The sequence below is a fragment of the Desulfogranum japonicum DSM 18378 genome (genome assembly GCF_000429945.1).
GTDB lineage: Bacteria > Desulfobacterota > Desulfobulbia > Desulfobulbales > Desulfobulbaceae > Desulfogranum > Desulfogranum japonicum.
The window spans coordinates 57,672-104,146 of sequence record NZ_AUCV01000022.1; the positions used below are offsets into that span (position 1 = coordinate 57,672).

Sequence of the window (46,475 nt, forward strand, 5' to 3'; positions counted from 1 at the left end):
AGCCTCACCACCAAACTCGCACAAGCAGGTCTCTCCCTCCCATCTTCTGAATATTTCACCAATCCACGCCCTTCATCACCACTGCCTTCAGCGCAAACGCCTGCTGTTGTTAACAATTCCAACTCACTGATCCAGGAAGAAAATTTATTAATTCTAGATATTATTTCTCCGGCTCTTAGGATAAACGAAACCCTTTTTAGCTATGGAGACGGCCAGACTAACCAATTGCCGTTGCAGTCAATTTCTGATCTTTTTGATTTCAGCATTCAGGTCGACCCTGAGAATGGCAAGGCTACAGGTTGGTTTGTCAACGAAAACAGAACATTACGTATTGACGCAACCAGTCAGACCATTGAAGCAGACGGTACTGTGTTCCCCTGGAATGCTAAGCTTATTTCAGTGGGTGAGGATGATATTTATATCGACTCGTCGCTGATGAGTAAAATTTTTCCCATCGATTTTGAAGTGTCAACTAATGAAATGACAATTCAGATAGAGCCAAGGGAAAAGTTACCCATTGAATTGCTTCTTGAAAGAGAAGAAAGGCGATTAAAGCTGCTAAACAAGACCGATAATTCACTTAAATACGAAGCACAAGACATTCCCTATACAGCCTACTCATTCCCTGTGCTTGATGTTTCTCTTGGCAGTAAGATCGGAAATCCAGCAGGTGAAACAGATCTTCTCGGGAATTATTCCATACTGGCGGAAGGTGACCTTGCATACATGGGCGCAGAGTTGTTCCTTTCAGGCTCAGATAATGATCCATTAAATACTGCCCGATTTGCCCTGAATCGAAAAGATCTGGATAAAGAACTGCTAGGACCAATGAAAGCAAGTGAAATATACATTGGTGATATTTCACCTGTAAATTTTTCTGTTCTAGACCGCCCAGCCAATGAAAGGGGCGTGGCAATATCCAACTCAGATCTTCTGCACAGTTATGATTTCGACACAACCCATTTTCAGGGGAATGTTCAGCCTGGGTGGGACGTTGAGCTTCATAGAAACGGCAGATTGATCAACTCAATGCGGATATTGGCTGACGGAGAATACCGGTTTGAAAATGTGGATGTTTTCTTTGGCAAAAATGATTTTAAAATAATTGCCTTTGGCCCGCAGGGGCAGGAAAAAATTGTTGACCAAGAAGTAATTACAGTCGGCGGAGGGATGCAGTCACAAGGAGAATTAAACTATAAACTGTCAACAACCCAGAGAAAAAAAACCTTAACAGGAATAAATGAAAAAAGTCGTGAAGATACAAGCGATGGCACAGGCCGTTTTAATACAAATATAACCTATGGCCTGACCGACTCGATTTCCCTTGCCGGCGGAGTCTCCAGTGTAGAGTTTGATAGCACCCGCCACAACTACCTGATGACCGGGCTACGAGGTTCTTTTTCCGGATTTTACGGTGAGGCTGATTATATCTTTGATACCGAAAGTGGCAGCGGGCTTGCCCTGCAGGGGCAGACGGGTCTGGGTCCGCTTAATATCAAAGCCAAGTACGAAAAATATGATAACTTTATAGAAGAAAAAACACCCGACAGGGCCTTGGAATCGAAGGCATACCTGGGCATAAACGGCAGCACCCCTGCATTTAAATATTTCCCCTCATTTTCCTATCTCCTGTCCACGGAAAACACTTTTTATAATAAGTATGACACAGGCCTGGCTAAATGGAATTTGTCTACAAACATTAATCGACTCAACCTGGCCAATGACCTGACATGGAGCTATCTAGAATCTTCCGGAGATTCTGCAAAGAATATTATTGGTAATTTCAGGGCATCAGGTCCCATTGGCGGCACCAGGTTAATGGGTGAGTTGAATTATTCGGCAGGTGATGAAAATTCTGTAAACAGGTACATCCTTTCCGCAAGCAGAAACTTAGGAGATAAATTATTCGGCAGCACAGCCTTAACTTACATACCGGGCGACAATGAACAGTTTTCTGCAAATGTCGGTTTAAGCTGGGATGCAGGTAACTTTTACCTTTCTCCCACTGCATCGATTGACAGTGATGGCACGTATAGTGCGTTTCTGCGATTGAGCTTTTCATTGGGCCAGGATCCTGTCACAAAGGATATCAAGATGGAATCCAAGCCAAGGTCAAACAGTGGATCAGTCACAGCTTTCGTTTACCATGATGCCAACAATAATCAGGTTTTTGATGAAGATGATACACCTCTACCGGATGTCATGGTAAAGGCGCATCAGGTTACGGTATCGGGTGATACTAATGAAAAAGGAGTTGCAGGCCTCAACCGCATGCAGGCTTTTAAATCAACAGATGTGGAGATAGATGTTGACACCCTGGAAGATCCCTTCTGGCAACCTTCCACACCTGGTACGGCAGTAACACCTCGGTCTGGTGTTGTCGGCAGGCTGAATTTTCCAGTTGTTACCACCGGTGAGATTGATGGCACCATTTACGCTTTGAAGCCTGACGGCAGTCAGGAGGGTCTTCAGGGTGTAACCATAGAAATGATAAATGAAGACGAAGAGGTTGTTCAATCTGTTACCTCTGAATATGATGGCTTCTACCTGTTTGAAAAGGTCTTCCCCGGAACCTATACGTTGAGATTGAAACCTGTCGACGATTTTAATACTGAAAATCCGGCAGGTCTGTTACAGAAAATTGTCATTGGCAATGACGGTACCGTTGACAGCGGTAATGATGTTATTTTAAAAATGGATGCGCCACCGCAGCAAAGAAGTATGCAGCAACCCGCTCCCACACTTTTGAAAGAGGATACTGAAGTAGTCAGGCAGGTTGGAGAAGCAGAAGAAAAGGTGCAGGCTACTGCCATAGAATCCGTTACAGACTCGGAACAAAATGAGAGTACACATCGTATGATGGTGAACGGTGACAACACAACATTTGTTGCGGACTCTGAAGAATTCCATTCATCCATTCGTATTGCGCCTCTGAATATTCAACCAGGTATACAGCAAGTTTCTCAACCATCTGTACCTGTATCTCCCAAGGCTCAGCAGATTGTAACCGCAGTCAAAGACCCGGCAGCACCAGTGGCAAGCTCCTCGCCTGCACAGAAAAATGTGCCTGAAACAATAATAACAACCCAACCAATGAGGCTTGCCGACCAATCATTCAGCAGCTTTACAGGAAAGCATGCGCCTGTTGTCAGTAATCCAATCGAACGTTCAGAACCGAAAACGATAGATAGCCAGCAGACCAACAGTCCTGTACATGGTGGACACTGGGTTTTTGAGCCAATTGGCCGAATCATTCACTCAAGCCCACAACAGGCCGTTGCTTCAAACCAGACAAGGCTCCGCCCAACCGCACAACAGCCTGCCGTTGAAACCGCTCCTGTTGTACTTGAAAGACATAATGGTGTAGACTCAATATCTCCAGCGGGTAATACAGGCAATAATTTATCGCAAAACCAGGACAATGTTGAACAGGTCTATGGCGTACATCTTGCTTCATACAAATCAGTTAAAGATGCCCAGCGTGGCATACAGGTTTTGAAAAAGCAGTTGAATGGAGCAGCAGAAGAAGGGAATTTACGCATTGTTGAAGTGGATCTCGGGCCTGAAAAAGGAATATGGTTCCGGGTTGTGTACGGGGAATTTGCAGATCAGCATGATACTGACCGCATTGCTGAGAGTTTTCTGGAAAAAATTGAGTATGCCAAAAGCATAGCTGTTAACAGGGAACCGGCCAGGGAAAACAGCAGAGAAGTGGTAAAACCGAAAACGGAAAATAGCTTACAGACCAGCAATCCTGTAAATGATGGACACTGGTTATTCGATCCAATTGGCCGAATCATTCACTCTAGCCCACAGGCGGTTGCTTCAAACCAGGCAAGGCTCCGTCAAGCCACACAGCAGCCTGCTGTTGAAACTTCTCCTGTTGCACACAGAACGAATAGTGGCATAGACTCAATATCTTCAGCGAGTAACACAAGCGACAATTCATTGCAAAACCAGGACAGTGTTGAGCAGGCCTATGGCGTACATCTTGCTTCATACAAATCAGTTGAAGATGCCCAGCGCGGGATACAGGTTCTAAAAAAACAGTTGAATGGAGCAGCTGCAGAAGGGATTTTACGTATTGTTGAAGTGGATCTCGGGCCTGAAAAAGGAATATGGTTTCGGGTTGTGTATGGGGAATTTGCAGATAAGCATGATACTGACCGCATTGCTGAAAGTTTTCTGAAAAAAACTAAATTTGCCAAAAGCGTAACTGTTAACAGAGAACAGATCAGAGGGCAGAGCAGAGAACCTGTGGAGCAGATTGCCGACAACTTGAACATACAGAAACGGTCAATCCCCCAGCAGCAATATCATTTTATAGCTGCCACATATGCCGCCATACAACAAATGGACAACCGCAAGAGGTAGTCTCATTCCATTTTACGAATCATTTAGCGGTCTCCAGTAGCCCGTCTCTAGCTTTATCCCATGCAACGTCTATTGAAGGCCGTCCTCTTCGATACCTTTATCTCAACTGTTGGAAGACTTCAGGTAACTGATCATAGATACTCCATCTATGCACAACCTCGCTTTCTCGTATAGATAGCCTACCGAAGTCTTCGCTTACCTGCGAAAAACCGTGCTTACACAAATCTGAAGCACCTGCGACCATTTACGCACCAACTCTTTTCGAGAAGTTACAAAAAAGAGCTAACCCTTTTACTTTATATAATATTTTCTTCAACCTTTAAAAGGTGCCTTATCGGATGATTAAAATTTACATGAATGAATGGAAACACATATATCCATATTTATAAAAAAATGAGGAATCTGGTAAATCTCCGTGTTACAAGTGAAATATAGTTTCCCCCTGATTACAAAAGCGTTCTGACACGGATTATAATTCGAGTTAACCGAATTTGAGTCTAGATGTTTACCATATATTTACCTGCACTTTTTTATTTCTTTGCTTAAGATACTACATGACGAAATGATGTTAAGCTAATCGCTACATCTGTCTATTTTTGTATTTTGGTCTTTGTCATAGTTGCGGAACGGTGCGTCTTCCCTAGCCCTAGTGAAAGACTGATTTCATTTCGCCCATTGGAAAGAATACAAAAACGATATTTGGTCATTCATTTGCCAAAATATTTTGAAAATTTGTATTTCCCCTCCATAATGATACTAGCCGTTCTATCAACGAATCTGTGTTCGGCATGTGGCTGTCCACCCAGTCAGCACATAGAATCGGTATGAATAAAATGTTTTTTCTGCCGTAATTATCAAAGGACGGTCATACGATGGGAGGATAAATTATAGCTCGGTTGCAAGCAAGAGCATCAGAAAAATGCAGGAACTGAAAAATAAAGCAATTGATGGCTTTTCCCTGGAGAAAATCCGAAAAGATCATATAACTATTTGGAGTGATAGCAAAAAAAACAAAAATTATGACAATTTAACTTTTCTCTTAATTTTTTTTTCCAATCAACCGAATAATACCATAAGGAAAAAATTCCTTGTTAATTTTCAGGCTCTTCAAGGAAGAAGAGCAAACAACTAGTTTATGGAGGTCAAGATGACAATGAAAGGTATGAAGAAGAAGATTGTTGCCGGAGCAGCGTTCCTTGGAGTGTTATCCTTGTCAGGTGCAACAGTTTATGCTGTTGATGTTTCAATGGACGCAAGCGTTACTCTCCAGTCCGCAGGAGATGCAGTGAAAACGAATGACGTGGAATTCGGCACAGTTACCCTTGATCCGACGGCCGCCACGTTGGAGATTGATGCCTCTGCGCAGGATACTTTTTCATCAGTCCGAGCAACTCCTACAGATACTGCAGGATCCTCGACTTTTTCAGGAACAGCCGGGAGTGGATTAATCACTATCACTTCTCCAATCGAGGTTCTGGTAACTGTTGATGCTGATGACACTGCAACTTTAGGGGGTGCTTCGGGAGCAACTCTAACCTTGAGTGGTATAAAAGCTAACTCTACCACTACATATACCCACCCAGCAGGAGGATTTGCCAATACCCCCTCCTATGTTCATATAGGTGGAGTAATTACTATTGCCGACTCTACTGCAATACCGATGGAAGCGTACAGCACCAGTACTGGAACTGGCGCACCTTTTAATGTCACCATTGATTTTCAATAATTTGACTTCCAATAATTTACAACACATTTTATTTGCACTTTTCTGTTGCATCATCAGCCTTATTTCTTCTTCAGCATATGCTGTAGAAGAGATAAGGCTGAACAGGTCAATAGAGTTTGGTGACATCATCTTCCAGCCGGGCGGTGACACAGTTACCATTGATGCCAGCGACGGAGGAACAGTCAGCCCTCACGTTGAAAAAGGGCTGCTCCGTTCAGGGGGGCACAGTGGCTTATTAATCATTAGGCTCGAACAGGAAGCTGAGGTGCAAATAAACTATCCGGACTCCATCATCCTTAAAAATAAAAATAATGGGGCTGAGCTTACTGTTCAGGATATCAGACAACTCTCCGAATATAGCAGTTCCATACTTGAGCACCCTGGCTATAACCAGGAAATAGAGGCTAGTATTGGCGGTCGACTCTCCATCAGCAGCGGGTCAGCAGAGGGAAGCTATCAGGGTGAGGGCATTATCTATATTCAAATAACTTATTTGTAACCTGCTATTATGCAACGATTAACTACTTTTCTCGTTTTTCTGGTAACTGCATGTATCACAACGGTTTCTGCCTACGCAGGCTCTCAATACATGTTGATGGCGAGTCCGCTCAGGGTTATTTTTGATGATCGTCACAGGGCTGAACAGATGACAATTGTCAATATTTCTGAAGAAGAGGTGCACTATGCGATATCCATTGTGAACCTGCATGACAAGGAAGGAAAACGTGTTGTAGCCACAGATGAGACTGAACAAGAACAAATAGTCAGAAAAATGATCCGGTTCTCTCCTCGAAGGGCGACCATCGGCCCTAAGGAGCACCAGGTTGTCAAGCTTATGGTGCGAAAACCAAAGGATCTTCCGCCAGGAGAATACATTACCCACCTCCAGATCACTCCTGTTCCAAAAGATAAAAAAGATAAAAAAGAAGCTAGTGGTGAAGCATTAAAAATTGATTTGGACGTTATTGTCAGCACCAGATTTCCGATAATTATCCAGCATGAGCTTCCACCTGCAGAGGTTACTCCCACAGCATTTACAGTACAAAAAACTGAAGAATACGGAAACGTGGCGCTTGTCACGCTTTCCAGAGAAGGCCAGCTCTCTTCATTTGGCAATGTGTATCTGTTTTATGTGCCGAAAAACAGTAATCAGCAAACCAAAAGAGTTGGCTTAGCTCAGGGGATTGCTATCTATCAGCCGAAAAAACAGCAACAGTCTATCATTAGTCTGAAAGATATCACAGAACAGGAGCTCCAGAGCGGCTCCATCCGAGTGCAGTATACCCCCAGCAGAGGGGTAGCAGAAAAGAGGCCTGGTAAAAAACAGACAACCACCAGGGATTTTCCGCTGGGTAGTTGATGTTGTTGTGTCTGTATAAATCCAACCAGGAAAATGCACAGCACTATCTTTTCAGCAGGGTTATTGCAGTTTGGTTCCTCCCCTTGAGAGGCTCAGAGAACGATAAACAATACCCTATTTCTATTCTATTATGAAACGCCCATTGATGCTCTGGTCGCTGGCAACAGCAACTGTCATATGTTGTGCCATCCTGCTGGTCTACTCAAACACCTTGCACTCACCATGGATATTTGACGATGAGCCCAATATCCTGGACAACTCAACCCTGCACATAGAGAACCTGCAACCAACCACCCTGTGGAGTACTTTTTTTGCAGAACCAAAAGTACCTGGGAAGATGTATCGCCCCATCCCTTGTTTCACTTTTGCCCTGAACTGGTATTTCTCGCAAACAGATACGACCAGCTATCATGTGGTAAACATTCTTATTCATTCTCTGTGTGCTCTCGTTTTATACGGGACCGTCACCCTGTTGCTATCCATCCCTCTTTTTTCAGGCCGTTTCACCACCCGGCAAAAACAATTGATTGCGCTGACAGCTACTCTTTTATGGGCTTTGCATCCCATCCAGATACAGGCGGTAACCTATATTGTTCAGCGTATGTCCTTAATGGCAGCCCTGTTTTTTCTTTGTGCTTTTTATTTTTATCTGCGCTTTCGCCTGCGTCACGGATTCAATATTTTTTTATTGGCACTCTCGCTGCTTTTTTACCTGCTGGCAGCACTTTCCAAGGAAAATACCATTATCTTTCCGCTCAGTGTGCTTTTGGCTGAGTTTTGTTTGTTCCGGGACGCAGAAGACAAAACATCAAAAGTTATACGCTGCTCAATCAGTGTTTGTGTAGTACTGATTGCCGGTTATGCACTCTACTATTTTAACGCTACATATTCGTTTAAAACTATTTTCTCACCTTTAAGCCACTCACCCTACTCCATATACCAGCGGCTTATCTCCCAGCCTGCAGTTCTCCTTTTGTACATCAGCCTTCTCGTATTTCCCCATCACGGAAGATTTTCCTTCTCCCATGATATGGTTATCCATGGTTCCTTTTTTGAACCGAGTGTTCTCCTTAGCACAGCTGCAATTGCTATTCTGGTGGCTGGTTCTCTGATTCTTATCCGAAAAGCGCCTTTACTCAGCTTTGGTATTCTATTTTACTTTGTAAACCACCTGGTGGAGTCAACCGTTATTCCGCTGGAACCGGTCTTTGAACACCGTAACTATCTGCCCTCCTTTTTTTTCTTTCTTCCCTTTGCTGCTTTTGTGGTGGAAACCGCATGCAAATACAAGGAAACAAAACCTGCCATCAGCACGATTGCTGCAACAGTCGTGGTGGTGTGCATTGTAACACTCGGATGGAACACCTACCAGCGCAACAACGTGTGGAAAACAAAACTCTCCCTCTGGGAGGATGCACGGAAAAAGGCGCCCGATAATGCCCGACCATGGGAACAAATAGGACTGATCAAGGGGTTTGATCCGAATCAATCACAGGAAAAATTTACTGACGCCATCACCTGTTTTTCCACAGCTCTGACAAAGAAAGTGCAGCGCAATTCATTTTACGAACTGATTCTTGGTAGTATGGGCGAAGTCTCATACCGGTACGGCAGATATGATATGGCAATCCCTTATTTTCAAAAATCACTTGCATATAATCCAAAGTTAGCCACCTCGCATTATGGTCTGGCAAAATCCCTGGTAGCCTCCGGTCAATTTGAAAAGGCTGTGCAGGCAACCCGGAAAGGAACAGATATCCTGCCTGACCTGACACCTTTGTATACAGTGCAGGGGAGTGCTTACCTATGGCTGAACCAGCCGGAAAATGCGGTCGCCAGTTTTTCAAAGGTATTGGAGGCGCCCCATGCAGAAAAAATAGATATCATGCACTTGGGCATTGCACTCTCAAAAAACGGACAATATCAAGAGGCTGAAAAAACACTTCTTAAAAGCCAGGGAATTGACGACTTTTTACTGCTCATGGCCCTGATTGAAAATAGCCTGTCTGCTGGTGCTGAAAAGAGACTGCAGCACTGGGTCGGGGTACTGGTAAAATATTTCCCGGAAAAATTTATTAAAGCGAGACTGAAGTTTTACACCAATGAGTATCGCAGCCTTCCCTTTGCCACCCAGAAAATTGAAGAAGCAGTTTTTTCGACCGATAGGTGAAGCAGCACGGAGCAAGTCTGGAAAATGTGCGACAGGGACAAAAGGCACAAAGGGACTGAGTACAAAAAATCTTGGACCCAAAGATGCATTTTCCATCGTGACCTTACCCTTTAATATATAGATGTTAGGGTCACGAGAAAAATAAATTATCCAATCTTGCTTGTCTCTCAACTCGGTAACGTCGTCGCTTCACGGGCTCAATACGACCAATATGGAACCATTGACGCGACGACGTTACTAAACCGATATTCTATGCATTTTTTGGATATATAGTATTTCCCGCATCCCTTAATTCGATAGTAATTTACATAAAAAAGGAAGTAATCTGTGCAAGAGAACCAAAATTCGATATCAGTTACAGTTTTGTTGCCAGCTTTCAATGAAGAATTGTCCATTGGCAATACAATCAGAAAAATTAAAGAACTTTATCCTGATTTCGAAGTATTAGTCATTGATGACGGGTCTACAGATCAAACCATGAATGTGGCTATGGAAGCAGGAGCTGATGTTTGCCCGCATCCATATAACATTGGCAATGGCGCAGCCATTAAAACAGGCATCCGCTGTGCAAATGGAGAATGGATAATTATGATGGATGCTGATGGACAGCATGATCCTGATGATATTGCCCGGTTGTTAGAGTATAAAGACACCCATGACATGATCGTCGGCGCAAGAAATAGTGAAGGCCAGGCTTCCATGCTCCGCAATTTTGCCAATAAGATATATAATAACCTGGCATCTTATGTGACAAAGTTTAAGGTAGAAGACCTTACTTCTGGGTTTCGTCTTGTAAAAACAGAGACAGCCAGAGATTTTGTTTATTTGCTTCCAAACACCTTCTCCTACCCGTCAACACTGACCATAGCATATTTGCGTAGCGGAAGAAGTATTAAATATCTTCCTATTAAGATAAGCAAACGACAAGGCAAGAGTAAGATAAAACTTTTTCAGGATGGAATGCGCTTCTTTCTTATCATAACAAAGATTGCCACGCTTTTTTCACCATTACGGATTTTCCTTCCTGTGAGTTTATTCTTTTTTATCATGGGTATGGGTCATTATGTGTATACTTTTTTCACATTGCACAGATTCACCAATATGTCCGCTCTACTACTATCAACCTCTGCGATAGTGTTCATGATGGGATTAGTGTCTGAGCAGGTAACCCAGATTCGTTATGAACGGACAACGTAACTGATGGCATGAAAGTTCTTATCGATATCGGTCATCCAGCTCACGTCCATTTCTTTTCACATCCTATAAAAAAATGGCAACAAGCAGGGCATAAAGTTATTGTTTCATCCCGTTATAAAGAAATTGCCACTGATCTCCTCGATGCTTTAAAAGTAGAACACCATGTTTTATCTGCCATGAATAAAGGCAGCGTTGGTGGCATGGCTTTGGAATTACTGGTAAGAGATCTTGCCTTGTTTAAACTTGTCAGAAGTGAAAAGCCTGATATCCTGACAGGAATAGGCGGAATATTTGTTGCCCATGTAGGTTTTGTTTCCCGAACGCCATCAATTGTATTTTACGACACTGAAAACGCCACGTTATCAAACCTTATTACTTACCCCTTCTGCTCCATGGTAGTTGTCCCTTCATGTTATCAGAAATGGCTGCCTCCCTGGCACTTACGCTATCCTGGTTATCATGAACTGAGTTACCTTCACCCAAATCGTTTTACTCCTGACAAAAAAAAAGCTATTTCCTGCGGACTGCACCCTGAAAAGCTGAATTTTCTGATTCGGGTAGTTTCCTGGCAGGCCAGCCATGATGTAACTGAAAAAGGCTGGAATATTGACCTGTTAAGGCAAGTTACCAATTACCTTGCTGCCAGAGGGAATGTTCTGATTTCCTCAGAAGGGGAATTGCCAAAGGATCTTTTAGCGTTTCGGTATACCGGGCCTCCTGAGGATATCCACCACCTGATGGCCTATCTGAATCTCTTTATCGGTGAAAGTGCCACAATGGCCTCTGAATGTGTTGCCTTAGGTATTCCAGCAATTTATGCAGCTCATTCTAGTCGCGGTTATATGGATGAACAGGAGAGGCGATATGGCATGGCCGTTCATTTAAAAAATTTGCACTGGCCTGTGATAGAAAAGACTATAGCTGGAATTCTGGAGATTGCCCCCTCGGTCTGGCAAGATAAACAGGCACAACTTTTAGCAGAAAAAATTGATGTGGCCGAGTTTGTTTGTCAATTTGTCGAAAAATATCCTCAATCAATAAATACATACAAGGCGCAGTTTGCCAATATAGGGTAAGTTAATGTGCGGAATTGCAGGATTTTTTGAAAATAAAGATGAGCAACTTCATGCTGGCTGCATTTCCAGAATGTTAGACGCCCTGCAACACCGAGGTCCTGACGGCAGAGGCCAGACGTTATTTCAACAGGCTGCATTGGGGCATGTACGGTTGGCAATTATTGACCTCAAAGGCGGCTTGCAGCCCATGTCAGAAAAGGGAAAACGTTTTCATATTTCATATAATGGTGAGCTGTACAATTATAGAGAAATAAGGAAAGAATTGCAGCACGAGGGTTGTTTATTTCAGACTGATTCTGATACAGAAGTCATTCTACAGGCCTATATTGCCAGAGGAACAAGAGCATTTCAAGATTTCAGAGGGATGTTCGCTTTTGCACTGTGGGATGATAAAGAAAAAAGAGGCTGCCTGGTCCGCGACCGCTTCGGAATCAAGCCACTTTTTTATACCGAATATCAGGGTATTCTCTATTTTGCCTCTGAAATAAAGGCTATCCTGAAAGTGCTACCAGTTTTCCCAGGGATGAACCTCAACGGGCTTCATCTGCTGATGAATTATCGATATATCCCCGGACAGGAAACATTATTTAATAATATCTGCCACTTGCCACCTGGACATTACCTTGTTTGGCAGAATAATCGGTTCGCTGTCAAAAAATGGACGCAGCATATTCCTGTCGAGGATAACAGCAGTCTGGAGGAAATTCGTAGTTGTCTAACAACGGCCATCCGCAGGCAATTGGTAAGCGATGTGCCGCTAGGGGCATACCTCTCAGGAGGAATTGATTCGGCAACCATTTGTTCCATTGCTTCACGATCGCTATTGCCAGAGAGAAAGCTGCCAACGTTTACAATTCAGACAGGGGATTCTCCACTTGAAGCTGAGCAGGCTGCGGAGACCGCCCGTTATCTTCAGGTAGATAATTTTCAGAAGCCTGTGACAGCACAATTTGAAAATTATTTTTCTCGGATAGTCTATCATCTTGAGGTGCCTAAGGTCAACGCCTGGCAGTCTGCATTAGCAGCTGAGCTTGCCTCCAATCATGTTAAAGTAGCTCTTTCAGGACTCGGTGGTGATGAGATTTTTCTCGGTTACAATATCCATAAGTTAATGGCAAAGCTTAGCAGCTTATCAGGTAAAGGGCTGGAGGGCCTTCTTCGTTTGCTCGGGCTGACAACTGGTTCATTTTTCAAATTACTGCCTCCCCGTTTTGAGGAGTTTGGCAGGGCTGCCAAATTGCTGAACCACTTCCCTGATGTTGTAATGATGTATGGTATTCTTCGTAATGTCTGGGATACTCCTGAGAACCGGAAACGGCTGTATGGCACTAGACTCCTGAGGGCGGGTTGCGATGACAGTTTTGCTTTTCTCCGCACTGCCTGGCACCATAATGAAGAAGTCATCAGGGCAACAGCCAGGTATGAGATGGAAAACAAGATGGTGAATGATTTCTTGCTTCAGGAAGACCGATTAAGTATGGCCTTTGGCCTTGAAGTGAGAGTCCCGTTTCTTGACGAAGATCTCGTAACTCTCGTTTCCGCTATTGATCCGGCAAAAAGAATGCCCCAAGGGCAGCTTAAATATCTCATGCGACAGGCGGTCTCTGCCTGGCTGCCTGAAGAAATTCTAAATCGACCCAAAAGCGGCTTCCAGGTGCCGATTGAACAGTTTTTTAACAGTCATTTACGAGGTCTCTGTCTAAAATATCTCAGCAGAAAACGATTACTCGAGGACGGCCTGTTTAATCCTCAGTTCGTAGAAACAGTTCTTGACGCAAGACCACACTTTCGCCTGCGATGGCACTATTTTTTACTCTATCTGATGCTCGGCGTTACTGTCTGGCTGAATCTTTTTGAAAGAGGAGAGGAAATACCTACATGGCACTAAAGGAAGAAATACCACCGATCCTGGACAAAGTGTATGCCTGGAGCAAAGACCAGGAGTTTCGGGGATATAACAAACATGATGGACTTAACAGTCCTTTGTTACAGCTCTTTCTTGGTTGGGCAAAATGGCCACGCCTTATTGCTATTCAGTCTGTAATGCGTGCACCTTGTAATATTAGGCCTCTTCTTGGAGTACCTCGAACACTTAATCCAAAGGGATTGGGACTTTTTGCATCTGCTCTGCTTGATATGCACATAGCGACAGGAGATAAAGTCTTTCTTGTGGAGGCAGAGCAAATTTTACAGAAATTGCTCGATATTCGTTCCCAGGGTAGCTGGTCAGGGAATTGCTGGGGATATCCCTATCCTTGGCAGGATCTCGGCTTTTTTGCTCAAGCACATACCCCGAATGCTGTGGTCAGCTGTTTTGTCTGCGAAGCATTTCTTAAAGCTTTCAGGGTTACCGGTAAAAGCATATATCTTGAAGTTGTAGGCGGGGCTATACATTTTTTCATGAAGGACCTGACTGTTCTCAAAGATACACCAGATTCACTTTGTCTGGGGTATATGCCAATGCCTATGAAAATGAGAGTGATAGACGTAAGCATTTTAATTGGCGCGGTCATAGCTCAATATTGTCAACTCTCAGAAGATACAGCCCATTTTGAAAACGCTAAGCGATTAGTCGGCTATGTTGTCAGTCAGCAAACAGACTATGGCGCCTGGTTCTATACTGATCCTCCCGGAGATTCTTTTATCAGGCATGACAACTACCACACCGGCTTTATTCTCGATGCACTCTGGCGCTATATGGAGGCGGCTTCTGACTGGTCATGGCGCAGCAATTATGAACAAGGTCTCGCTTTTTATGCAGAACACCTTTTCAATGAAGATGGTTCTCCTCGGTGGATGAGTGATAAAGATTTTCCTCACGATGTCCATGGCTCTGCGCAGGGACTTATTACTTTTTCTCTCGCCGTAGCCAATGGATATAATTACAGAAAATTACTTGACCAAATAGCGGACTGGGCAATAAGAAACCTCTATCATCCATCTGGCCGATTTTATTATCAAAAAGGACGGTATTATACAAAAAAATTTACCTTGCTGCGCTGGTGTAATGCCTGGATGTTTCGAGGACTTTCAGCATGGAGAGTGAGTTTGGATAGGTGATGAACTTGCATTGAATCCAAAAAGTATCCAGACTGATTTTCTTGAGGTGGTAGGATAAAAATGACATTTTTTTAAGAGCGGGTATTATTTCCGCACAAGGAGGTGCCATATGAAGCAAAAAAGCGAAGTTATACGCAAGAATTTAAAGATCCGGCAGTCAATCTGTTAACTGAGCAAGAATCACAGGAAGACGAAGATCTCCGTAAAGAGATAGTCCGCCTCAAGAAGGAAAATCGTCGCTTACAAATGGAGCGTGAAATATTAAAAAAAGCGGCAGCCTTCTTTGCGAAAGAGTCAGGGAACGGTATCAAGATACAGAAAAACTGATTGTTTCGGATTTAGGGGTGGTGAACAAAATAACAAAAAACAGTTTGTTAAAGTGTCAAAAAAATCCCTTTCCAACGTCAAAGAAGTCAGTAGCTGAATATACATTCCCTGTAACTTCTTGATGTTGTGTAGGCGGAAATCTTCTCCCGACTCCCCTCTAGGGCATAGCCGTCAGGCTAAGCCCCTTTATCCGGCCATCTGTATCACCTCGCCATCATAGCTCAGGCTGAATGTGCCAAATAGTATATCCGGGAAGTGATTGTTACTTCGGTTTTTCTTTTCTAAAAGGTGCCTTCTACGACTCAGATCAAAAAATCCAACCAGAAATTTCACCGTTGTCAATGTCCCGCCGAGAAGCGCCTGCTTAAAGTTATCCAGAGAGTGAATAATGGTTTTAGATGCTTTATAAAAACTGAGACTCTGATCATCAAGCTTTCGTAGCAGAGCGTTGGTGACCCACAGAACTTGCCAGCTGAGCACTATGATGAACAATTTTGACCAGATGTAACACTCCAGCCGCTCTTTCTTTACTTTTTTTACATTGTCAATCTTCCACAACGATTTCCAAACCTTAAACCCGAGTTCGATCTGCCATCTCAATGTATATGCCTTCCATGCAGTCTCCAGAGAAATCATCTTTTCCTCTGCAGAAGTTATAAAAAGATTGAGCTTGCATCGTGCCTTAAACTTTTTGGTTAACTGCCGCCCTTTCTTTTTAGCATTTTTCTTCGCCTTGCGTATCCTTTCCTGATATATCTCCTCGGGCAACAGATAAATCAAGAGCCTCACATCAAATTCTTGCTCCTTGTCAAGGAATACTCTTTCTTCGATCTTTTCTACCCCATACTTCTTCATGGTTTTCACGATCTGGCCAAAGTTACATTTCATCACCTCGCCATCCCGAATTTGGTACACATCCTGTTGACTTTGCAGACGGCAAAGAAAGTAACCAAGATTTTTAACAATGCCTTTTAGTGCATTAAGATGCATATAAGCCAGATCCCGTATAACCAGATCGCCTTCGCCAATGACATCCAGGGTCATTGTTGAGTTGGTGGCGTCCTGATCGTTGAATGCATTCAAACTGAGATCAACTAGTTGGCCGGACAGTAGATCGTACTCAAACTGAATTCTCACGTTGGCCGTGGAACCACTGCCTCCGCTCCCGGGATAATACTCTGCCAACGTTTTATCCACTTGAAAACAAACCGAATCTTTGATCAATATCCGATTAAAATACTTGCACTTCAGCAGCAATGGATTGTTTCTGGATATCTGTTTGCTCAACAGCTGACCGAGTGCTGTTTTAAGAAAGCAAACCGCATGGCGATTAAAACGCTCGTCCAGAGACTGCTTCTTTATGCTGATGCCATAGTCCAGTTCCAATTTGACGGTTAAGTCATTGAGACTCTCCGACGCCAAGTTGTCACTGTTGAAAACTAACAAACAAAGAAAAGTGAATCCATTTATCGAACCGGTTCTTTGAACAAATTCGCAATCACGGGCAAGTTTATCTATTTCCATCGGATCAAGTTGAGTGTAAATTTGATCTCGAATGGATCGTTCTATGAAGCTATAATCGTTTTTGTGGATCATCCTGAAAAGGATAACCTATCGTAATTACAATTAAAATATTTATGTTATCTTGATTTTTTATTGTACTATTAGTGACGTCAAATAATGACAACGATCTAATCGCCGGTAGTGAATGGTAGATACTCCTCGGTTAAGGGGATGCTATTATTCGTTGATGACATACGGCGCTTGCGATTCTTATTTAATCTACTGTTTGTCCGATATTTTTTTGCTTAGCCTGACGGCTATGCCCTCTAGGGCTCCCTCCGTTACCGGGGAGGAGCACCGGCCGACAAACACCCCCTTTTACTCAAAAACTAAGGTGGTCAATTTTGGGTTGTCATTTCTAAACACTCCTCATTTATGGGCAGACACCAGCTAAGGACAGCGCCAAGCCGACAAAAATTATTTTGCTCTCCACTATTTAGTTATTGTAGGAAATCGATAATGGGAATCCATCTGATACGGCATGTTCAACTTACAGAAAAAAGCAAACGCATTTAACCATCTGCACTTGCATACTTTTTCTATCTACCACCTCACCCCTCCCTGTCGTTTACAATAGCTGTCAAAGAACAACCGACACTTACCTTGAGCTATTCCCCTGCTGACATACATATAGAATTCTTTTTTCCGAATTTTCGAAAAAACCTAGTTCGTTTTTTACGTCTCCACTGCAAACACTAATCACAACTTGCTGTAAATCTGTTTGTTTTAACTATTTTTTAAAAACGGACCATTTATTGCTTAACTCCATTAATCATTTACAGTATCGAGATTTCACTTACAAAAGGAGAGTTCATGTACACCACCAAAAACATTGCCAGAATTGCGGCCCTGGTAGTGGCCGGCGTTACGGTCTTCGCTTCAGCTGCTTCAGCCTGTTCAACAAGCTATACGGCACCAACCCATAGCGATGCATCTTGGCAGGAGATCGATGGAATTTATTGGAGTGTTGATAATGGAGTAACCTGGGGAAACGATGAATTGACCAAAGGCCAGGAAGTCATCTTTAAAATCGACGTGCATAAGGACAATGCTGGCAGCCATTATGCTGATCTGGCGAAAATCTGGGTTGACTGGGGAAATGACGGCTCATTTGACGAACCGAGCGACACAGTGCTTTTCGGCCTCCAACCCGTAGCTTCCGGAGAAACTGATTTTTCTTTTATATCCAATGCATTCTTGCTGGATGATTCTCTCAACAGCACACTGGATCTTCTGGCGAGGGTAACCTGTACAGCTTCGGTTTATCCTGGTTACCATAATCTGGGCGACTATTTCCAGGGTGACAGTGCCCGTTATGATGCGCTGTTTCTACCCACCGGTTCTTTATGGCAGGGTGAAGCGGAAACATACCAGCTTATTATCAATGACGTGAACATTCCGCCAGCTTCCGGCACCCCTACCCCAGAACCAGGCACCATGTTCCTGTTTGCCGCAGGACTCGCCGGTCTGGCAGCAGCCAGTCGTAAATCCAGGAAATAATTTCCGGTAAATCGAACAAAAACACTGGGGCACCTGTATCCTGAAAAGAAGATTTCATCAGGATACAGGTGACTTAAAAAAACGCAAATATGCATCTGATCATTTACTGATCATAGCCAGACGCCCCTTGGTGAGCCGCACCAGATCTCCGGGCGCCAACTCAATTTCCAGTCCTCTTTTACCACCACTCACATGGATTGTTGGAAAAACTTCTGCAGATTGGTCAATAACCGTGGGAAGTACTTTTTTCTGTCCCAGGGGACTAACCCCTCCCAGAACATAGCCTGTTGTTTTTTCAACCTGCGAGGCTTCTGCCATTTTCACTTTTTTCACCTGCATTTCCCTGGCCATTGCCTTGAGGTCAAGCTGGCCAGACACAGGAACAACAGCCACGGCCAGTTCTCTGTCTCCAATCTGTACAACCAGGGTTTTGAAAACCTGTTGCGCAGGTAGATTCAACTTTTCCGCCGCCTCAGTCCCATAGGATGCAGCCTGGGGATCATGGCTGTACTCATGTAGTGTGTAAGTAATTTTTGCCCGCTTTGCAGCACGTATTGCCGGGGTCACGTCAATATCCTCCTTTACCGTGATTGTTTCACAGTGTGTCTTAAAAAAATATCTCTGTACTCGTTCTTCGGGATGTTATGGAGTACACTTATATAAATGCCTTTTTCACCTCAACAAACGGACACCCGCCATGGCAAAAAAGATAGCGCCGTTTCTTCTGCTCTTCAGCATTCTTTTATTCTCTTGTGCCCGTAAGGAGCCACCTCCTATCCAGGTGCAGATCCCTCATCGAACTATCGACTACCTGGCTGAAGTCAAACCTATCCTGGATAAACGCTGCGCTGTCTGTCACTCCTGCTATAATTCTCCCTGTCAGCTGAAACTCTCCTCCTATGAAGGCCTGGATCGTGGTGGAAGCAAAAAAGCGGTCTATAATGCCAGCCGACTGGCTACCATGGATCCCACCCGGCTCTTTATTGATGCCCAGACCACTGAAGAATGGCGTACCAAAGGTTTTCATTCCGTAACAGAAAACGAAGCAGATAGCGGCTTTAACGATTCACTTATGCTGGAGCTCCTGGCCCATAAAATGGATCACCCCAAAAGTAGTGGCGAGTATTATTCTGAAGCAGACGACCTGACATGTTCCGCCACCCGTATTGAGCTTGGAGGCTACCTGGAAAAGCATCCCAATCGCGGTATGCCCTTTGGTTTCCCGCCATTACAACAGGAAGAATTCAACCTCATTGCCGGCTGGCTGGCCCAGGGCGCCAAAGGCCCAACCCCTGATCAACAGAAGGCTCTAACCACACCAAAACCTGCAGATGCACAGGCAATACAAATCTGGGAAACGTTCCTCAACCAGGAAGATGCCAAGCATGCCATGACTGCCCGCTATCTGTATGAACATCTGTTTCTGGCACATATAACATTCAATACCGGGACCAATGCCTATTTTGAACTCCTGCGTTCCAGGACACCTCCAGGCAGCCCCATTGATCTCATTGATACAGTCAGGCCCTACGATGACCCGGAAACAGAGAAGTTTTATTACCGCTTTCGCGTAATCCATTCAACCATTGTCCACAAAACCCACATGGTTTTCCCTCTGGACACAGCACAGCTGAGCAGAATCAAAGAACTGTTCATTGAACCGGAATGGCTCGAACAACCGCATCAGAGCGGGTACGACCCCGTCATCAGTGCCAACCCTTTTGTCTCCTTTGAACAGATCCCGCCTCGTTCCCGTTACCAATTCCTGCTGGATAACGTCAATTACATCATCATGACCTTTATCAGAGGCCCTGTATGCCGTGGTCAGGTTGCACTGAATGTTATCCATGATCATTTTTGGGTAGTGTTTCAGGATCCGGACCATGATCTCTCTGTACGTTTTCCAGGATTTCTCAAACTACAGAAAGATAATCTTATCATGCCCATTGAAAAAGGCAGCACCTTCCCTGTGCGTGACCTGATTGGCAACAGATATCACAAGGCGCTGCAAAACTACTTCCATGCCAGACAGGAATTCTATGCTGCACACCACTTTCACGGCCTGGATTATGATTCCATCTGGAAAGGTAACCGCAGCCAGGATACGCCCCTGCTTACCGTCTACCGCCATTTTGACAGCGCCTCTGTACACAAAGGCCCCCTGGGAGCCCTGCCCCGGACCATATGGGTGATGGATTTTCCATTGCTGGAACGAATTTATTATGCCCTTGTAGCTGGTTTTGATGTGTATGGCACGGTTGGTCATCAGCTGGCCGTTCGCCTGTATATGGATGGACTGCGGCAGGAAGGGGAAACCTATTTCCTGGATTACATGCCCCAAAAAATGCGTAAAGACATGTTTTCCTCCTGGTATATAGGTGTTCCGGAAAAAGATCAGCTGTTCTATGATCCAGGAATACCAGATGGGATTTCCCTTGCAGAGGACAACCCCAAACAGGCGTTTATTGAGCACCTGGTCAACAACCATTTTCTCCCGGCGGCAGATATCCATTTTGATCCGGTAAACTATTTGCCAGCAGGAAAAGAATACCCTCCTCTACCCGCATCATATGAAACGCTGCAGGATTATCTCTCAGCATTTCGGGCTGTTTCTCAGCCAGGTACCAAATTCTTTTCCCTTGTCCATAACCATCACTCCAATCTGGCCTATATCCGCATACGGAAAAATGATGGGACCAGTGCAGTTGTCTCAATCATCATCAACCGGTGGCATGATAATGTAGCCTTTCTGTTTCGAGAAGAAAGCACACTGCACCCAGAAAAAGATCGGGCAGATTTTATCCAGGGATTTCACGGCTCCTACCCCAACTATTTTATGGACATAGAGCAGAATGAATTGCCGGAATTTTTCGAGTTTCTTACCAATTTGGACCAATATGAGGAAGAAGAGGCCAGGGCTATCTTCAATCGGTGGGGCGTTAATCGGGCTAATCCTGATTTCTGGAAACAGTATGACTGGTTCCAGGAACGTTTCAATACAGATGAGCCAGTACAGGCAGGTCTCTTTGACCTGAACCGTTACTATTTCAAAGCCTACGAATAATGCAAAAAAGATAACTGGTTAACAAATACGGGGTCAGGAGAGGGCAGTACTCTCGCTAGAGGGAGGCGCTTTATGCGGCAAGCACCTCCCTGACCTTTCGGGCCAGTTCATCCTGGGAGAACGGTTTTGCCAGGAAGGAGACTCCGTCTTCCAGGATTCCGCTATCTGCTATAACATTGGCGGTATACCCTGACACATACAGCGTTTTCAATCCGGGCAACCAGGTACTCAGCTGCTCTGCCAATTCCCGACCATTCATATCCGGCAAAATGACATCTGTAAGCAACAAGTCAATTTGCAGGTGTTCTTTCTCTACCAGTTCTATTGCTTCAAGTGGCCTGTCGGCGCTGAATACGGTATACCCCAGCTCTTCAAGTATATGATGGCTCAACTTGAGCATGGACTCTTCATCTTCAACCAGCAGGATGCGTTCTCCTTGCCCCAGAACCGGCCCGGTATCGGAAAAAGGACGCTTTGAAATAAACTTTCCGTGATACAGGGGAAAATACACGGAAAATTTTGAACCTTTTCCAGGCTCACTGTACACATTCACAAATCCATTGTTTTGTTTGACAATTCCATAGACGGTCGCCAGCCCAAGCCCTGTTCCTTCAAATTTACCTTTGGTGGTAAAAAATGGTTCGAAAATTTTATCCAGTATTTCTCTATCCATACCGATGCCGGTATCACTGACAATCAGACAGACAAATTCACCGCATTTAGAATCTGGATGGCTGCCGCAATATTTCTCGTCAACAAGTATATTACGGGTTTCAATGGTAATTTTCCCGCCCTGTTTCATGGCATCACGGGCATTAATGCATAAATTAGCCAGAATTTGATTGACCTGTGTGGGATCCACCTTTACGAGGCCCAAATCCTCAGCAGGACACCAATCCACTTGAATATTTTCGCCAATAAGCCGATGAAGCATTTTGAGCGTATGGTCAACCTGTTCATTCAAATGAAGTATTTGCGGCTCAACGGTCTGCTTACGGGCAAACGTTAATAATTGACGCGTAATATCGGCAGAATGACGGGTTGCCTCTATGATTCGTTTCACATTCTCCCGTTTGGGATCATCTTTATCCAATTTATTCAAAAGGAGCTCTGAGTAACCTAAAATAACTCCCAAAGTATTATTGTAGTCATGGGCAACGCCTCCTGCCAGGCGGCCAATAGCTTCCAACTGCTGAACCTGAGCCAGACGTTTCCGCACGTCAGCATGTTCCTTTTCCCGTTCCATACGTTCGGAAATATCTTCCACGGCCCACATTATGCCAATGATTCTTCCTCTGTCGTCACGGATGGGGGCCCCGGAAAGAGAAGCATGGAAATTGCTGCCATCCATTCTTTCCTGCAGCAGTTCCACTCCCATGAGCATATGCCCGTTATAGATCTGCTTAAGCATTGTATCGAATTGTGCCTGCTCCTGTTCAGGAATTGTGGGCAGAGACCGGCCTACTATCTCCTCGGCATGCCAGCCGAACAATCGTTCAGCAGACTCACTCCAGATAACCACCCCTCCGGCAAGATCCAGGCTGAAGAGCCCCACCGGAGAACAGGCAATCAAAGCCTTGACCTGCTGATTTTTCCGTTCAAGGGCTTCAAGATTTTCCCGGATTGAATCCCGCATATGCTGAAGGCTCATTGAAAGCGCCTTAAACTCAGGGGTCTCATCGGTATAAATCTCCCGCAGCAAATCACCCCGGGCAATATCTGCAGTTGCCTGGACAAACCGGTCAATGGGTCGGGCAACAAGATGCCGGATAAAGAGGCCCACTAACAGGGAAACCAAGATAAAAAATAGCAAACAAAACAGGATTGCTTTCTGTATACTTTTTCCAATTTTCTGGTCAACAATAGTTCTTGGAAATCCAACATCAATGACAGCAAGGAGGTTGCTCTCCTCATCAAGTATCGGGACCAGCGTATGATAAAAGCCTCCCGCATGTACGGTGCTGATCTTTGCCGACTGCAAGGCTTTGAGAAGAACTGGATATTCCAGTTTATCTCCCCACAAGCTTGAATCGTTGTGCGTAATTACGGTCCCGTCCCTGCTGAGCAGGCTGACAAAAGCAACATGCATATCACGATTGGCCAGATACAGTTTTCTGCATTGCAGGTATGCAGCTTCAAGGAGTAGATCCGTATCAGCAATGCCGCCAAACACCTGGTATTTTGAAGAAATATCATGACGAAGACTTTGAGCAAGGCTTACAGACCGCCACTCTATAGCCTGAAGATAGTTTGTATGGAAATCCCGGACATAAAAAACCGTTGTCAGGCTGATAAAAAGAAATATAACCAGGCTGATAAAAAACATGGTCTTGGCCTGCAAACTTGTACGGTTCAGCAGATTCTTTATGGCCATGCAGAGCTCACTCCGTGTTTCATAAACGTTAACAGCAAAATACTATGAAAAAGCTCCACAGAAGCACCTGTTATCGGTAGCCCAACTCCCGTTCAGCTTCTTCCGTGGCCTGTAATACAGCTTGGACCCACTCCTCTCCAACACGCTCATTAAGCCAGGCAATCGCAGAAGCCCTGGTCTTTTCCCTGAACTGGAGCTGTTCTTCTTCTGAAGGCTTATAGATAGCCACACCCTTGCTTTTCAAATACCTGAAGCCCTGCTGTTCATTCACGACTGCCAGCCCTCGATTCACAACTGCAGAAACCCGTTTCGCCCGCTCGATGACACCTTGTAAATCTTCAGGCAGTTTCTGGTACCAGTCGTTATTCATCAGTAACGTATACGTACTGTAGACATGGCCATCCAGAATAATGTGGTTCTGTATTTTTTCAAAATGAGGAATCAGAAAGGTGCTTATGGAATTTTCCTGGCCATCAACCAGTCCAGAGTCAATGGCATCATAGACATTGGGCCAGGCAATGGGCACTCCTTTGGCGCCCAAGTCTGTCACAATTTTTATATGCAGGGGGCTTTCCATGGTTCTGAAACGTAACCCCTGCATATCAGAGGGAGAATGGACTGCTCTTTTGTTGTTCGAATAGTGGCGAAAACCTCCATTTTCAATCCAGTAGAGTGGTCGCAGCCCTGTTTTACGTGCCATATCCTCGATGAGTTGTTTTCCCAGAGGGCCATCGAGAACTTTCCAGGCAATATCCCGTTCCCTGAAAAGATAGGGTATGGACAAGATCTGGATGGGGGGATAGAGGGTTGCAAAATGGCCATCGGCAAAATCACGTGCATGCACGGCTCCCGAAAGAACCATGTCTATCATCTCCATGGAAGACTGCCCCATCACCTCAGGATAAAGTTTTACAGCCAGTCTCCCTCCTGAAAGCGTTTCGATCTCTTTAGCCAGCACCTCGAAGGGAGTCCACCCATAATGATTGCTCGTTTCAGGGTTGCCGATGCCGATTTTCATCACGTACTCGGCCTTATCTTCATCTGCTGCAGGAAGACCGTAGCACAAAAGGCAGATGATCAGGGTAATCATAAAACATCTCATTTTCCTTATCCTCCCCACCTTTACTCAGCTTTTCAGATTCAGCGGCTTTTCCTTTCATTGTAACAGAGCCCATTTAACCTCTATATTTTCTATTTTACAGGCCAGACTGTTGTAAAACCAAATTCTTTACACACAGAAAAATATTTTCTTCTGCTCAGACAGTTCCCGGAAGGCATTCCGGAAACAAAATTTTTTCTTAGATCAAGGCGCTGCAGGGTCGCTTATTCAATTTTTGGGTTATGCTCAAAATGTTATCCGCAAAAGGACGCGTGGACACCGATAAGTTGTTCGAAAATTCCTCCTCATGGGTAGATACCAGATAGTTGGTATTGTCCTCGACCAGGAGAAAATACGCCCATCCATCCCGTTACTTATTGGGAGCATTATTTTTCTACATAACACCGATATGGGAAGAAGGGTTCTCTCGGCCCCTTCTAGCGTTCCTCTGTCAGGCTCCTTCCCTGTTCGATCAACTGACGTGTGACATCAGCTATATTATAGAGAAGGGTCAACTGCTGCCGTAGTACTCCCGGTTCACTCTGTTCGATGGAGTTTTTTATGGTACGCAACGTGTTGTCCATATTTCCGGGTTCGTAAACAATACCTTCAGCGTTTTGCAACCGAATTGATTCAAGGGCCGCGCTGACCTCTCTAGCCGGACCGGCAACCGCAGGAGGAAGCACCTCCTGTTGTTCACGGTGTGCCCCAAACGCAGACACATAGGAAAGCAATGCATGATTAAGGTAAGTAAGGGCAAAGGCCTGCTGCCTGAAACGCTGCCTGTTCCTCGGCTCAACCTGCATATCCTGCCAGGCCAGAGCCAGCGAGTTATCTGCACGGTGTGCCTGTCGTCTCGCTGTTCGATACGGCAAATCATCTTCATCGTGCTGATCAGCCTGGTATTCATCCAATATAGCTGCAAAATACCGGCTGTTTTTTTCAATGGCTTCATGAAGCAGTCCCGGCAGGGTGCTGAAACGCCACTCGGGCCAAAAAAAACGGACCGAGAGCCACGCCAGCAAGCAACCGGTGGTCGTATCCACCAGACGAGGCACCATTACAGCCACACCGTTACTGGTAACAAAATTAAAAACGCAGAGCACAAAAACCGATATAAACAACACGGAGACCCAGTATTTCCTGCGCACCCAGTAGAAAAATCCGTAGGCTGCGCCGAGCATAAGCAGCAATTGTCCGGCAATGGTCGGCACCATTCCAATGACTGCAACACCCAGTACCACCCCTGCCATGGTACCACCTATCCTTTGCAGCAGTCGTCTCCTGGTCTCGCTGTATGTTGGCTGACAAACAAACAAACTGGTTAACAGTATCCATTCGCCTTTCACCAGGTGTAGCATTTCCGCAATTGTAAAACCTGCCAGCAGACAGGCGCTCAAACGAATCGCATGGCGAAGTCTGGGGTGGCTGAGATGGAGCTGATCAGTGATACGCTCATGGACAGGTCGAGTATCCCTTGCCAGTCTCGGAGCCATGGTCCGTTGATATTCATCATTCAGGGTCTGCAGTGAAATATGAGACCGTCTCAGGTTACGCACAATCAGGGCCAATCGCTGCCTTGAAGACTCAGGGAGTTGGTCAAGCTGGGTAGAGACAGCATTCACCATCCACTGTAAGGAAACAGGATGCTGATAGGCCACACCCGCAAGCTGACTATTGGCGAGAAGACGGCAGGCTCCGGCAAGTTGCAGCAGGGTCTGCCCAATACCTTCCAGCAGTGTATACTGGGTCTTGTCCCTGGAAAGGCTGTCATATGGCTCATGACTAGACGCCGCCCTTTCGTGAAGACTCTGCAGAAGCATGAACAGCCGTAAATAGGGAATCAGGGGAGTATCATCTTTCAGGGCATCTCCATAGTTGGTCAACACCTCCCGTGTCTGATCCAGGGAATTGACCAGACGAACGTTCAATAAGGCCAAACGATTACGAATCTCTTCCTGGGCCTGTTCGTTACTTGGAAAAAGCCTGGATTTTTCTTCCAGGTATGCTGCCAGAGCCAGAAATCCGCGGGCGAGCTGCTCATCAAGAAGCCTCCATGGATGCATACAAAGTAAAGCCAGGGAAAATACCCCGTGGATCAAAGCACCCAGGGGAAGAAGAACAGGTTGCCAGTACCATGCCGGGCTGATGTGGGAACCAATCATGGCATAAATGCCAACAAGGATGGCGCCAAAAGTAACGCCCCGATACCGTTCACTGATGCCACCGATTATCAGAAACACCATGGTGGAAAGAGCCAGACCTGCACCCAGCAGCACCGGGTATGGCCGCAACAATACGACAGCCAGGCTGGAAATACCGAAACTGATAACCTTCAGTGAAAGTGCCTTCACCCTGCCCTTGGGATGATCGTCAGTTTCTGTAAGTGCACCGGACAATATTCCCAGCGCCAATGAAACAGCAACAGCAGAATGGCCCAGCAAAAGTAACGGTACAGTCACCAGGGCTAGCACGGAAGTCGTTTTGATTGCCAAAAGACGATCCGGATTGGTCCACAGGCTTCGACGAATCAACTCCGAGGTTACGAGCGCAGACAGCAACTCCTTTATTGAAAACTGCACAATACTTCTCTTTCTCCCCTTGTGTTTACTGCAAATCTTCAGGTATCATAGCCGACTTACTGTTTCTGACTGGCCCAAGTGCCTTTGTCATCACACTCCTTTACGCCGCATAGCAGACTGTTCATGATTTTTTCCACAATACTTTCAATCCTCACCCCGGTTTTTACCTGTGTTCTTATTGGTTATTTCTGGGTTCGCAGCGGGCGTTCCTATGACACCGAACTCATCACAGCCCTTGTCACACTGTTTGGTGCTCCCTGCCTGGTTTTTTACTCGCTTTCTTCAGTTGAACTCCATCCGCAGCACCTGATTCACATGGGCCTGGCCGCGGTCTTTGCCAACATTGCTTTTCTCGCTCTGGGCTGGCTGGGACTCTCACTGCTGCATCTTCCCAAACAGGCATTTCTACAGGCACTGAGCTTTCCCAATATAGGGAATGTGGGGCTGCCATTGTGTTTTCTGACCTTTGGCGAAGAAGGCCTTGCCCTTGGCATAACTTTTTTTGCTGTCTACATGGCTATCCAGATGACCTTTGGGGTGGTTTTTGTGTCCCAGACCTTTTCGTTATGGGCCATACTGAAAACGCCTATCATCCCGGCAACCCTGGCTGCAGCCCTGTTTCTGATGACAGGCACGGCTCCTCCGAAATGGCTCTACAACACGACCAAGTTGATTGGAGATCTTACCATTCCCCTGATGCTGATCACCCTGGGCGTTTCACTGTATAAATTGAAAATCACCCAATTGAAAATTCCTGTTCAGCTTTCTGTCTTTCGTTTGCTCATGGGCTTTCTTGTGGGGCTTACACTCCCTAAACTCATGGGCCTGGATGGTACAGCTGCCAGTGTCATTCTTCTGCAGTGCTCCATGCCTGCAGCCGTTTTCTGTTACCTGCTGGCGCAAATGTATGATCAACGCCCAGAGGAAGTGGCAGGAGTGGTGATCGTCTCCACAATAATGGGTTTCTCTCTCCTGCCTTTTCTTCTTTGGTATGTCTTATAAGCCGTTGTGGCTACCCGACCAGCTTCCTGGCGAACTCCTTTGCCTGATGGAAGATATCTGCAGGCAGTTTATCTGGTGTTGAACAGGAGCCGACAAACCATTTCCCTGCACTGATGGCCTTATGGGGTTTCTGCAGCCGGTCAAAGGCAATAAAAGCAGACTCAACATTATTTTCATAAGGGCCTCCACCTGTCATCAGCAACCCCTGACGCTGCCCCTCAACCAGAGAACTGTGATCGGGCTGGTGATACTGTACATACAGGCTATAGGTACGATCAATAAACGTTTTCAGAGGACCGGTAATTCCCCAGAAATAGAGAGGAGAGGTAAAAAGTACCACCTGCGCGTTCACCATTTTCTCCAAAATCACATTGGCGTCATCCTGCTGCACACAGGCCACCTGATCTGTAACCTGCTTGCACTTACCGCATGCCAGGCACCCACGGATCTGTTTATCAAACAGGGAAATACGTTCCACCTGGTGCCCCAGGGTTTCCAGTTCTTCCACCACCCAGCCACAGACAGTGGCAGTATTTCCCTGCTTTCTCGCTCCACCTTCCAGGATTAAAACCTTCATTTTTCAATTCTCCAGTATAAATACTTCGCAACTACTCATAGGAGAAACAGATACATTGACAACTCACCCGTATCTGTAACTGGTTACAGGGTGCCTGAAATTTTCCCAATCAGGCTGGCGCAGCGTATTGGATCATACGTTGGATCATACGTAAGCCAGGCTGATCGCGGAAAGATCAGGTGCACGGTGAGCAGTTGCAATAGTTAATCGTAATCGGGCAATGCAGGCAAGGCTCACACACATGCAACAACACAATAGCGATATTCTTGACTGCAGTCCCATACATTTTTCACAGTAATGCTGACAAAAAAACAGCAGCTCCCCGTGCACTGTTCCAAAGGAATGGATATGGAGAGTATCTTACCAGAAAAATGGTCTCAACACCTGGGAGGTCACCAACAATGGTTCGGATTATTTTTCTATCAGCACCACATCATTGACCAATGAGGGAACATACTGTGTGGAAGTCGTCAGCCCGGCCCTGCAGCAGAAGGATATCGGCGAAGATTATATCACTGCCGCTGAAACAACGCTACTCACAGGTGAAGAAACACCTCCCTGTGAAGATGTCATTTTCACCTTGGGTGGCGTCGCAGAGGATGAGTTTTCGGAATGTATGGACAATCTGGACAGATTTCTTTACCGCAAAATCTGCCTTGTCCGGCTCGGTCATGATGCAGAAACCGGCACCCTATGAGCTTTTTTCAATACACAACCTTAAAAATCATATCGTAATTGTACATACACCCTGCCCGTATCCCCGTTGGCAGCTAGTAAACCGTCTCCAGCCTGGTACAGCAATAGCCCGGCTGTCGCGCTCCAGTCGTCCATGACGTCGTACTTTGCGGTGAAGCGTTGGCTTGCTCCGTGTTGACCATGGTCGCCGTTAAGCAGGAAAAGGGCTGTTAGCTCCAGTCGTTCATGAAAACACTCGCGGGTTATTCGGAGGGCAACTTCGTTTTCGGTTTCTTTCGGGTTTTCCGGGGAGGTGTCCAGTGCAGAGTCGTAGTTATGGAGGTATCTTCGGGCATAGTCCAGGCTGATGGTTGTATCAGACAACCCACTGTACTCAAGGCCTATCAAAAAATCTGTACGGGCATAATCTTGGTCTGAGGTCATGAAACGAAGCCCCCTGAAGTTGGCCAGTTCGGCGATATAGAGCATATCGCCTCTGGCGTAACTTGCGCTTGCTCCTGCCATGGTGATCTTTTCATGTTCCATGGTCAGGGGGTCTGTGGAAAGGTAGGTTCCCTCATCATCATGGAACTGTGCGCCATAGAGCGAGATATCCAGGCCCTTGAAGCTTCTGGAGAGTTCCATGGCGATTTCGCAGTTCTCCAGCGTGTTGTCCGGCTCGTTGTCAATGGGACCTGCGGCGCTGCCCGGATAGAAAAAATGGCCGTATACCGGGTTTTCGTTGTAGCGGTGTTCCAGTACGCTCAGAAGATCCAGGTTCCAGGCTCCTATGAATACATCCAGTTTGAGCATGGTCAGGGGCAGGCGGATGTTTTCAATGTCAGTAATACCCATATCCCTGGTATCAACCGGGTTCAGAATATCAGTGACCCGGATGTTATCAGAACGACCCCAGACGACTATCTGTCTGCCGATTTTCAGGTCGATATGGTCAGTCAGGCTGCCCTGGAGATAGAGTTCCCGAAGCTCCAGCTCTTCCTCGTAGCTGCCCAGCACTTCAGAGGTGAAATTGTCCCGTCCCTCTATGGAATATGCAAAATCATAGAAGCCACGGACACCGCCGAAAAATGTCCAGCCAGCCAGTTGGTAGTCGACCTCCAGCATGGTTTCGAGGCGAAGCGATGACAAGCCCTGCCAGTCGGTTTTGTCCGGCTCCGTCTGGAAACGGGTTGTATTGCCTGCTGCAAATAGTTCCACGTATCCACTGAAATAGTCGGTCAGTGGGCTGGACGATGCAGACTCTTCCTGCACGACAGGGGGGTTTTCAAAATCGTCCAGCAGGTCTTCAAGCCCATCTGCTTCAGTGGCATAAGCGGCGCCGTTACAGCAGATAAGGGCCAAGGCAACCGCAAATCTCTCACAGGCCTTTTTCAAGTCGACGGGTTGTAAACAGCTCATCATTGACCGACTCTTGGTTAAAACGGATATTGCGCATGGACAGTATGGTTTGATGGAGAACAGACTTGCCCTTTTTGGTGGTCATGTGAATTTCCTTCTCAGTCCATATGCCATCGATTTGCTCCAGTTCCTTCACGTCATAATATTTGGTCTTCCCGCCATCCTCCAGGTAGTTGATTGACCTGATGACCACGAAATTATCCTGACGAACGAAACTGATTGATTTGGTATAACCAGTCTCATCAATGACGTCCTGGCTGACCGGTACAGAATCGATAACCCAGCATTTCTTACCATAGACTTCAATCTCGGATTGTTTCGGATGAAAGGAATAGTCGTAATCGCTCAGTCGCCTGTCTGTGAGGTCTGCATAGCTGAAATCAGACCCCACAAAGCTGCCGGTCTTGTCCCCGGTCGCGATCCGTTTTACCTTTCTGAGCGCGGGCAGGTAGAGCCACTGGTCATCGTCTTTGCCCGGAGCATCGTAATCATAGGTAAGGAATCCGGTTTCCTTCACGTCTGCAGGCGAGAGGAACATCATCATGCGGTACTTGTCCTCTCCCTTGTCAAGGCCATAGGAGATGAGGGTCCGGGTTCGTTGTGCTCCATTTCTATCGATAAGGATCATCTGGATATCTGAAATGGATCGGTCGCCATCATCGCGCGCATCCACCTGTTCCATGATCTGCCTGGCATCCGGTGTTCCGGCCAGAGTGCCTGTACTGGGTACAAGGAAAATCAGGGAAAGTGTGATGGCCGGGAAAAGGGAGTGCATCGTATTCATAGAGTGTTTCATGATATCCTTCCATTTATCTGCAGTTTCATTGGTCTTTTGTGTCTTGAATAGACGATGCTCAGTAATGCAGGCAACAGGAAAAAATCAGCAGCAAGAGCAAAGATAATGGCGGTTCCGGTAATCATGCCAAAGCGGACATTATTATTCAGGGTGCCGATCATATAGATATAAAATCCTCCGCAGAGTACCAGGCTGGTAATAAACAGAGCCCTTCCTGTGGTCTGCATGGTTTTGTGCACGGCCTTTTCCACATCTGCACTCTGTTGATAGCAACGTTGAAAATGATGCAGAAAATGGATGGTATCATCCACGACAATGCCCAGAACGAGGCTGCCGACCAGCACACTGGAGAGATCAATGGGGATGGACGCAATCCCCATCAGCCCCATCACCAGGATGATCGGGCCGACATTGGCAACCATGCTCAACAGGCCGATACGGATGCGCCCGGCCATGATGATCATCAAGATGGAAATAAGCACCAGGGCAATCCCATAGCTTTCGATCATGCTGGTGAGGGCATTGGTGACGATGGTGACAAAGAGTTTTATCTTTCCGGTGATGGTTATGTCGGCATCCGGGAACCGCTCTTGTAAGAGCTGCTCAACCTGATCGATATACTCTAAATACAGAACCGAATCCTCAAACGGGGCCATGATGGACAGGCGAGCTGTTTGATAGTTTCTGTCGGTGAAGTCTTCCAGATCATCACTGCCGCTGGATTCAAAGAGCATAAGTTCCTGGGCAATAAGCTGTTGGCTTTGGGGAACCGTATAGGCACGTTGGTGATCATTGTGCAAGGCCCGATTGGTTTCCTTGAGCACATCAGGGAGTCCCCATACCTTGCCTGCCCTGATTCCTTCAACTTCCAGGGTGCTGATGTCGGTTATTGTCTGATCAAGGCGCTGTTGAACATCCGGATCATGCAGACCATTCACTTTGCCTGTGTTAATCACCGCCTCAAGCTTGACTGATCCGCCGTTGACCTGATCCAGTTCATCGGTAGCCATGCGGATTTGCGAATCAGCCGGAAACCAGGTGGAAATATTGTGCGAAAAGCGTACATCAAGGGCACAGTACAAAGCCCCGACAAAGAGCAGTCCAAAGCACAGGGCAACGGGTATGGCATGTCGGGTGGTTAGTCGGGCAATCCATGAAAAGATTGCATTGATCGGGGAATGAGCGTCTGCCCCGCCTGTTTTGAGTGTCTTTCTCTGTATTGGAAACAGGGCAATACACACCGGCAACAGCACAATGGTATAGAAAAAGGCAAGAAATACACCGACAGGTGCCACAAAACCAAGCTGGGCAATGGTTGCCACGTCTGAGCAGGCAAAGGAAAGAAGGCCGCAGGCCGTTGTGATACTGGTCATAAGCACAGGCAGGCCGGCAGCACCCATCGCATCGATGATTGCCTGTTGTTTTTCGCCGCACTCGTTATATTTCAGATAGAAAAGCGTCAATATGTGTACGGCGTCGGCAACACCGACAATGAGCAGAAAAGAGGGTAGGATTTCTGTGACCAGGGTAATGGGAAAACCTGCCAGGGCCATGAACCCAAAGGTGGTTACAAGCGAAAGAAAGACGATGAGCAGTGGGTAAATCACCCCTGAGAGTCTTCTGTATAAAAGGCCCAGTGAGAAGATGATCAGGAGCATGGACAGGGGCAGGATCATCCCGAGATCCTTTTCGATTCCAATTTGCAGGGCTGAGACCACGGCCGGGCTGCCAGCAAGATAGGTGGTCAGTCCGGGCTGCTGATATTTGGACACCACGTTTTTGATTGCCCTGGTCACCTCCATGTTCTGGGCATTACTTAAAGGGCTGCCTCCATCGCCTTGTGGAAACGATTCGTCTTCGGCAAAACCTGCCAGCAGATCATCGGATGCTTCTTCCTGATAGGCAACGGTCTTTATAATGATTGATGCCAGGGTGCCGTCACCTGATATCAGGTAATTTGCAAACATGGGATAGTGTGCAATACGCTTTTTTATTTCCTGCACTTCAGCTTCTGTCTGAGGCGGAGTCTCAAAAATATCATCAACATGCAGGGTATCGCCTTCGGCCCAGACAACTCTGCCATTCACAAGACTTGTGATGTCATCCAGATAAGGGACCGTTTGTTCAAGCTCGTGGTGCAAGTTGTAGAGTGTCTGGAAAAAGGCTGTATCCATTCCGTTTTCCGGCCTGAGGGCGATGATGAACAGCTCATCCTGGCCAAACTGTTGTTTGAATTGGTTGTAGGCAATAAGCGCAGGATCAGTGTCACGGAAAAACACTTCATCGCGGGTATCAATGGCCAGTTTGGGCAATTGTGCAGCCAGGCCTCCGGTTAATGCCAGAACCAGCAACAGGGCAATATACTTGTTAGTATAAATGCTCTCGCACAATCTTCTGAAAAGGCCTTCACATTGGGTATGTATGTTCACGAGTTGTCCTCCTGAATGTACATACCGTTGAACAGCAGATCCAAAATATTAGACATGTGGTTGAGGGTTGTGGATACACTCATTTCAGGAGTTCGCAGAAATTCCCGAATTTGACCTATATACAGCGAAAAAAAAGCCTGGGATGCCAGCAGGGAATCAACCTCTTTGCGAATTTTCCCCGCTGCTTTCTCTCTGTCGATTATGGCGGCAACAATAGGAAAATACTCACTGTCCATCTTGCTGATCGAAGGACTTTCATGACTCGGTTCAAACAGGGTATCGCGGATCAGCACCCTGTAGAGCTCACGATTGTGGTCATAAAAGTTCACCATGGCCGTGGCTATGTGAAGCAGGGTGGCCTGTAACCCGGCATCTCTTGGCAGAGTGCCCAGCGCACCGGATAACGTTTCTTCAATATCCTCAGATAAAACAGCTTCCAGCAATGCGGTTTTATTTTTGAAATGCACGATAATGGTTGCCGCCGAGACTCCTGCCTCCTGCGCAATCCCCCGTATGGTGCATTTTTCTGCGCCTTTTTCCCAGAACAGGCTGTGGGCGGCCTGCAGTATGAGTTCTCTGGTTTCTGCTTTGATGTCATCTCGCCTTGTCATGGTCACTCCTGATGGGCCTTGGTAAACTCGTACATACATTAAACATGTTTATCATATATACGCGTTTATTCTTTGCGTCAAGAAAATTTCCATCTCAAGGCATTCGGCAACAGGTATCATAACAGGCCAATCGGGTAGCCAGTGTCTGTCCAGAAATGAGGATTTTTACTCAGGTTCAGGTAAGCGACCACCGGGAGAGACCTATGTTTTGCACATTCTGTGTACTCAGCAGGAAAAAGAAGCCGCTGATGAAAATGGTAACACCAGGAAGAAATTCCAGCTTACATTACTGACCATGAAAGAATGAACCAGAAGCAATCGATGGTAACTAATGGAAATATCGGCATTATTAACCAGGCAATCAGTTACAATCGATGTGTTTAAGAGTTCACTGACCTCATGGAACAATTTGCAACAACACTCCAAGGAAACTACCATTATTATGGTGTCAGTGGTAACTTTGAGAAGATCGGTTCTTTCTGCAATTACAGTTGCAAAACTGTTTTTAAGTGGCTGAACAGGAGAAATAAGGAAATAAAGCTGTAACTGGCGAGGGTTCAAGGGGATTTTACAGAGTTTTAACGCAGCAGTTTTTTTTGACCACCGGGTCTGAAAGAGGAAATCTATCTAGGACAGGAAACAGGAGAAAAAAGATGAAAACGAGAACAACAGTACTGATTATTAACGCGTTGGCTGTGCTTTTGGTTCAATCCGTTATGGCACAGACTCCGAAAGCGGAGTTGAAAAAAATTACGGATTCGGTTTATGCGTATACGGGAGTGCCTGCCGGAACACCCGGCAATGTATTTTCCGCCAATTCAGGGATAGTAATAGGCAACGATGCCGTGCTTGTGGTGGATACTCTGACATCCGCAAAAGAAGCTGAAAATTTTGCGGCAGATATCCGAAAAGTAACGGACAAGCCTATAAGGTATGTTGTGAATACGCACTACCACCTTGATCATGCTCTTGGAAACAGTTTTTTTGCCGACATGGGGGCACGTATTATCGGCCATGTGAAATGCCGTGATGCCGTGATTTCCGGCGGGGATAAGATGCTTGAAAATCCGGCGGCGTTCGGCCTGCCTGAGGATTTCTGGGAAGGCACCCGCATTGTAGCGCCGGATACGGCCTTTGAACGCGGGATGATTCTTGACCTGGGCGGTATTACCGTAAAACTGATTCACACCGGCTTTGCTTCACATTCAGCAGGTTCTGTAATTGTGCATATATCCTCACAGGATGTCCTTTTTGCCGGGGATATTCTTTTTACCGATTTTCATCCTTATATCGGTGAAGGTGATCTACCAGGATGGGAAAAGAATCTTGATTTCATACATGAGATGAATGTCAGTCATATCATTCCGGGACACGGACCTTTATCCTCAAATACAGATATTGAAGACATGAAGGCATATCTGCCGTTTTTCGATAAGAAAGCAAAAGAATTTTGCACCCTGGAAAAAGATGTCGGAAAACTGACCGCTGCCATGCTGGAGGTACTTCCTAAACGGACTGGCGGTGATTTCATCGTGACAATGAATCTTAAAACCCGTTATCTGCCGGACAATGGGGACGGGCAGTCCGGAAAAAAGTAGGCTTCATGTCCTTTCGGTAAAGTATTTTACCTGTATATGAAATTCATTGCATACCGGAGATCGGATGTATTTAAGCTGATAGAACTGATCTGCAACAATTATCTGCTCAGAACGGCAGTAAAAACGAACTGTACGCTAACTCGGCACAGCACAGGGACGCAAAGGGTTCCGGTCGTTGCGTTCCCTCCACCTTTTGAGCCGGTGAGCTTGTGGCTGCCCATAAATGGACTTTTCGGAACCTCTTTTCCTCGCTTGCCTGCCCATTTGTTGCCTTATGCTCAAAAGTTGATCTTCAAAGGTAAGCGAAGACTTCGATATCAACTCCATGGCTGCGGTGACCTATATCACATGCCTCGGAGTCTACGCCTACCTGAACTGGAGCAAAAATAGTTTGTGCTCATAATCAAGGTGATGTCAACTAGTTACAATTACCTTTCTGGTATCAAGCTATTACTGATCAAAGACACTCCCGACGGACTCCCGATATATATACTTAATCGTAATTGGCCAATGCAGGTTTGGCTCACACATAATGTTACAAAACACAACCTCACGTTACAGCAAAACAACACAATAGCGCCCTTTATGACTGTAGTCCCATAAATTTTCTACAGTAATGCTGACGAAAAAGCAGCAGGAAAAACCCAACTCCATTCTAAAAGAATGGAACTGTAGAAAGTGTCTGACCAGAAACGAGGATGTTGTTCAAGTGTAGGTGAACGTAGACTCTGAAAAGACCAGTTATGGCCAGACACGAGATACTAAGGAGGACTACCATGTCTATAACCTTTTCGGGCCTTGCCAGTGGTATCGACACCGCATCCATTGTTGAAAGCATCATTGAAGTTGAAAGTGCACCCATCGAAACCATGGAATCCAAACAGGAATATCTGGAAACCAAGCTTGATGCATATACGGAATTCAACACCTTGCTGGAAACCTTTTACAGCTCGGCCCTGGCGCTCAACGATGAAAGTGATCTCAATACATACGATGTCACCAACAATGGCTCGGAGTATTTTTCCATCAGCACCACCTCATTGGCCAACGAGGGGACATACCGTGTGAAAGTGGTCAGCCTGGCCCAGCAACAGAAAGATATCAGTGAGGATTATATCGCTGACACTGACACAACGCTACTCACAGGTGAATTACAGATAGGTGAGAAAACACTTACCTATGAAAATGTCACTTTCGATGAACTGGTCGAAATGATCAATGAAGGGGACTATGGTGTTTCAGCTACCATCGTGGATGACGGTGCAGAGGATGAGGATGGCGAAGCTAAAGGTTACCGCCTTATGCTCACAGCTGATACGTCAGGAGAAGCCATTGAACTTGCAGGTACCGGCAGTATCACCTTTGATACCGATACCAACGGCCATACCATAGAAGGAACCCAGGCCCATGTGGTTGTTGACGGCGTAGACTATTATGCTTCCAGCAACACCATGACCAATGCAATCAAAGGGGCCAGCATTACGTTAATGGGAGAAAGCGACAGTGCCAGTAATGTGAAAATCGAATCAGATATTGAATCCAATATTACCACCCAATTGGAAGAGCTTATCTCTGCATACAATGCCATTAATACCTATGTAGACACCATTTACGATAGTGATTCCACCCTGGCCAATTCGATGAAAACTATACAGCGCAGCCTTCGTAGCTACCTTACAAGCAGTGATCTGGTCAGCATGGGAGTAGAATCCGACTGGGAGACCGGCGAATTAAGCCTGGATACCAATACGCTTTCCGAAGCTTATGAAGCAGACAGTGAAGGGGTTATTGCGGCCCTTATCGGTGATGATGAAAATGATGGCATCATGACACGGCTCAATGACTTTATGGATGATCAACTGGATTCCGGCACCGGCTTTCTTGCCAATAAAGAAAACAGTATTGACGCTGAGATGGAGCGTCTTGATGAACGTATTGAGGCCATGGAAATCCGTCTGGAAAAACGCCAGGAAACCCTGCAAGCACAATTTTCTGCCATGGAAACATTGATTTCCAGCCTGAACTCACAGGCCGATTACCTGACCAACTTTTTTGAGGATTATTCCAGTTCAAGTTAATTTGTAATTCCAGTATTTGTAACAGGTTGCCGGGTATCTGATATTTACCCGAGCAGACTGGTGCAGCGTATTTGGTTATACGTAAACAAGGCTGATCGCGGATAGATCGGGGGTACTGTGAGCAGTGACCTTCCCCAAGCATACTTTACATATTTTTACGGTAAATTAACGGACATTGACGTGTAAATAACCGATAAACTCATAAGGGATTCTTTATGTACAGGTAGATGCCAGTGCAGGATTACCTGTAATCATTCACTGGTGTTCTCCATCCATATCCTGAGGGAGGTCCTCACCATGGGATCTGCAACTTTTTTGCACAACTATTAATTTCGTCATTACCTGTTAGGTCGTTTCCGATGTCTCCTGAAAACGAAGATTGCCGATCCATTACATTTTTCACTGATAACCGACAAGGCTGCGGGGAGCTTATCAATGCACTCGCCCTGGAAGAGTTCTCTGTCCATTTAGAGGAAAAACCTAAAAATTTTGATCAGATTCATGGTGATAAAATGGACATGCTGATCATTGACAGCTCTAAAATCTCCCTGGAAGAACTCTCTGTTTACCCCCGGATCCGTTCTGTTTTTGACGGGCTTCTTGTTACCCTCATTGATGACATCGATGACATGCTTCAGGTTCTCCTCTATGAACAGGGTGTGGATGATCTGCTTGTCAAACCTGTCAATCCTTTTCTCATGCTGGCTCGTATCCGGGCACTTTTTCGTAGAAATGAACATCGAATAACACCTTCAATGCTTCGCTTCAACGGATTGGAAATCAATGGGGGTGCCAGAACTGCCAATTACCAGGATGAGCATTTGAATTTTACCTCCCGGGAATTTGATCTGCTCTGGTATCTGGTCAGAAATGCCTGCACCACTCTGGACAGAGATCAACTGTACAAAGCGGTTTTTGGTATTGAGTATAATGGATACGACCGATCCATAGATATGTATATTGCCCGTATACGAGCCAAACTCGCCCCGCACCCGGCGGTTGCCCAAATAATCAAAACTGTTCGTGGCAAAGGGTATTTATTCGCAGCAGAACAATGACTGGCATGTGGTATACAGTTTCAAAACGCCAAAACCGCAACCACGTACCATATCAATTCTTTTGCAATAAGAGCAATTCCAGGGGTGGAACAATTGACCTTAACGGTATTACCGGATCTTCCTGTGGGCCACTGGTGAAATTCAACGTCCAGGAATAATTGCCGGAACAATTACTGCAGGTGTAAGGTTTTATTACCACGGTTCCGTCAACATAGTTCATTACCAGAGTGTGGTTAACGGTAGCACCGGGAAAAGTCTGGGTATAGGTAGGACAGCTATCGCCACCTGTGCAGGTCACCACTGCTGACGAGTTGGGATAAACCTCTGTGATATTCATGGTCAGGACACCCTGACTGCAGGAACCGGCCACAGTGACTGACACTGTGGATTCTGCTTTTTCTGAACGACAATCACACGATGAGGTGGTCAAGACAAGCTCTGTAGTTCTATTGAGTTTGTTATAGCCGGCATTTGCCACACCGGATGGGCTCACCTGAATACCTACAGTACCGGTCAATGTTGATGCTTGGGAGTATGTTCCTGAAGAAATATAGGTGTTAAACAGCCTGTGATTATAGAGAATACCGGCATAAGAAGTCTTTACAGGACAAGAGGCAGCTTGCACGCAGCTGGCCGGCAAAGACATCAGCAACAATACCGGGCACAAACACATAGAAAAAAGCATATATTTCATCTGTTCCCCCCCTATTTATGCCTAAACAGTGCCTTTATTACTTACTATAGCACAAACCAGTATAAAACTTGATTATCATCTCTTTTCAGGTATCCATTTCACGCTCTTGATTCATCGTCTCAAAGAGACTCCGCAAAAAAGCGTACATGGTAAAATGTGCATAATTCCATCCATGAGAGAAAGCCACAGGGTTTACCAATATTTTTTCATCGCAATCGCATGTAGTTAGGTGTAATCATGAGAGTACCCGTTGTTTATAATACCGACATGATGAAAAAAACGGAGACTTCATATGAACAATATTCATGAAAAGGACTGGGCTGAGGACAGTTGGGCAGGACACACGGGAATGGACAGTGCTGACGATTACTGCGTTGTTGAAAACAGTGACCCCATTGATTCTCAAAGTAAGCAAACTGTTGACAAAACCGCCCAGGAAGCGCAGAAACACACATAACAGTGGAGCCATACTCAATGTATGCAAACCTCGCAGTGTTGGCGGTTTTTGCTTTCTTTTACTGTGTCACCAGCAGGGGACTTGCCAAAACCCCGTTCAATGGCGCAATCATATTCACTTTTTTCGGCCTGGTTACGAGTCCGCTTGCTGGTGATATACTGCATCTCAATATAGAAACAGAAAACATACGATTACTGGCTGAGCTTACCTTGGCGCTTGTTCTTTTCTCCGATGCTGCCAATGCAAACCTTTCTGTGCTGAAAAAAAATTATCGTATTCCTGAATATCTCTTGCTCATTGGACTTCCGTTGACCATTGCATTAGGTTTTTTAACAGGGATTATATTTTTTCCTGGATGCAGTTTCCTGGAAATCCTTATTCTGGCCGCGATATTGGCACCAACAGATGCCGCACTCGGTTCTGCCGTTGTTTCAGATCAACGGGTACCGGCACCGGTACGTGAAGGCCTGAACATTGAAAGCGGTTTAAATGATGGCATCTGTGTTCCTGTCCTGCTCACACTTCTCGCACTTGCTACAGAAAAAGCCGGCAGCGACCAGCCATTTCTTCTGGCTGTGGAGTACGCTTTGGAAGAAATAGGCATCGGTATGCTTGTGGGAGCGTCGGTAACCCTTGTTGGGGCACTCCTGCTCAAGGCAAGTATTCGCTTTCATCTTATCAATGAAATCTGGCTTGAGTTACCAGTAATAACACTCTCCATGGCCTGTTTCTCAATTGCACAGGTGCTAGGTGGTAGTGGCTTTATTGCCGCTTTCTGTGGTGGCCTCGTCTTTGGTGGTTTGCCCTGGGCATATAAAGAAGAACACCTGAAAGCTTCAGAAGCGGCTGGAAATGCTTTATCTCTGCTGACCTGGGTCATTTTTGGAACAGCTGTTATCAGCAAAGCTTTAGGATCATTCACCTGGCAGACCTTGGTTTATGCCCTGTTAAGCCTCACCATTGTGCGCATGCTTCCCATATACCTTTCCCTCGGCAAATCGGGTCTTTCAAAAAGAGAAAAACTGTTCATTGGCTGGTTTGGTCCACGAGGGCTTGCCACTGTTGTGTTTGGGGTCATGGTTGCCAATGCCGACCTCCCACATGGAGAAACCATTGTCATGACTGCTGTCTGCTGCATTGTACTCAGCATCATACTGCATGGCATAACCGCCAATCCGCTTATTGCGATTCTGGCCAGACAAAACAAAAAGTAGTTCACTTTTTAATGAAGATATTCCGTGCACTGAAAAATAATATGATATGAAGTGGACATCGGGTAGAATATTTTAAATATCTCTTCAGCTTTTCAAGGTGCTGTCAACCCAAAAGGTTGCAGTTTACCCCCGAAATAGTGACGATGGAGGTTTTTTCAACCTCCACAGGGATAGTTTAATGAAACATACCCTGCCCGTATTACTTTTTGTTACTGTTGTCAGCCTCCAAGCCTGTGCACCAGTGGGTCCTGATTTTACAACCCCAGCAGTCCAGTGGCCAAAAGACTGGCAGACAACGGATAAACAAAATTATTCTTCAAACACTGCACAGCTCGCCGAATGGTGGAAAATATTATCTGATCCAACACTTGACGAGTTGATCACCCTTGCTCTGGACAACAACAATAGTCTGGAAATTGCAGGCTTACGGATTCTTGAAGCAAGAGCCCAGTTAGGGGTAGCAACAGGCTCGCTTTACCCACAGTCCCAATTGGCCACAGGCCAAAGCATATACCTCTCTCCACCAGACAATAGCGGAGTAAATTCAAATTACTGGAACCATTCCCTTGGAGCATCCGCGTCCTGGGAAATCGACTTCTGGGGAAAACTCCGTCGAGGTGTTGAATCGGCTGATGCCGCGTATCTGGCATCAATAGAGGAATATGGCCAAGCCAGGATGCTTCTTGTCAGCCAGGTCGTAGAAAGTTATAGCGCCCTCAGGGTAGCAGAAGAACAACTGCGCATCACCACCGACAACATCAAACTCCAGGAGAGAAGTTATAAAATAACTGAAGTCCTTTATCGTAACGGAGACAGCTCAGAGCTTGATGTCCGGCAGGCCAAAACTCTTCTTTTAAGCACCCAGGCATCACTTCCTGAATTTGAAATCAAACGTACCCTGGCACGTAACAGCCTGTGCGCTCTACTTGGAAAAATGCCAGGGACATTAACCCGGATGCTGTCTGAAACATCCGCAATTCCCTCCGTCCCCATGGCTATTACCATTGGCATTCCGTCTGATACCCTGAGAAATCGACCTGATATCAGGGCTGCAGAATATGCTGCCATGGCACAGAATGCCCTGGTTGGTGTAGCAGAGGCTGGATTATATCCGAGCTTCAGCCTGACAGGCTCAATAGGATTGTCAGCCGGCAGCCCTACAGACAGCAGTATCGGCAGTCTTTTCGAATCAGATGCATTAACCTACACCATTGGCCCCTCTTTTATCTGGCCGTTTCTCAACTATGGCAGAATAAAAAATTCCATCAGAGTACAGGATGCACGGCTGCAACAAGCCCTTATTAACTACCGTGAAACCGTTCTCCAGGCCGCCAGAGAAGCTGAAAACGCCCTGGCTCAACTCGTTGGCACCCGCAGGCAAACTACCCTGCTTGGAGAAACCGTATCTTCAGCAAGACATTCTGTTGAACTCTCCATGCTCCGCTACAACGAAGGCTTTTCAGATTACCAGAGAGTCCTTGACTCCCTCAAATCCCTGTATACTCAAGAACAGCGCTATATTATTAACCAGGGCGCAATGATCTCTAATCTTACGGCATTATACCTAGCCCTTGGTGGTGGTTGGCTGAGTTCTCCCGGTAACACAAAAGTTTCCAAAACCAGCCGTGAAACAATGGTAAATAGAACAGACTGGGGAAACGTCATCCAAACTGTGGAAGAAGAGACGGACAACTACGATTCACGGTAGAAAACACATCTTTCAGAAATATTCAGCACGGATATATACATGAACGATACGAGTAGCGATGCAGAAGTAAAGATTGCAAGAAGATCTGATAAACAAAGAGATCCGGTCCGCACATGGACCTGGATTGTCCTTGCTCTGTGTGTTGTATTGATTATTTGGTATCTTCGTGCTGACCGCATTACACCCTTTACTTCACAGGCTCGAGTAAATGCCATGGTAGTCCCCATAGCACCGCAGGTTGCCGGAGTAGTCACCGAGGTACTGGTCACCAACAATCAGCCAGTCGAGGAAGGTCAGATATTGTTCCGGCTTGACGATCGAAATTACCGGCTTGCCGTCCAGGCAGCCGAGGCACAGTTTGCCGGTGCTAAGCAGGCAATGTCCGCAGCTCGCTCAGCAATAGATGCTGCAATGGCACAGGTAAACACAGCCAAGGCTAATCTTGAAAGAGCCAATAAAGACGCAGAACGAATGCGCAACATTAAAAATCAGGATCCTGGCGCCATATCCCAACGTCGACTGGAAATGTCAGAGGCATCACTTGCTTCAGCTGAGGGTAGCCTCGGTGTAGCACAGGCCAACCTCCAGCAGGCCATTGATAATTATGGAACCGAGGGCGATCGAAACTCCCGCATCCTCCAGGCTCAGGCCAATCTTGATCAGGCAAAATTTAATCTGGAACGAACTGTGGTGAAAGCTCCGGGAATGGGAGTGGTCTCAGGGGTAAAGCTTGACAAGGGAAATTATGCAACCGCTGGTTCACCGCAGATGACTTTTATCGGCACCGGAAAGTATTGGGTCCAGGCTGATTTTACAGAAAACAATCTTGGCAATCTGAAACCGGGAATGACTGCAGATCTGGTATTTGACATTTATCCAGGTAGGGTATTTACAGGTACAGTTCGGGAAATCAGCTACGGTGTTGCAGTCGACACCACCCCACTTGGTGAACTTCCAACCATCCAGAACCAACGTAGCTGGTTGCGCGAAGCCCAAAGATTTCCTGTATTAATTGACTTTACTTTGCCCAAAGAGGTGGAAGGACAAACCTTGAAGATTGGATCGCAGGTTACCGTGGTTGCTTATACAGGTGATCATGCATTTTTCAATCTGTTGGCCAGAATGCTTATTCGTCTGTCGGCATTGTTAACCTACTCATATTAAAGAGTGCCTGTCCATACATGAGCCCCTCTGGAACAATAACGGCTGAAGCCAACGACCTCGCCAACCGACGTATTCTCAGGTTAGCACTTGGTACAGCACTGGCAATGGCAGTCTCGCAACTCTTTGACTGGCCGCTATCCTTTATTACACCAATCATTGCAGGCACACTGCTGTCGTTGCCGCTACCCCGTCCGTCCTTCAAGTTGACAGCGCTATTCCTGGCCTCTCTGGCAGGGATCATGCTTTGCAGCTTTGCCCTGCTGCCGTATCTCTATTATGCAAGGATAGCTGCTATTCTGCTGATCGGCCTAGGATTATTCAACACATTTCTCTTTACGGCAAGTGGGGGATCAGCGTTACTTGGTACATTATTTATACTGGGCTTCACGCTGTTGACAACTATAGGGAGTGTAAATATTGATGCTCTGTTGAGCCTCACCTGGGGACTGTTATGGGCAATTCTGGTTGGTTTCGTCTGCGTGTGGTTCGCTCATATTCTGCTGCCCGAAATTCCGTTACCTGTACAGTCAGGAACCGGTCCCAAGCAAACTCCGGCAGAGAAGCCTCTCCGGCACGAAGCGATCCAAGGAGCATTCCGCGCTCTGACAGTCGTGTTCCCGATTACAATACTGCTGCTCATCAGTAGTAACAGCAGTGCATATACTGTTATCATGATCAAGGTCGCCACAATGGGGCAGCAAGCTTCTGCAAGTAAAAGCAAAGAAGTGGGCAGAGAGCTCATTGCTTCCACCATATGGGGAGGTGGATCCGCTATTATTGCCTGGTTCGCAATGAAAATTTTTCCGTCATTAGTACTTTATATACTTCTCATTGCACTCTCGTCACTGATCTTTGGAAAAGTCATCTTTAAAAACGCAGGTATGCATCCAAAAGCAGCCATGTGGCAATACGCTTTCATTACCATGATGACAGTTCTTGCTCCAACAGTCGGCTCAATGGCAAATGGTACCAGTGCTTCGGACAAATTCTGGTTGCGCCTGGCACAATTCTTTTTCGTGGCTCTCTACGGATGGGTTGCTGTATCGGTGCTCGATGCCTTTGCCCGCAAACGACACGCCTCTCCCATAAATGAACAAACTCCCCCTACATAGTGGACACATATGATCCTTACTTATAAAAAGAATTTGGGTAAGACTGCATATTTTTAGATAGTGCCTGACCGAAAACCAATTTACACAGTAAATACAGCCAAATAACTCATATGTGAGTAGGCGAAGATTTTTGTATTACAAGCTATATTCATTTTGACAAATGCCGACGGACTACGTTAACATGCCGAAAATATGGAATTTGTGTGGAATTCATTTCGATTGTCTGCGCCAAAAAGCAGGCTGTGTACCAAAATCTTCAATCTGAATCATAGCATGAGACAAACAAAACATCCTCAATTAAGAATAGGTGAAACTCCTATCGCTGAAGTCAAAATTGATTTCAAATCTCGTGATGACATACCACCCTTGCTTTTGGGGCTTCAATACATCTACACTACGGCTGATCTTCGT

32 protein-coding genes and 1 pseudogene (1 of these 33 only partly in view) are annotated in these 46,475 nt (G+C 45.9%); 22 read left to right on the forward strand and 11 right to left on the reverse strand.

Annotation, left to right across the window (positions count from 1 at the left end; all coding sequences use genetic code 11):
• From G493_RS0111660 to G493_RS34995, 10 genes and pseudogenes are all read left to right on the forward strand, one after another.
• Window positions 1–4,374 carry the 3' portion of an SdrD B-like domain-containing protein gene (locus G493_RS0111660; protein ID WP_028580529.1) on the forward strand. 174 nt of this gene lie to the left of the window's left edge, so only the last 4,374 of its 4,548 coding nucleotides appear in the window; the start codon falls outside the window, past its left edge; the stop codon is at window positions 4,372–4,374.
• A gap of 1,147 nt (window positions 4,375–5,521) precedes the next feature.
• A complete protein-coding gene (locus tag G493_RS0111670; RefSeq protein WP_028580531.1) occupies window positions 5,522–6,100 on the forward strand; it encodes a hypothetical protein in 579 nt (192 codons plus the stop codon).
• Complete coding sequence (locus G493_RS0111675) at window positions 6,078–6,599, forward strand: DUF4402 domain-containing protein (protein ID WP_028580532.1); 522 nt, start codon at window positions 6,078–6,080, stop codon at window positions 6,597–6,599. Before G493_RS0111670 ends, G493_RS0111675 begins: the two co-directional genes overlap by 23 nt.
• Window positions 6,600–6,608: 9 nt before the next feature.
• Window positions 6,609–7,460, forward strand: coding sequence for a fimbria/pilus periplasmic chaperone (locus G493_RS0111680; protein WP_153306489.1), 852 nt, complete (start codon window positions 6,609–6,611; stop codon window positions 7,458–7,460).
• A gap of 130 nt (window positions 7,461–7,590) precedes the next feature.
• Window positions 7,591–9,630 (forward strand): tetratricopeptide repeat protein, encoded by a 2,040-nt coding sequence (locus G493_RS0111685; protein ID WP_153306490.1) that lies wholly within the window; start codon window positions 7,591–7,593, stop codon window positions 9,628–9,630.
• 327 nt (window positions 9,631–9,957) lie between these two features.
• Window positions 9,958–10,827 (forward strand): glycosyltransferase family 2 protein, encoded by an 870-nt coding sequence (locus tag G493_RS0111690; protein WP_205623671.1) that lies wholly within the window; start codon window positions 9,958–9,960, stop codon window positions 10,825–10,827.
• A gap of 8 nt (window positions 10,828–10,835) precedes the next feature.
• Window positions 10,836–11,903, forward strand: a complete 1,068-nt coding sequence (locus G493_RS0111695; RefSeq protein WP_028580536.1) for a DUF354 domain-containing protein — start codon at window positions 10,836–10,838, stop codon at window positions 11,901–11,903.
• A gap of 4 nt (window positions 11,904–11,907) precedes the next feature.
• Complete coding sequence (gene asnB / locus G493_RS0111700) at window positions 11,908–13,791, forward strand: asparagine synthase (glutamine-hydrolyzing) (RefSeq protein ID WP_028580537.1); 1,884 nt, start codon at window positions 11,908–11,910, stop codon at window positions 13,789–13,791.
• Complete coding sequence (locus G493_RS0111705) at window positions 13,782–14,963, forward strand: glycoside hydrolase family protein (protein WP_028580538.1); 1,182 nt, start codon at window positions 13,782–13,784, stop codon at window positions 14,961–14,963. Before asnB ends, G493_RS0111705 begins: the two co-directional genes overlap by 10 nt.
• 207 nt (window positions 14,964–15,170) lie before the next feature.
• A pseudogene (locus tag G493_RS34995) lies at window positions 15,171–15,286 on the forward strand (IS3 family transposase); the annotation flags it as partial.
• Window positions 15,287–15,476: 190 nt separating this feature from the next.
• On the opposite strand, the gene G493_RS0111715 reads toward G493_RS34995, so the two are convergent.
• Window positions 15,477–16,886: an IS4 family transposase gene (locus G493_RS0111715; RefSeq protein WP_028580540.1), complete on the reverse strand. Its 1,410-nt coding sequence runs from the start codon at window positions 16,884–16,886 to the stop codon at window positions 15,477–15,479.
• A 780-nt stretch (window positions 16,887–17,666) separates the two neighbouring features.
• Here G493_RS0111715 and G493_RS0111720 point away from each other — a divergent pair.
• The gene (locus G493_RS0111720; RefSeq protein WP_028580541.1) at window positions 17,667–18,353 is read left to right on the forward strand and encodes a PEP-CTERM sorting domain-containing protein; all 687 of its coding nucleotides are present in this window, start codon (window positions 17,667–17,669) and stop codon (window positions 18,351–18,353) included.
• 99 nt (window positions 18,354–18,452) lie between these two features.
• Here the strand turns inward: G493_RS0111720 and ybaK are convergent, their stop codons facing one another.
• Window positions 18,453–18,920, reverse strand: coding sequence for a Cys-tRNA(Pro) deacylase (ybaK, locus tag G493_RS0111725; protein WP_028580542.1), 468 nt, complete (start codon window positions 18,918–18,920; stop codon window positions 18,453–18,455).
• Between the two features lie 130 nt (window positions 18,921–19,050).
• Here ybaK and G493_RS28995 point away from each other — a divergent pair, with 130 nt between their 5' ends.
• A complete protein-coding gene (locus G493_RS28995) occupies window positions 19,051–21,417 on the forward strand; it encodes a fatty acid cis/trans isomerase (RefSeq protein WP_028580543.1) in 2,367 nt (788 codons plus the stop codon).
• A 70-nt stretch (window positions 21,418–21,487) separates the two neighbouring features.
• On the opposite strand, the gene G493_RS32150 is transcribed toward G493_RS28995, so the two are convergent.
• The 3 genes from G493_RS32150 to G493_RS0111745 form a co-directional block, all read right to left on the reverse strand.
• Window positions 21,488–23,791 carry an ATP-binding protein gene (locus G493_RS32150; RefSeq protein ID WP_051309256.1) on the reverse strand — a complete coding sequence of 768 codons (2,304 nt, stop codon included), beginning with the start codon at window positions 23,789–23,791 and terminating at the stop codon, window positions 21,488–21,490.
• Between the two features lie 70 nt (window positions 23,792–23,861).
• Window positions 23,862–24,893, reverse strand: a complete 1,032-nt coding sequence (locus tag G493_RS0111740; protein ID WP_084813550.1) for a DctP family TRAP transporter solute-binding subunit — start codon at window positions 24,891–24,893, stop codon at window positions 23,862–23,864.
• 434 nt (window positions 24,894–25,327) lie between these two features.
• Window positions 25,328–27,472, reverse strand: coding sequence for an FUSC family membrane protein (locus G493_RS0111745; protein WP_051309257.1), 2,145 nt, complete (start codon window positions 27,470–27,472; stop codon window positions 25,328–25,330).
• 123 nt (window positions 27,473–27,595) lie between these two features.
• On the opposite strand from G493_RS0111745, the gene G493_RS0111750 reads away from it, so the two are divergent.
• Entirely contained in the window at window positions 27,596–28,474 is an 879-nt protein-coding gene (locus tag G493_RS0111750) for an AEC family transporter (RefSeq protein ID WP_205623672.1), read from the forward strand.
• 10 nt (window positions 28,475–28,484) lie between these two features.
• Here G493_RS0111750 and G493_RS0111755 read toward each other — a convergent pair whose 3' ends face one another.
• Window positions 28,485–29,051, reverse strand: a complete 567-nt coding sequence (locus tag G493_RS0111755; protein ID WP_028580547.1) for a flavodoxin family protein — start codon at window positions 29,049–29,051, stop codon at window positions 28,485–28,487.
• Between the two features lie 460 nt (window positions 29,052–29,511).
• Here G493_RS0111755 and G493_RS0111765 point away from each other — a divergent pair, with 460 nt between their 5' ends.
• Window positions 29,512–29,748: a hypothetical protein gene (locus tag G493_RS0111765; protein WP_028580548.1), complete on the forward strand. Its 237-nt coding sequence runs from the start codon at window positions 29,512–29,514 to the stop codon at window positions 29,746–29,748.
• Between the two features lie 20 nt (window positions 29,749–29,768).
• On the opposite strand, the gene G493_RS0111770 is transcribed toward G493_RS0111765, so the two are convergent.
• From G493_RS0111770 to G493_RS32155, 4 genes are read right to left on the reverse strand one after another with little or no spacing between them, the layout of a single operon-like run.
• Window positions 29,769–31,148: a DUF1302 family protein gene (locus G493_RS0111770; RefSeq protein WP_153306491.1), complete on the reverse strand. Its 1,380-nt coding sequence runs from the start codon at window positions 31,146–31,148 to the stop codon at window positions 29,769–29,771.
• Window positions 31,105–31,941: an outer membrane lipoprotein-sorting protein gene (locus G493_RS0111775; protein ID WP_232363756.1), complete on the reverse strand. Its 837-nt coding sequence runs from the start codon at window positions 31,939–31,941 to the stop codon at window positions 31,105–31,107. The genes G493_RS0111770 and G493_RS0111775 overlap by 44 nt, the downstream gene beginning before the upstream one ends.
• Window positions 31,938–34,370: an efflux RND transporter permease subunit gene (locus tag G493_RS0111780; RefSeq protein WP_028580551.1), complete on the reverse strand. Its 2,433-nt coding sequence runs from the start codon at window positions 34,368–34,370 to the stop codon at window positions 31,938–31,940. The genes G493_RS0111775 and G493_RS0111780 overlap by 4 nt, the downstream gene beginning before the upstream one ends.
• Window positions 34,367–34,981 (reverse strand): TetR/AcrR family transcriptional regulator, encoded by a 615-nt coding sequence (locus tag G493_RS32155; protein WP_028580552.1) that lies wholly within the window; start codon window positions 34,979–34,981, stop codon window positions 34,367–34,369. The genes G493_RS0111780 and G493_RS32155 overlap by 4 nt, the downstream gene beginning before the upstream one ends.
• A gap of 653 nt (window positions 34,982–35,634) precedes the next feature.
• On the opposite strand from G493_RS32155, the gene G493_RS0111795 reads away from it, so the two are divergent.
• The 3 genes from G493_RS0111795 (at window position 35,635) to G493_RS29010 (ending at window position 39,715) form a co-directional block, all read left to right on the forward strand.
• On the forward strand, window positions 35,635–36,579 hold the full coding sequence (locus G493_RS0111795) for an MBL fold metallo-hydrolase (RefSeq protein ID WP_028580553.1): 945 nt from the start codon (window positions 35,635–35,637) through the stop codon (window positions 36,577–36,579).
• A gap of 776 nt (window positions 36,580–37,355) precedes the next feature.
• Window positions 37,356–38,657, forward strand: a complete 1,302-nt coding sequence (fliD, locus tag G493_RS0111800; RefSeq protein WP_028580554.1) for a flagellar filament capping protein FliD — start codon at window positions 37,356–37,358, stop codon at window positions 38,655–38,657.
• 359 nt (window positions 38,658–39,016) lie between these two features.
• The gene (locus G493_RS29010; protein ID WP_051309258.1) at window positions 39,017–39,715 is read left to right on the forward strand and encodes a response regulator transcription factor; all 699 of its coding nucleotides are present in this window, start codon (window positions 39,017–39,019) and stop codon (window positions 39,713–39,715) included.
• A 52-nt stretch (window positions 39,716–39,767) separates the two neighbouring features.
• Here the strand turns inward: G493_RS29010 and G493_RS0111810 are convergent, their stop codons facing one another.
• Window positions 39,768–40,409, reverse strand: coding sequence for a hypothetical protein (locus tag G493_RS0111810; RefSeq protein WP_028580555.1), 642 nt, complete (start codon window positions 40,407–40,409; stop codon window positions 39,768–39,770).
• A gap of 292 nt (window positions 40,410–40,701) precedes the next feature.
• Here G493_RS0111810 and G493_RS33390 point away from each other — a divergent pair, with 292 nt between their 5' ends.
• The 5 genes from G493_RS33390 (at window position 40,702) to G493_RS0111835 (ending at window position 46,064) form a co-directional block, all read left to right on the forward strand.
• A complete protein-coding gene (locus G493_RS33390) occupies window positions 40,702–40,866 on the forward strand; it encodes a hypothetical protein (protein WP_153306492.1) in 165 nt (54 codons plus the stop codon).
• 17 nt (window positions 40,867–40,883) lie between these two features.
• Window positions 40,884–42,080, forward strand: a complete 1,197-nt coding sequence (locus tag G493_RS0111820) for a cation:proton antiporter (protein ID WP_028580556.1) — start codon at window positions 40,884–40,886, stop codon at window positions 42,078–42,080.
• 178 nt (window positions 42,081–42,258) lie between these two features.
• Window positions 42,259–43,788: an efflux transporter outer membrane subunit gene (locus tag G493_RS29015; RefSeq protein WP_035274271.1), complete on the forward strand. Its 1,530-nt coding sequence runs from the start codon at window positions 42,259–42,261 to the stop codon at window positions 43,786–43,788.
• A gap of 39 nt (window positions 43,789–43,827) precedes the next feature.
• Window positions 43,828–44,952: an HlyD family secretion protein gene (locus G493_RS0111830; protein ID WP_028580557.1), complete on the forward strand. Its 1,125-nt coding sequence runs from the start codon at window positions 43,828–43,830 to the stop codon at window positions 44,950–44,952.
• A 17-nt stretch (window positions 44,953–44,969) separates the two neighbouring features.
• Window positions 44,970–46,064, forward strand: coding sequence for a DUF2955 domain-containing protein (locus G493_RS0111835; protein WP_028580558.1), 1,095 nt, complete (start codon window positions 44,970–44,972; stop codon window positions 46,062–46,064).
• Window positions 46,065–46,475: the final 411 nt, after the last annotated feature.

What these genes read in the sequence shown, in the direction of transcription:
- asnB (WP_028580537.1), top strand. Translation starts at nt 11,908, where the DNA reads ATGTGCGGAATTGCAGGATTTTTTGAAAATAAAGATGAGCAACTTCAT.
- G493_RS32155 (WP_028580552.1), bottom strand. Translation starts at nt 34,981, where the DNA reads ATGACAAGGCGAGATGACATCAAAGCAGAAACCAGAGAACTCATACTG.
- G493_RS0111720 (WP_028580541.1), top strand. Translation starts at nt 17,667, where the DNA reads ATGTACACCACCAAAAACATTGCCAGAATTGCGGCCCTGGTAGTGGCC.
- G493_RS0111810 (WP_028580555.1), bottom strand. Translation starts at nt 40,409, where the DNA reads ATGAAATATATGCTTTTTTCTATGTGTTTGTGCCCGGTATTGTTGCTG.
- G493_RS0111675 (WP_028580532.1), top strand. Translation starts at nt 6,078, where the DNA reads ATGTCACCATTGATTTTCAATAATTTGACTTCCAATAATTTACAACAC.
- G493_RS28995 (WP_028580543.1), top strand. Translation starts at nt 19,051, where the DNA reads ATGGCAAAAAAGATAGCGCCGTTTCTTCTGCTCTTCAGCATTCTTTTA.
- G493_RS0111750 (WP_205623672.1), top strand. Translation starts at nt 27,596, where the DNA reads ATGATTTTTTCCACAATACTTTCAATCCTCACCCCGGTTTTTACCTGT.
- G493_RS0111835 (WP_028580558.1), top strand. Translation starts at nt 44,970, where the DNA reads ATGAGCCCCTCTGGAACAATAACGGCTGAAGCCAACGACCTCGCCAAC.
- G493_RS32150 (WP_051309256.1), bottom strand. Translation starts at nt 23,791, where the DNA reads ATGGCCATAAAGAATCTGCTGAACCGTACAAGTTTGCAGGCCAAGACC.
- fliD (WP_028580554.1), top strand. Translation starts at nt 37,356, where the DNA reads ATGTCTATAACCTTTTCGGGCCTTGCCAGTGGTATCGACACCGCATCC.
- G493_RS29015 (WP_035274271.1), top strand. Translation starts at nt 42,259, where the DNA reads ATGAAACATACCCTGCCCGTATTACTTTTTGTTACTGTTGTCAGCCTC.
- G493_RS33390 (WP_153306492.1), top strand. Translation starts at nt 40,702, where the DNA reads ATGAACAATATTCATGAAAAGGACTGGGCTGAGGACAGTTGGGCAGGA.
- G493_RS0111820 (WP_028580556.1), top strand. Translation starts at nt 40,884, where the DNA reads ATGTATGCAAACCTCGCAGTGTTGGCGGTTTTTGCTTTCTTTTACTGT.
- G493_RS0111670 (WP_028580531.1), top strand. Translation starts at nt 5,522, where the DNA reads ATGACAATGAAAGGTATGAAGAAGAAGATTGTTGCCGGAGCAGCGTTC.
- G493_RS0111830 (WP_028580557.1), top strand. Translation starts at nt 43,828, where the DNA reads ATGAACGATACGAGTAGCGATGCAGAAGTAAAGATTGCAAGAAGATCT.
- G493_RS0111685 (WP_153306490.1), top strand. Translation starts at nt 7,591, where the DNA reads ATGAAACGCCCATTGATGCTCTGGTCGCTGGCAACAGCAACTGTCATA.
- G493_RS0111755 (WP_028580547.1), bottom strand. Translation starts at nt 29,051, where the DNA reads ATGAAGGTTTTAATCCTGGAAGGTGGAGCGAGAAAGCAGGGAAATACT.
- G493_RS0111715 (WP_028580540.1), bottom strand. Translation starts at nt 16,886, where the DNA reads ATGATCCACAAAAACGATTATAGCTTCATAGAACGATCCATTCGAGAT.
- G493_RS0111705 (WP_028580538.1), top strand. Translation starts at nt 13,782, where the DNA reads ATGGCACTAAAGGAAGAAATACCACCGATCCTGGACAAAGTGTATGCC.
- G493_RS29010 (WP_051309258.1), top strand. Translation starts at nt 39,017, where the DNA reads ATGTCTCCTGAAAACGAAGATTGCCGATCCATTACATTTTTCACTGAT.
- G493_RS0111770 (WP_153306491.1), bottom strand. Translation starts at nt 31,148, where the DNA reads ATGATGAGCTGTTTACAACCCGTCGACTTGAAAAAGGCCTGTGAGAGA.
- G493_RS0111740 (WP_084813550.1), bottom strand. Translation starts at nt 24,893, where the DNA reads ATGAGATGTTTTATGATTACCCTGATCATCTGCCTTTTGTGCTACGGT.
- G493_RS0111680 (WP_153306489.1), top strand. Translation starts at nt 6,609, where the DNA reads ATGCAACGATTAACTACTTTTCTCGTTTTTCTGGTAACTGCATGTATC.
- G493_RS0111795 (WP_028580553.1), top strand. Translation starts at nt 35,635, where the DNA reads ATGAAAACGAGAACAACAGTACTGATTATTAACGCGTTGGCTGTGCTT.
- G493_RS0111695 (WP_028580536.1), top strand. Translation starts at nt 10,836, where the DNA reads ATGAAAGTTCTTATCGATATCGGTCATCCAGCTCACGTCCATTTCTTT.
- G493_RS0111775 (WP_232363756.1), bottom strand. Translation starts at nt 31,941, where the DNA reads ATGAAACACTCTATGAATACGATGCACTCCCTTTTCCCGGCCATCACA.